Annotated in this window: 50 protein-coding genes and 1 riboswitch (2 of these 51 running past the window's edge); of the genes, 25 read left to right on the forward strand and 25 right to left on the reverse strand. The window is 53.9% G+C overall.

All coding sequences use genetic code 11. From position 1 onward, the window contains the following. Positions 1-1,219, forward strand: the 3' portion of a protein-coding gene (gene leuC / locus AC3ITF_RS18670) for a 3-isopropylmalate dehydratase large subunit (protein ID WP_489175912.1). It extends 182 nt beyond the left edge of the window; the window shows 1,219 of its 1,401 coding nt (coding positions 183-1,401); its start codon lies beyond the left edge, outside the window; its stop codon occupies positions 1,217-1,219. A 10-nt stretch (positions 1,220-1,229) separates the two neighbouring features. Then, positions 1,230-1,835 (forward strand): 3-isopropylmalate dehydratase small subunit, encoded by a 606-nt coding sequence (gene leuD, locus AC3ITF_RS18675; protein ID WP_489175914.1) that lies wholly within the window; start codon positions 1,230-1,232, stop codon positions 1,833-1,835. A 107-nt stretch (positions 1,836-1,942) separates the two neighbouring features. Here the strand turns inward: leuD and AC3ITF_RS18680 are convergent, their stop codons facing one another. Together AC3ITF_RS18680 and sgrT are read right to left on the reverse strand one after the other, a co-directional pair. After that, entirely contained in the window at positions 1,943-3,121 is a 1,179-nt protein-coding gene (locus tag AC3ITF_RS18680) for a sugar efflux transporter (RefSeq protein WP_181218866.1), read from the reverse strand. A 115-nt stretch (positions 3,122-3,236) separates the two neighbouring features. After that, positions 3,237-3,359 carry a glucose uptake inhibitor SgrT gene (gene sgrT / locus AC3ITF_RS18685; protein ID WP_096758320.1) on the reverse strand — a complete coding sequence of 41 codons (123 nt, stop codon included), beginning with the start codon at positions 3,357-3,359 and terminating at the stop codon, positions 3,237-3,239. Between the two features lie 99 nt (positions 3,360-3,458). On the opposite strand from sgrT, the gene sgrR reads away from it, so the two are divergent. The 4 genes from sgrR to thiQ all read left to right on the forward strand — a co-directional run bounded on the left by sgrR (position 3,459) and on the right by thiQ (position 8,881). Next, entirely contained in the window at positions 3,459-5,114 is a 1,656-nt protein-coding gene (sgrR, locus tag AC3ITF_RS18690; RefSeq protein WP_153880705.1) for an HTH-type transcriptional regulator SgrR, read from the forward strand. Positions 5,115-5,294: 180 nt separating this feature from the next. Then, positions 5,295-5,472, forward strand: a riboswitch (TPP riboswitch). Positions 5,473-5,629: 157 nt separating this feature from the next. Continuing rightward, on the forward strand, positions 5,630-6,613 hold the full coding sequence (thiB, locus tag AC3ITF_RS18695) for a thiamine ABC transporter substrate binding subunit (RefSeq protein ID WP_489175915.1): 984 nt from the start codon (positions 5,630-5,632) through the stop codon (positions 6,611-6,613). Further along, positions 6,589-8,199 (forward strand): thiamine/thiamine pyrophosphate ABC transporter permease ThiP, encoded by a 1,611-nt coding sequence (gene thiP / locus AC3ITF_RS18700; RefSeq protein WP_489175916.1) that lies wholly within the window; start codon positions 6,589-6,591, stop codon positions 8,197-8,199. Before thiB ends, thiP begins: the two co-directional genes overlap by 25 nt. Beyond that, on the forward strand, positions 8,183-8,881 hold the full coding sequence (thiQ, locus tag AC3ITF_RS18705; protein ID WP_489175917.1) for a thiamine ABC transporter ATP-binding protein ThiQ: 699 nt from the start codon (positions 8,183-8,185) through the stop codon (positions 8,879-8,881). Before thiP ends, thiQ begins: the two co-directional genes overlap by 17 nt. Before the next feature lie 59 nt (positions 8,882-8,940). Here the strand turns inward: thiQ and AC3ITF_RS18710 are convergent, their stop codons facing one another. Further along, the gene (locus AC3ITF_RS18710) at positions 8,941-9,708 is read right to left on the reverse strand and encodes a DedA family protein (protein WP_096758325.1); all 768 of its coding nucleotides are present in this window, start codon (positions 9,706-9,708) and stop codon (positions 8,941-8,943) included. 119 nt (positions 9,709-9,827) lie between these two features. Continuing rightward, positions 9,828-10,673, reverse strand: coding sequence for an arabinose operon transcriptional regulator AraC (araC, locus tag AC3ITF_RS18715; RefSeq protein ID WP_117342325.1), 846 nt, complete (start codon positions 10,671-10,673; stop codon positions 9,828-9,830). A gap of 339 nt (positions 10,674-11,012) precedes the next feature. On the opposite strand from araC, the gene araB reads away from it, so the two are divergent. From araB to araD, 3 genes are all read left to right on the forward strand, one after another. After that, complete coding sequence (araB, locus tag AC3ITF_RS18720; protein ID WP_115259475.1) at positions 11,013-12,722, forward strand: ribulokinase; 1,710 nt, start codon at positions 11,013-11,015, stop codon at positions 12,720-12,722. A gap of 10 nt (positions 12,723-12,732) precedes the next feature. Beyond that, positions 12,733-14,235, forward strand: coding sequence for an L-arabinose isomerase (gene araA, locus AC3ITF_RS18725; RefSeq protein WP_115259476.1), 1,503 nt, complete (start codon positions 12,733-12,735; stop codon positions 14,233-14,235). A 96-nt stretch (positions 14,236-14,331) separates the two neighbouring features. After that, complete coding sequence (gene araD / locus AC3ITF_RS18730; RefSeq protein ID WP_489175918.1) at positions 14,332-15,027, forward strand: L-ribulose-5-phosphate 4-epimerase; 696 nt, start codon at positions 14,332-14,334, stop codon at positions 15,025-15,027. 44 nt (positions 15,028-15,071) lie between these two features. Here araD and AC3ITF_RS18735 read toward each other — a convergent pair whose 3' ends face one another. Next, positions 15,072-15,458 carry a DUF4751 family protein gene (locus tag AC3ITF_RS18735; protein ID WP_489175919.1) on the reverse strand — a complete coding sequence of 129 codons (387 nt, stop codon included), beginning with the start codon at positions 15,456-15,458 and terminating at the stop codon, positions 15,072-15,074. A 526-nt stretch (positions 15,459-15,984) separates the two neighbouring features. Here AC3ITF_RS18735 and polB point away from each other — a divergent pair. The 3 genes from polB (at position 15,985) to rluA (ending at position 22,089) form a co-directional block, all read left to right on the forward strand. Continuing rightward, positions 15,985-18,336, forward strand: coding sequence for a DNA polymerase II (gene polB, locus AC3ITF_RS18740; RefSeq protein WP_489175920.1), 2,352 nt, complete (start codon positions 15,985-15,987; stop codon positions 18,334-18,336). A gap of 175 nt (positions 18,337-18,511) precedes the next feature. After that, positions 18,512-21,418, forward strand: a complete 2,907-nt coding sequence (gene rapA, locus AC3ITF_RS18745; protein ID WP_115259479.1) for an RNA polymerase-associated protein RapA — start codon at positions 18,512-18,514, stop codon at positions 21,416-21,418. Between the two features lie 11 nt (positions 21,419-21,429). Continuing rightward, complete coding sequence (gene rluA / locus AC3ITF_RS18750) at positions 21,430-22,089, forward strand: bifunctional tRNA pseudouridine(32) synthase/23S rRNA pseudouridine(746) synthase RluA (protein WP_115259480.1); 660 nt, start codon at positions 21,430-21,432, stop codon at positions 22,087-22,089. Positions 22,090-22,193: 104 nt separating this feature from the next. Here rluA and djlA read toward each other — a convergent pair whose 3' ends face one another. Next, positions 22,194-23,006 carry a co-chaperone DjlA gene (gene djlA, locus AC3ITF_RS18755; protein WP_096758333.1) on the reverse strand — a complete coding sequence of 271 codons (813 nt, stop codon included), beginning with the start codon at positions 23,004-23,006 and terminating at the stop codon, positions 22,194-22,196. 255 nt (positions 23,007-23,261) lie between these two features. Between djlA and lptD the strand changes: the two genes are divergently transcribed. Genes lptD through apaH form a run of 6 tightly spaced genes read left to right on the forward strand, consistent with a single transcriptional unit; the run spans position 23,262 to position 30,002 of the window. Beyond that, the gene (lptD, locus tag AC3ITF_RS18760; RefSeq protein ID WP_489175921.1) at positions 23,262-25,616 is read left to right on the forward strand and encodes an LPS assembly protein LptD; all 2,355 of its coding nucleotides are present in this window, start codon (positions 23,262-23,264) and stop codon (positions 25,614-25,616) included. A 54-nt stretch (positions 25,617-25,670) separates the two neighbouring features. Beyond that, positions 25,671-26,957 (forward strand): peptidylprolyl isomerase SurA, encoded by a 1,287-nt coding sequence (gene surA / locus AC3ITF_RS18765; RefSeq protein ID WP_096758335.1) that lies wholly within the window; start codon positions 25,671-25,673, stop codon positions 26,955-26,957. Continuing rightward, a complete protein-coding gene (pdxA, locus tag AC3ITF_RS18770) occupies positions 26,957-27,949 on the forward strand; it encodes a 4-hydroxythreonine-4-phosphate dehydrogenase PdxA (protein WP_489175922.1) in 993 nt (330 codons plus the stop codon). The genes surA and pdxA overlap by 1 nt, the downstream gene beginning before the upstream one ends. Beyond that, complete coding sequence (rsmA, locus tag AC3ITF_RS18775) at positions 27,942-28,763, forward strand: 16S rRNA (adenine(1518)-N(6)/adenine(1519)-N(6))-dimethyltransferase RsmA (RefSeq protein ID WP_096758337.1); 822 nt, start codon at positions 27,942-27,944, stop codon at positions 28,761-28,763. The genes pdxA and rsmA overlap by 8 nt, the downstream gene beginning before the upstream one ends. A gap of 2 nt (positions 28,764-28,765) precedes the next feature. Beyond that, positions 28,766-29,143, forward strand: coding sequence for a Co2+/Mg2+ efflux protein ApaG (gene apaG / locus AC3ITF_RS18780; RefSeq protein ID WP_096758338.1), 378 nt, complete (start codon positions 28,766-28,768; stop codon positions 29,141-29,143). 10 nt (positions 29,144-29,153) lie between these two features. Continuing rightward, complete coding sequence (apaH, locus tag AC3ITF_RS18785; protein ID WP_115259484.1) at positions 29,154-30,002, forward strand: bis(5'-nucleosyl)-tetraphosphatase (symmetrical) ApaH; 849 nt, start codon at positions 29,154-29,156, stop codon at positions 30,000-30,002. A 92-nt stretch (positions 30,003-30,094) separates the two neighbouring features. Here apaH and folA read toward each other — a convergent pair whose 3' ends face one another. From folA to AC3ITF_RS18830, 9 genes are all read right to left on the reverse strand, one after another. Continuing rightward, a complete protein-coding gene (gene folA / locus AC3ITF_RS18790; protein ID WP_096758340.1) occupies positions 30,095-30,574 on the reverse strand; it encodes a type 3 dihydrofolate reductase in 480 nt (159 codons plus the stop codon). Between the two features lie 198 nt (positions 30,575-30,772). Then, positions 30,773-32,635: a glutathione-regulated potassium-efflux system protein KefC gene (kefC, locus tag AC3ITF_RS18795; protein ID WP_181819952.1), complete on the reverse strand. Its 1,863-nt coding sequence runs from the start codon at positions 32,633-32,635 to the stop codon at positions 30,773-30,775. Further along, on the reverse strand, positions 32,628-33,158 hold the full coding sequence (kefF, locus tag AC3ITF_RS18800) for a glutathione-regulated potassium-efflux system oxidoreductase KefF (RefSeq protein WP_115259486.1): 531 nt from the start codon (positions 33,156-33,158) through the stop codon (positions 32,628-32,630). Before kefF ends, kefC begins: the two co-directional genes overlap by 8 nt. A gap of 104 nt (positions 33,159-33,262) precedes the next feature. Further along, entirely contained in the window at positions 33,263-33,496 is a 234-nt protein-coding gene (locus tag AC3ITF_RS18805; RefSeq protein ID WP_096758343.1) for a YgdI/YgdR family lipoprotein, read from the reverse strand. 90 nt (positions 33,497-33,586) lie between these two features. Then, on the reverse strand, positions 33,587-34,930 hold the full coding sequence (locus AC3ITF_RS18810) for an MFS transporter (RefSeq protein WP_489175923.1): 1,344 nt from the start codon (positions 34,928-34,930) through the stop codon (positions 33,587-33,589). A gap of 108 nt (positions 34,931-35,038) precedes the next feature. Further along, the gene (fixX, locus tag AC3ITF_RS18815) at positions 35,039-35,326 is read right to left on the reverse strand and encodes a ferredoxin-like protein FixX (protein WP_489175924.1); all 288 of its coding nucleotides are present in this window, start codon (positions 35,324-35,326) and stop codon (positions 35,039-35,041) included. Next, positions 35,323-36,609, reverse strand: coding sequence for an FAD-dependent oxidoreductase (locus AC3ITF_RS18820; RefSeq protein ID WP_489175925.1), 1,287 nt, complete (start codon positions 36,607-36,609; stop codon positions 35,323-35,325). The genes fixX and AC3ITF_RS18820 overlap by 4 nt, the downstream gene beginning before the upstream one ends. A gap of 50 nt (positions 36,610-36,659) precedes the next feature. Then, positions 36,660-37,601, reverse strand: a complete 942-nt coding sequence (locus AC3ITF_RS18825; RefSeq protein ID WP_137399177.1) for an electron transfer flavoprotein subunit alpha/FixB family protein — start codon at positions 37,599-37,601, stop codon at positions 36,660-36,662. Positions 37,602-37,616: 15 nt separating this feature from the next. After that, the gene (locus AC3ITF_RS18830; protein ID WP_489175926.1) at positions 37,617-38,387 is read right to left on the reverse strand and encodes an electron transfer flavoprotein FixA; all 771 of its coding nucleotides are present in this window, start codon (positions 38,385-38,387) and stop codon (positions 37,617-37,619) included. 481 nt (positions 38,388-38,868) lie between these two features. Between AC3ITF_RS18830 and caiT the strand changes: the two genes are divergently transcribed. From caiT to caiE, 6 genes are all read left to right on the forward strand, one after another. Beyond that, a complete protein-coding gene (gene caiT / locus AC3ITF_RS18835; protein WP_096758349.1) occupies positions 38,869-40,386 on the forward strand; it encodes an L-carnitine/gamma-butyrobetaine antiporter in 1,518 nt (505 codons plus the stop codon). Positions 40,387-40,419: 33 nt separating this feature from the next. Next, positions 40,420-41,562: a crotonobetainyl-CoA dehydrogenase gene (gene caiA / locus AC3ITF_RS18840; RefSeq protein ID WP_182296696.1), complete on the forward strand. Its 1,143-nt coding sequence runs from the start codon at positions 40,420-40,422 to the stop codon at positions 41,560-41,562. 60 nt (positions 41,563-41,622) lie between these two features. Continuing rightward, positions 41,623-42,840 (forward strand): L-carnitine CoA-transferase, encoded by a 1,218-nt coding sequence (gene caiB, locus AC3ITF_RS18845; protein WP_115259491.1) that lies wholly within the window; start codon positions 41,623-41,625, stop codon positions 42,838-42,840. 63 nt (positions 42,841-42,903) lie between these two features. Then, positions 42,904-44,457, forward strand: a complete 1,554-nt coding sequence (caiC, locus tag AC3ITF_RS18850) for a crotonobetaine/carnitine-CoA ligase (protein ID WP_115259492.1) — start codon at positions 42,904-42,906, stop codon at positions 44,455-44,457. A 53-nt stretch (positions 44,458-44,510) separates the two neighbouring features. Beyond that, positions 44,511-45,296, forward strand: a complete 786-nt coding sequence (gene caiD / locus AC3ITF_RS18855; RefSeq protein WP_115259493.1) for a crotonobetainyl-CoA hydratase — start codon at positions 44,511-44,513, stop codon at positions 45,294-45,296. 93 nt (positions 45,297-45,389) lie between these two features. After that, positions 45,390-45,986: a carnitine operon protein CaiE gene (caiE, locus tag AC3ITF_RS18860; RefSeq protein WP_117342338.1), complete on the forward strand. Its 597-nt coding sequence runs from the start codon at positions 45,390-45,392 to the stop codon at positions 45,984-45,986. Positions 45,987-46,062: 76 nt separating this feature from the next. Here the strand turns inward: caiE and caiF are convergent, their stop codons facing one another. The 5 genes from caiF to AC3ITF_RS18885 all read right to left on the reverse strand — a co-directional run bounded on the left by caiF (position 46,063) and on the right by AC3ITF_RS18885 (position 53,303). After that, the gene (caiF, locus tag AC3ITF_RS18865) at positions 46,063-46,458 is read right to left on the reverse strand and encodes a carnitine metabolism transcriptional regulator CaiF (RefSeq protein WP_096758355.1); all 396 of its coding nucleotides are present in this window, start codon (positions 46,456-46,458) and stop codon (positions 46,063-46,065) included. A gap of 273 nt (positions 46,459-46,731) precedes the next feature. After that, the gene (gene carB, locus AC3ITF_RS18870; protein ID WP_117342339.1) at positions 46,732-49,956 is read right to left on the reverse strand and encodes a carbamoyl-phosphate synthase large subunit; all 3,225 of its coding nucleotides are present in this window, start codon (positions 49,954-49,956) and stop codon (positions 46,732-46,734) included. Positions 49,957-49,974: 18 nt separating this feature from the next. Continuing rightward, complete coding sequence (gene carA / locus AC3ITF_RS18875; protein WP_096758357.1) at positions 49,975-51,123, reverse strand: glutamine-hydrolyzing carbamoyl-phosphate synthase small subunit; 1,149 nt, start codon at positions 51,121-51,123, stop codon at positions 49,975-49,977. Positions 51,124-51,579: 456 nt separating this feature from the next. After that, complete coding sequence (dapB, locus tag AC3ITF_RS18880) at positions 51,580-52,401, reverse strand: 4-hydroxy-tetrahydrodipicolinate reductase (protein ID WP_489175927.1); 822 nt, start codon at positions 52,399-52,401, stop codon at positions 51,580-51,582. A gap of 269 nt (positions 52,402-52,670) precedes the next feature. Next, on the reverse strand, positions 52,671-53,303 hold the full coding sequence (locus AC3ITF_RS18885) for an alanyl-tRNA editing protein (protein ID WP_181629541.1): 633 nt from the start codon (positions 53,301-53,303) through the stop codon (positions 52,671-52,673). A gap of 92 nt (positions 53,304-53,395) precedes the next feature. On the opposite strand from AC3ITF_RS18885, the gene AC3ITF_RS18890 reads away from it, so the two are divergent. Continuing rightward, positions 53,396-54,304 carry a LysR family transcriptional regulator gene (locus AC3ITF_RS18890; RefSeq protein WP_137362031.1) on the forward strand — a complete coding sequence of 303 codons (909 nt, stop codon included), beginning with the start codon at positions 53,396-53,398 and terminating at the stop codon, positions 54,302-54,304. Here AC3ITF_RS18890 and rihC read toward each other — a convergent pair whose 3' ends face one another. The 5 genes from rihC to ileS all read right to left on the reverse strand — a co-directional run. Continuing rightward, a complete protein-coding gene (rihC, locus tag AC3ITF_RS18895; protein ID WP_489175928.1) occupies positions 54,305-55,219 on the reverse strand; it encodes a ribonucleoside hydrolase RihC in 915 nt (304 codons plus the stop codon). A gap of 64 nt (positions 55,220-55,283) precedes the next feature. Further along, on the reverse strand, positions 55,284-56,234 hold the full coding sequence (gene ispH / locus AC3ITF_RS18900; RefSeq protein ID WP_182296702.1) for a 4-hydroxy-3-methylbut-2-enyl diphosphate reductase: 951 nt from the start codon (positions 56,232-56,234) through the stop codon (positions 55,284-55,286). 1 nt (position 56,235) lies between these two features. After that, positions 56,236-56,685 (reverse strand): FKBP-type peptidyl-prolyl cis-trans isomerase, encoded by a 450-nt coding sequence (fkpB, locus tag AC3ITF_RS18905; RefSeq protein WP_115259500.1) that lies wholly within the window; start codon positions 56,683-56,685, stop codon positions 56,236-56,238. Between the two features lie 117 nt (positions 56,686-56,802). Continuing rightward, entirely contained in the window at positions 56,803-57,300 is a 498-nt protein-coding gene (lspA, locus tag AC3ITF_RS18910) for a signal peptidase II (protein WP_096758363.1), read from the reverse strand. Then, positions 57,300-57,671 carry the end of an isoleucine--tRNA ligase gene (gene ileS, locus AC3ITF_RS18915; RefSeq protein WP_489175929.1) on the reverse strand. Its footprint extends 2,445 nt past the window's final position, so the window shows 372 of its 2,817 coding nt (coding positions 2,446-2,817); its start codon lies beyond the right edge, outside the window; its stop codon occupies positions 57,300-57,302. The genes lspA and ileS overlap by 1 nt, the downstream gene beginning before the upstream one ends.

Consider the following 57,671-nt stretch of genomic DNA (forward strand, 5'->3'; position numbering starts at 1 on the left):
GGATCATAACGTCTCGACGCAAACCAAAGACATTAACGCCTCCGGTGAAATGGCGCGCATCCAGATGCAGGAGCTGATCAAAAACTGCAATGAGTTCGGCGTCGAACTGTACGATCTGAACCACCCTTTTCAGGGTATCGTCCACGTGATGGGACCCGAGCAAGGTGTGACCTTACCGGGTATGACCATCGTCTGCGGTGACTCCCACACCGCCACACACGGTGCGTTCGGCGCGCTGGCGTTTGGTATCGGGACCTCCGAAGTCGAACACGTGCTGGCCACGCAAACCCTGAAGCAAGGGCGCGCCAAAACCATGAAGATCGAAGTTAATGGCACGGCAGCAACAGGAATTACTGCCAAAGATATCGTGCTGGCGATTATCGGTAAAACCGGTAGCGCAGGCGGTACCGGGCACGTGGTTGAGTTTTGCGGCGATGCCATCCGCGCCCTGAGCATGGAAGGTCGTATGACCCTGTGTAACATGGCAATCGAAATGGGGGCCAAAGCGGGTCTGGTCGCTCCGGATGAAACCACCTTCAACTATGTACAGGGACGTTTGCATGCCCCTAAAGGTCAGGATTTTACCGATGCCGTCGCCTGGTGGAAAACGCTGAAAACCGACGACGGAGCGACGTTTGATACCACCGTCACCCTGCAGGCAGAAGAGATTGCTCCGCAGGTCACCTGGGGTACTAACCCAGGCCAGGTAATCTCCGTAAACGATAACATTCCCGACCCCGCGTCGTTTAGCGATCCGGTTGAACGCGCATCAGCGGAAAAAGCGCTGGCCTATATGGGGCTGAAGCCGGGCATTCCGTTGACGGAAGTGGCTATTGATAAAGTGTTTATCGGCTCTTGCACCAACTCGCGTATTGAAGATTTACGTGCCGCAGCTGAAATCGCCAAAGGCCGCAAGGTCGCGCCGGGCGTGCAGGCACTGGTGGTACCGGGTTCAGGTCCGGTTAAAGCCCAGGCTGAAGCAGAAGGTCTGGATAAGATTTTCATTGAAGCCGGTTTTGAATGGCGCTTACCGGGTTGCTCAATGTGCCTGGCGATGAACAACGATCGTCTGAATCCGGGCGAACGCTGTGCTTCCACCAGCAACCGTAACTTTGAAGGTCGTCAGGGCCGCGGAGGGCGTACGCACTTAGTCAGCCCGGCCATGGCCGCCGCGGCCGCCGTTACCGGTCATTTTGCCGACATTCGCCGCATCAAATAAGGAAACTACCATGGCAGAGAAATTTACCCAGCATACCGGCCTGGTTGTCCCCCTGGATGCCGCCAACGTCGATACGGATGCAATCATTCCCAAACAGTTTTTGCAGAAGGTGACGCGTACCGGTTTTGGTGCGCACCTGTTTAACGACTGGCGCTTTCTCGATGAGAATGGTCAGCAGCCTAATCCGGAATTCGTACTGAACTTCCCGGAATATCAAGGCGCGTCGATTCTGCTCGCGCGAGAAAACTTTGGCTGCGGATCCTCGCGCGAACATGCGCCGTGGGCGCTGACCGATTACGGTTTCAAAGTGGTGATCGCCCCAAGCTTCGCTGACATTTTCTACGGCAACAGTTTTAATAACCAACTGCTGCCGGTGAAATTAAGCGACGACGAAGTGGATGACCTGTTCACGTTGGTACAGGCCAATCCGGGGATTCGTTTTGAGGTGGATCTGCAGGCACAGGTGGTGAAGGCTGGCGATACAGCGTATCCGTTTGAAATCGACACCTTCCGCCGCCACTGCATGCTGAACGGTCTCGACAGTATTGGTCTGACGTTGCAACACGAAGACGCGATCTCGTCTTACGAGAACAAACAGCCCGCGTTTATGCGCTAGTGCTTGTTGTTGCCGGATAAGCATGCCGGATGACGACGCAAAAGCGTCTTATCCGGCCTACGGAAAGATTTGTAGGCCGGATAAGCGCAGCGTATCCGGCACACCCACTACACATCCTTCACTCGCCCGGTCATCACCAGGGTAACCACCGAAATTCCCGCAATCACCCAGTAGACGGCATAATGCCCATAACTTTGCGCCACCGCCCCCTGAATTACCCCCGCCAGAATCACCCCCGTGGAGATACTGTTGGTAAACAAGGTGGTAGCTGAACCCGCCCTGCCCGGCATCAGATCCTGAAACCACAGCATGCCTATTCCGGCAACAATCCCGATGAATACCGCATTAAACAGCTGCAGGACCAGTAGCGCCGTATGGCTATGGAAGAAGATAAGCCCAAGGTAAAACAGCACGCCTGCCGCCACAGCGGTTATCATCATCCGCCGCTTACCAAAACGCTTCACGTAGTAACCCGCCAGAATCATTGCCGGAATTTCCAACCCGGCGGCGGTGCCCATCAGGATCCCGGCCAGTTTGTCCGGTAGTCCCAGTTCAAGGCTAATCCACAGCGGCATATCGATAATGTACATGGTGTTGCAGGTCCACATCAGCGTGGAGGCAATAAACAACATGCGCACATTTTTGTCCTGCCAGCCGCCGGTCTGCTCAAGCGGGACATCGACAGGCTGCTCGACCCGCGCCACCGACGGCAGTATCAGCGCGATCAGCACCAGGCTAACGGCAAATATCCCGGCAGCAATCGAAAACATCATCGTGAAGCCGTAATTTAACGCCAGCATAAACGCCAGCGGCGGCCCAATCACCCACGCCAGCGAAAGCTGCGCACGCATCACCGAGCTGAACATCACCACTTCTCGCGCCGAGTTATCGGCATACTCCCGCGCCAGCGCAAACAGCTGCGGCATGGCGGTATTTGCCAGCGAAGCCAGCAGCACCCCGCAGGTGATCAGCGTTAAATAGTGGCGGTTAAAGGCAAACAGCAACGCATTGCCAATCGCCATCAGACAGCAGAACATGATCAGCTTACGCCGATCGCCCCGACTGTCGGATCGTTTCGCCAAACCAAGGCTGACCGCGATCCCTGCGATCGCATTGACGGTGTAAAACAGCCCAACCCAAAATGGCTGTGCCCCCACCTCGCGACTCAGAAACAGGCTCAGCGTGGGTGCCTGTAACGCGCCCGCTACGCCCATCATAAAGGCAACCAGCATAAACGCCGCATACACGCCGTTAAGGCGCCGTCCCATGGTCATAATCCAGAGCATATCTTTCCTTTTAAGCGCAGCGGAAACGAAAAAAGCCAGCAGATAATACCTGCTGGCGCGGCGATTAACACCAATACTCAGTCACACATGATGTCTGCAATTCCCAATTCAGAGGTCAGTCTTGCAACTCCCACTGCATCAGTTCATCGAGCATCTTTAAGCGCTGCGGCGCACTCAGGCAAGCCAACCAGGACAAACGCGCTGTCGAGGTAAAGTACTTTAAATAGAACTGACGCATAGATGACCCCTTCGTTGTCTCATCGCTTCATCGGAATTCATTATTGGCTTAATATGGGGATAATAAAATTGCTGAGTTTTCCGTGGGAGTTCCCCTTTTATGTCTTCTGGTCGTTTGCAACAACAGTTTATCCGCCTGTGGCAATGCTGCGACGGCAAAACGCAAGACACCACGCTGAACGAGTTGGCAGAGTTACTCAGTTGCTCGCGCCGCCATATGCGCACCCTGCTCAACACCATGCAGGAACGCGGCTGGCTAACGTGGGAAGCCGAGGTCGGTCGCGGCAAACGTTCACGCCTGACCTTTCTCTACACCGGGCTGGCGCTCCAGCAGCAGCGGGCGGAAGACCTGCTGGAACAGGATCGCATTGATCAACTGGTGCAACTGGTCGGCGATAAAACAGCCGTGCGACAAATGCTGGTTTCTCATCTGGGCCGCAGCTTTCGCCAGGGGCGGCACATCATGCGCGTCCTTTACTATCGCCCGATGCGCAATCTGCTCCCCGGTACGGCGCTGCGCCGTTCCGAAACCCATATCGCCAGGCAAATCTTCAGCGCCTTAACCCGCGTAAATGAGGAAAATGGGGAACTGGAAGCCGACATTGCCCACCACTGGCAACAAATTTCGCCGCTGCACTGGCGGTTTTTCCTGCGTCCTGGGATCCATTTTCATCATGGTCGCGAGCTGGAAATGGAGGATGTGATCGCCTCACTGAGGCGGATCAACAGCCTGCCGCTGTACTCGCACATTACGCAAATTGCCTCTCCCACGGCCTGGACGCTGGATATCCATCTGGCGCAACCTGATCGCTGGTTGCCGTGGCTACTGGGACAGGTCCCCGCCATGATCCTGCCGCGCGAATGGGAAACGCTGAATAACTTTTCCAGCCACCCAATTGGCACCGGTCCCTATGCGGTCGTCCGCAATACGAGTAACCAGCTAAAAATTCACGCTTTTGATGATTACTTTGGTTACCGGGCGCTGATTGACGAAGTGAACGTGTGGGTGTTACCGGACATCGCCGAAGAGCCCGGCGGCGGACTCACGCTCAAAGGCCCGACGGAAGATGAAAAGGCTATCGAAAGCCGGCTGGAGGAAGGGTGTTATTACATGCTGTTTGATTCCCGCGCCCATCGCGGAGCCAATCAGGAGGTGCGCGAATGGGTAAGCCGCATACTCTCGCCGACGAATTTAATTTTTCAGGCTGACGAGCAGTATCAACGACACTGGTTTCCCGCGTACGGATTACTGCCTCGCTGGCATCATGCCAGGCCAGGACTCGGTGAAAAACCGGCGGGACTGGAAACACTGACGCTCACCTACTATCGCGATCATATCGAGCATCGGGTGATTGCGCAGATCATGAAAACATTGCTGGCGGAGCATCAGGTACAGCTGAATATTCAGGAGATCGACTACGATCAATGGCACGCAGGCGAGACCGTCAGCGATATCTGGCTCAACAGCGCCAACTTTACCTTACCGCTGGACTTCTCGCTGTTCGCCCATTTGTGCGAAGTCCCGCTGCTGCAAAACTGTCTTTCTCTGGACTGGGAAAGCGACGCCGCCCGCTGGCGCACCGGCGAGATGAGCCTCGCAGCATGGTGTCAGCAACTGCTTGCCAGTAAAGCCATTGTACCGCTGATCCATCACTGGCTGATCATTCAGGGGCAGCGCAGTATGCGCGGATTACGCATGAATACGCTTGGCTGGTTTGATTTTAAATCAGCATGGTTTGCACCACCGGATCCTTAACGCCTTGTTCAGTAGGAGTAATCGGTGAAGACAGTTTGAACACGGACAGCGCGGAAAAACCGGAGCGTACACGTAGTACGTGAGGATTTTGAGCACTGCCCAGGTTCAAACTGGCAAACAAGATAGCCTAATGGACAAGGCTCTTGATTGCCGCATAGCAACAAAATCATTACACTAACGCCGTTCTCAACGGGGTGCCAATAAAAAACATACACAACATCATTCATGATGCATCAAGGCGGCAAGCAAACGCAGCCAACGCAGAGGCAGCGTGAAGGATGAAGTGTATGAGGCTGAGAGATACCCGTCGAACCTGATCCGGATAATGCCGGCGAAGGGATTTGAGGCTGTAGCTCAAGTCCTTTGCCACCTAACTCGTCATACTTCAAGCTGTAGATGCGTTGGCTTTCCTCGCTCACCCCAGTCACGTACTACCTGTACGCTCCCGGGGATGCGCTACGTCGCCGCCTTCCTGCAACTCGAATTATTTAGAGTTTTACTTTATGAGGTGCAAAGTGTTTAAAAAATGTCTTCCGCTTTTACTGCTGTGCGCAGCGCCTGCCTTCGCCAAACCCGTTCTGACCGTCTATACCTACGACTCGTTCGCCGCCGACTGGGGCCCCAGCCCAACCATCAAAAAAGCCTTTGAAGCCGACTGCAACTGCGAACTAAAGCTGGTGGCGCTGGAAGATGGCGTCTCGCTGCTTAATCGCCTGCGCATGGAAGGAAAAAACAGTAAAGCCGACGTCGTGCTCGGACTGGATAACAACCTGCTCGACGCGGCAATGCAGACCAAACTGTTTGCCAAAAGCGGCGTGGCGAGCGATGCCATCAACGTCCCTGGCGGCTGGAAAAACGACACCTTTGTACCGTTTGATTACGGTTATTTCGCCTTTGTGTATGACAAAAACAAGCTGAAAAACCCACCGAAGAGCCTGAAAGAACTGGTCGAAAGCGACCAGAAATGGCGCGTAATTTATCAGGACCCACGCACCAGCACGCCGGGTCTGGGACTGCTGCTGTGGATGCAGAAAGTGTACGGCGATAAAGCGCCGGAAGCCTGGCAGAAACTGGCGGCTAAAACCGTCACCGTCACCAAGGGCTGGAGTGAAGCCTACGGTCTGTTCCTGAAAGGTGAAAGCGATCTGGTGCTGAGCTATACCACCTCTCCGGCGTATCACATCATCGAAGAGAAGAAAGATAACTACGCCGCCGCCAATTTTAGCGAGGGACACTATTTGCAGGTGGAGGTCGCCGCACGTACCGCCGCCAGCAAACAACCCGAACTGGCGGAAAAATTCCTGACATTTATGGTTTCTCCGGCGTTCCAGAACGCAATCCCCACCGGCAACTGGATGTATCCGGTAACCCAGGTCACGCTTCCTCCTGGCATTGCACAACTGGAAAAACCGTCCACCGCGCTGGAATTCACCCCACAACAGGTAGCAACTCAACGTCAGACATGGATTAACGCATGGCAACGCGCCGTCAGCCGTTAATTCCCGGCTGGCTGCTCCCAGGGCTTTCGGCCGCTACGTTGATAGTGGCCGTCGCCCTGGCGGCGTTTCTGGCGCTGTGGCTGAACGCCCCTCAGGGAGACTGGCTCACGCTGTGGCAGGACAGCTACCTGTGGCACGTGGTGCGTTTTTCCTTCTGGCAGGCATTTTTATCCGCTGCGTTGTCGGTGATCCCGGCAATCTTCCTCGCCCGGGCGCTTTATCGTCGCCGTTTCCCTGGGCGTATAGCGCTGCTGCGCCTGTGCGCAATGACGCTGATCCTGCCGGTGCTGGTCGCCGTCTTTGGCATCCTTAGCGTCTACGGTCGTCAGGGCTGGCTGGCCTCACTTTGGCAGGCTCTCGGCCTGGAGTGGACGTTTTCACCGTACGGTCTGCAGGGCATTCTGCTGGCACACGTCTTTTTCAACCTGCCGATGGCCAGCCGTTTACTGCTGCAGTCGCTGGAGAATATTCCCGGCGAACAGCGGCAGCTCGCCGCGCAGCTAGGTATGCGCGGCTGGCATTTCTTCCGCTTCGTTGAATGGCCGTGGCTACGCCGCCAGATCCCTCCGGTAGCGGCGCTCATCTTTATGCTGTGCTTCGCCAGTTTTGCTACCGTGCTGTCGCTCGGCGGCGGGCCGCAGGCGACCACCATCGAGCTGGCTATCTATCAGGCGCTGAGCTTCGACTACGATCCCGCCCGCGCCGCCATGCTGGCACTGATCCAGATGATTTGCTGCTTAGGACTGGTGCTGCTCAGCCAGCGCATGAGTCGAGCGATAGCCCCCGGCACCACGCTGGTACAAGGCTGGCGCGATCCCGACGACCGCCTGCACAGCCGAGTGACCGACACCCTGCTGATTATTCTGGCGCTGCTGCTGTTACTCCCGCCGCTGCTGGCGGTGATTGTCGATGGTGTTAACCGTCATATTCTGGACGTTCTCGCGCAGCCTGTATTGTGGCAAGCCCTGTGGACTTCGCTGCGTATTGCGCTGGCGGCAGGCCTGCTGTGCGTCATTCTCACCATGATGCTGTTGTGGAGCAGCCGCGAGCTGCGGGCACGGCAGCAAGTTTTAGCCGGTCAGGCGCTGGAACTGAGCGGCATGCTGATCCTCGCAATGCCGGGCATCGTGCTGGCAACCGGGTTCTTCCTGCTGCTCAATAACAGTATTGGCCTGCCTGACTCTGCCGACGGCATTGTGATTTTTACCAATGCACTAATGGCCATCCCTTATGCGCTGAAAGTGCTGGAAAACCCGATGCGTGACGTAACGGCGCGCTACGGCATGTTGTGCCAGTCTTTAGGCATTGAAGGATGGTCGCGGTTGAAAGTGGTTGAGCTGCGTGCGTTGAAACGCCCGCTGGCGCAAGCCATGGCCTTCGCCTGCGTCCTGTCGATTGGCGATTTTGGCGTGGTAGCCCTGTTTGGCAACGAGGACTTCCGCACGTTACCGTTTTACCTCTATCAGCAGATTGGCTCCTATCGCAGTCAGGATGGTGCAGTCACCGCATTATTGCTGCTGATCCTGTGCTTTACGCTGTTTACTGTTATTGAGAAATTACCGGGTCGACATGTTAAAACTGATTGATATCACATGGCTGTATCACCATTTACCCATGCGCTTTACGCTGTCGGTCGCGCGCGGTGAACAGATCGCCGTGCTGGGACCCAGCGGCGCCGGGAAAAGTACGCTATTAAACCTGATTGCCGGTTTTCTGGCTCCGGCCAGCGGTACAATGATGATAGGCGGTGAGGATCATACCCGCACGCCGCCTTCTCGCCGCCCTGTCTCCATGCTGTTTCAGGAAAACAATCTGTTCAGCCACCTGAGTGTGCAACAGAATATCGCCCTCGGCCTTAACCCTGGGTTGAAACTGAACGCGCAGCAGCAGGAGAAAATGCGCCACATTGCTCAACAAATGGGACTCGACATGTTGCTGGAAAGGCTTCCTGGCGAGCTTTCTGGCGGGCAACGCCAGCGTGTAGCCCTGGCGCGCTGCCTGGTGCGGGAACAGCCCGTGTTGCTGCTTGATGAACCGTTCTCCGCACTCGACCCCGCCCTGCGTCAGGAGATGCTCACACTGGTGGCCGACGTGTGTCGTGAGAAGCAGCTGACGCTGCTGATGGTGTCCCACAGCGTAGAAGACGCCGCGCGCATTGCGCCACGTTCAATCGTAGTCGCCGACGGGCGCATTGCGTGGCAAGGTAAAACAGATGAGCTGTTGAGCGGTCACGCCAGCGCCTCGTCGCTGTTGGGTATTAAAGCATAGTGGCGCAATTTGCGGCCCGTAGGCCGGATTAGCGCCAGCGCCATCCGGCAAAATAAGCCCTAATAGCCCACCACTTTGCGCAGGATATCGATATACACCGGCATCAGCGGATGGCGGATCAGTGCGACCAGCGCCACCACGCCGATCCCGAGAACAAGCGGCGCCAGATACAGCAGTCGACCTCGCGGCAAATAAACGGTTAAGCGATCAACAGCCGCTTTGCCGCTACGCCATAGCCGCCAGCACAGCCATCCCCCGACCCACAGCAATAGTGCGGTCGCCAGCAATAGCCATTTGAAATCGCCGCTCTGTACATCTGAGGGAATATCAATTGCCGCGCCCGCCAGGATACCCGGCAGAAAATAAAACGGCGGCCACAGTACGCAGCCAATGATATTAGGCACAATAAATTTGGCGACAGGCAGATCAAGCATCCCCGCCACCATTGGCACCAGCGGACGCGTCGGACCAACAAAACGACCTACCAGAATAGTAAACATGCTGTGCTGATGAAGCGCATGTTCAGTTTTATCCAGTAACGCCTTGTTCTTTTTCATAAAAGACCAGCGATGCAGCGGCTTTTTAAAACGCCAGCCCAGCCAGAAGGAGATCCAGTCACCCATCAGGCAGCCGACAATGCCCGCAAGCCAGGCATGCCAGAAGTTCAGTTCACCGCTACCAATCAGCGCACCCAGTCCGGCCATCAGCACGGTACCGGGTAAAATTAAGCCCACCAGCGCCAGCGACTCCAGAAAAGCCACCAGCAGTACGGCTATCAAAGAGTATACGGCGGACTGGAGAATAAAATGTTCCAGCAATGCTTGCATAATGTGTCCGTCAGATTTACGAAGCAAGGATTCTGATAACCCTTCTCAACTTCGTCAAGCCATCATTCGTATGAATAGTTTGCGAGATATGACAACTTTTCGGACACATCATTCACTTTTTATTCACAGCCAGCGCGAAACTCGCTCGGGCTGGCGCCGGTACATTTTTTGAAAACGCGGGAGAAATAGAGCTGATCGTCAAACCCGACGTTGCGCCCGACGGTGGCGATCGGCATGCGCGTGGTGCTCAACAGGAGCTTCGCCTGGCTGATTCGCTGATCCTCACGCCAGCTGAGTACGCTGATGCCGAGCTGCTGGCGGAACAGGTGCGACAAACGAGACGGCGACAGGCAGACATGCTGCGCGACGCTGGCAATATCAAAATTGCTGTCCGCCAGGTGATCGCTGATGTACTGACAGGCATCACGCACGCGGTTATCCATGGGGGGATGCAGCGATTCATTAATTGCTTCCATACGTCTGAGCAGCAGTTGTTCCAGCAAATTGATCGCCAACAGCTCAGAGTAACGACCCTCCCGCTGCCCGGCGCTGATTATCTGGCCAAACAGTTCGTTGAAGTGTGGCTGATGCGCTTCATCCGGGCGGAAAAAACCCGTCTGTGCAAAAATCGCCGGCCAGGTAAGCCACTCCTGCCAGTAGGCGCGAGGTCGAAAGTAGACCCACTGGTGGTACCATTCACTGGCATCGGGATGGCGGCCGTAATGGTGAACTTCACCCGGCGGAAACAGCAAAATATCACCCGGTCGGCAAACAAACTGCTTACCTTGATTGTTGATGACCCCTTCCCCGCGAATGGTCAGGTTCAAGATATAGCCCTTCATTCCCAGCGGTCTGTCGATAAAAAAATCCAGGTACCCGTTCGCCTCAATAGGGGTTAATCCCGCCACTAAATGCGCGTTAAACGAGTAGCCCGGCAACAGGGGATCGTTTTGCGGTTCAGCCATAAATTCAATACTCCCGGTGTTCTGATAAGAAACAAATCGTCCATATTATGCAAGATATCGTCACCGTCGCCCCTGTAGACCGTTATGGTTTCAGTGATGGACCATCAACCCCGCATGCGAAAAGCATTTTGTAAAAAACATGTCCTGCGCCAACGATAAAAACGGCTAACAAAAGTGTCTATAACTACGGCAGAAATGTCCACATTGAATATTTGCACAGCGTCACACTTTGTGATGCCACAGCATTTTAGTCCATAAGATTAGCGGATCCTGCCTGACGGTTTTCACCCCCATTATCTACTGTTTATCCATACCCGTATTTTTGGATGGAGTAAGACGATGGCGATTGCAATTGGCCTCGATTTTGGAAGTGATTCAGTACGCGCTTTGGCGGTGGAATGTGCCACCGGCGAGGAGATTGCCACCAGCGTAGAGTGGTACCCACGTTGGCAGGAAGGGCAATATTGCGATGGCCCAAACAACCAGTTTCGCCATCACCCGCGTGACTACATTGAATCCATGGAAGCCGCACTGAAAACGGTCCTCGGCGAACTGAGCGCAGAACAGCGTGCGGCAGTGGTCGGGATTGGCGTTGACAGCACCGGTTCAACCCCTGCGCCTATTGATGCCAACGGCAACGTCCTCGCACTCAGAGAAGAGTTCGCCGAGAACCCGAACGCGATGTTCGTCCTGTGGAAAGACCACACGTCAGTCGAAGAAGCCGAAGAAATCACCCGCCTGTGTCATACGCCGGGCAAGGTCGATTATTCCCGCTATATCGGCGGCATTTATTCCAGTGAATGGTTCTGGGCAAAAATCCTGCACGTTACCCGCCAGGACAACGCAGTCGCGCAGGCTGCCGTGTCCTGGATTGAGCTGTGCGACTGGATCCCCGCCCTGCTCTCTGACACCACGCGCCCACAGGATATTCGTCGCGGACGCTGCAGCGCCGGTCACAAATCCCTGTGGCATGAAAGCTGGGGTGGCCTGCCGCCAGCCAGTTTCTTTGATGAACTCGACCCCCTCATCAACCAACATCTGCAATACCCGATGTTTACCGATACTTTCACCGCAGACCTGCCAGTGGGCACGCTCTGTGCGGAATGGGCACAGCGCCTGGGTCTGCCGGAAAGCGTGGTCATTTCCGGCGGTGCATTCGACTGCCATATGGGCGCTGTCGGCGCGGGCGCACAGCCAAATACGCTGGTGAAAGTCATTGGCACCTCGACCTGCGATATTCTGATTGCCGACAAAGCCAGCGTCGGCGAGCGCGCAGTGAAAGGCATATGCGGCCAGGTTGATGGCAGCGTGGTGCCGCACTTTATTGGCCTGGAAGCCGGTCAATCCGCCTTCGGCGATATCTATGCCTGGTTTAGCCGCGTGCTGAGCTGGCCGCTGGAGCAGCTTGCTGCGCAGCACCCGGAACTCAAAACGCAGATTAAAGCCAGCCAAAAACAGCTGCTGCCTGCGCTAACCGAAGCATGGGCAAAAAATCCGTCTCTGGACCATCTGCCAGTAGTACTCGACTGGTTCAACGGGCGTCGTACACCCAATGCCAACCAACGTCTGAAAGGGGTCATTACCGACCTTAACCTCGCGACCGACGCACCAGCGCTGTTTGGTGGATTGATTGCCGCAACGGCGTTTGGTGCACGCGCCATTATGGAATGCTTTACCGAACAAGGCATCGCAGTGAATAACGTGATGGCGCTCGGCGGCATCGCACGTAAAAACCCGGTCATCATGCAGGCCTGTTGTGACGTCCTTAATCGTCCGCTGCAGATTGTCGCCTCAGACCAGTGCTGCGCGCTTGGTGCGGCAATTTTTGCCGCCGTTGCCGCAAACGTGCATGCCGATATCCCCGCCGCCCAGCAAAAAATGGCGAGTGCCGTGGAAAACACACTGCACCCTCGCCCGGAGCAGGCTCAACGTTTTGAACAACTGTATCGCCGCTACCAGCAGTGGGCGGTAAGCGCCGAACAACAATACCTTCCGACTGCCGCACCGGCGCACAAAGCCCCGGTAGATCTGGCAACCCTGACACATTAAGGACACGACAATGACGATTTTTGATAACTATGAAGTGTGGTTTGTGATTGGTAGCCAGCACCTGTATGGCCCAGAAACCCTGCGTCAGGTAACCCAGCACGCCGAGCACGTTGTTAACGCACTGAATACTGAAGCTAAACTGCCCTGCAAACTGGTGTTAAAACCGCTGGGAACATCGCCTGACGAAATCACGTCTATTTGCCGCGATGCCAACTATGACGATCGTTGTGCGGGCCTGGTGGTCTGGCTGCATACCTTCTCACCGGCCAAAATGTGGATCAACGGCCTGACCATTCTCAACAAACCGCTGATGCAGTTCCATACCCAGTTCAACGCCGCCCTGCCGTGGGATAGCATTGATATGGACTTTATGAACCTGAACCAAACTGCACACGGCGGCCGTGAGTTTGGCTTCATCGGCGCGCGTATGCGCCAGCAGCATGCCGTGGTCACCGGTCACTGGCAGGATAAGCAAGCGCACGAGCGTATCGGTTCCTGGATGCGCCAAGCCGTGTCCAAACAGGATACCCGCCATCTGAAAGTATGCCGTTTTGGCGACAACATGCGTGAAGTTGCAGTCACTGACGGCGATAAAGTAGCTGCTCAGATCAAATTTGGTTTCTCGGTGAACACCTGGGCCGTGGGCGATCTGGTACAGGTAGTGAACGCGATTAGCGATGGTGAGATCAACGCGCTGATCGACGAATATGAAAGCACCTACACCATGACGGCAGCAACGCAAATCCACGGTGACAAGCGTCAGAACGTGCTGGAAGCCGCCCGTATTGAACTGGGCATGAAGCGTTTCCTCGAACAGGGTGGATTCAATGCCTTTACCACCACGTTTGAAGATTTGCACGGCCTGAAACAACTTCCGGGTCTGGCCGTACAGCGTCTGATGCAGCAGGGCTACGGCTTTGCAGGCGAAGGTGACTGGAAAACTGCCGCGCTGCTTCGCATCATGAAGGTGATGTCAACCGGTCTGCAAGGCGGCACTTCATTTATGGAGGATTACACCTACCACTTCGAGAAGGGCAACGATCTGGTGCTCGGCTCGCACATGCTGGAAGTGTGCCCGTCGATTGCCGTAGAAGAAAAACCGATCCTCGACGTGCAGCACCTGGGCATTGGCGGTAAAGACGACCCTGCTCGTCTGATCTTCAACACCAAAACCGGCCCGGCCGTGGTTGCCAGCCTGATCGATCTCGGCGATCGCTATCGTCTGCTGGTCAACTGCATTGATACAGTACAAACCCCGCACGACCTGCCGAAACTGCCGGTGGCGAACGCGCTGTGGAAAGCCCAGCCGGATCTGCCTACCGCGTCTGAAGCCTGGATCCTGGCCGGTGGCGCACACCACACCGTCTTCAGCCATGCGCTGGATCTGAATGACATGCGCCAGTTCGCTGAAATGCACGATATCGAGATCGCGGTGATCGACAACGATACCCGCCTGCCGGCCTTTAAGGACGCGCTGCGCTGGAACGAAGTGTACTACGGGTTCAAACGTTAATTATCGAAACGGATTGCCCGGTGGCATTTCATTTACCGGCCTACAAATCACCGTAGGCCGGATAAGCGTAACGCCATCCAGCATTCAGGAGTTAACATGCTAGAAGCTCTTAAACGTCAGGTCCTGGAAGCGAATCTGGCGCTGCCAAAGCACAACCTGGTGACCCTCACCTGGGGGAATGTCAGCGCCGTCGACCGTGAACATGGCGTATTCGTGATCAAACCTTCCGGTGTTGATTACAGCGTAATGACCGCGGACGATATGGTAGTGGTCAGTATTGCCACCGGTGAAGTGGTGGAGGGGCAGAAAAAACCGTCTTCCGATACGCCCACTCACCGTCTGCTGTATCAGGCTTTCCCGAGCATTGGTGGTATTGTCCACACCCATTCACGTCACGCGACGATCTGGGCACAGGCGGGTCAGTCGATTCCAGCCACAGGAACGACCCACGCAGACTATTTCTACGGCGCTATTCCCTGCACGCGAAAAATGACCGATGCAGAAATTAACGGTGAATACGAGTGGGAAACCGGGAATGTGATCGTTGAATCCTTTGAAAAACAAGGTATTGATGCGGCACAAATGCCAGGCGTACTGGTACATTCTCACGGCCCGTTTGCATGGGGTAAAAACGCCGAAGATGCCGTTCATAACGCGATTGTGCTGGAAGAGGTTGCCTATATGGGGATCTTCTGCCGCCAGCTCGCACCGCAGCTACCGGATATGCAGCAAACGCTGCTGGACAAGCATTATCTGCGTAAGCACGGTGCTAAAGCCTACTACGGACAATAATCTTCTTTTATAAGCGCGTAGATAAACTACGCGCTCCAGTATCATTATTCGCTGAAGTATTCAGCAAAGGAAGCTTGATATACGCAATCATTTGAGCAGAGATAGTCAATTACAGTATCACAATGCCCATTATCTTGATCGCCCTCCACACAATGGAAAAAGACATAATCTGAAATTGTAGTCTGCCACTTCTGACCATTCACCACGTAATTAATAACCGTATCACGATGACCGTTGCTTTTATCACTACCCTGCCAATGGAAAAAAGCATTGCCATCATCAATAACTTCAGCATTCCACAGTTGACCGCTCCATGTTTTATATAAAATAAATTTACTCACGGTCTTTACAGCAGGGTTAGCCAGCAATGTATTAACAAACATATAGTTACTGTACTTGACGCTAAGTTGCTGTTTAGAGAAAATATTCATAAAGACTCCATTCTCATATTAATTACATGAAATATAATAAACATTTGAAGTATCCCAGTTAGCGCTAGAAATAAAATTATATTAAAATAAAAATCAAATAACACAGAGAGATAACCCGACGAAATCGAACTGAAATCCGTTTTTATTCAACAATAGAATCCCAGTTAAATATATTATATTTAACCTACTAGCCCGAACACTTCGAATAAAATTCTTACACCAACCTGTAATAAACACAAATAGAAAAAACATAATTTTCCATTTCCGAGAAATTAGTTGCATAATTAAATAAGCACAATTCCTAAAAATCGACAAAAATCCGGAAATGGACTTGAATTCAACTCGCAATATATAAATCAGATAAGTAATAAAAAATTAAAAAGTAAGCCTACGAATAAAATAATTCATCCACCCAAATCTTCATCCTCGTATTCATGAATCAAATTCGTCATAAGCTGTATAAAAAAACAGTACAACCAGATAAAACAGGCTATAATCATGCCGGGTTTTTTGATGGGTACGCAGCGTGGCGCAGGCAGGTTTTATTTTAACCCGGCACTGGCGGGATACCCCACAGGGGACAGAGGTTTCATTCTGGCTGGCAACGGACGACGGGCCATTGCTGGTCACGCTTGCGCCGCAGGAGTCAGTTGCCTTCATCCCAACCAGCCAGGTTTCCCGCGTTACTTCACTATTACGCGCAGAAAACGGCTTTCGGCTGGCTCCGCTTAACCTGCAGGATTTTCATCGCCAGCCCGTTTCGGGGCTGTACTGCCGATCCCATCGCCAGTTGATGCGTCTTGAGAAGCTGCTACGCGAAAATAGCGTCACAGTCTATGAGGCCGACGTGCGTCCGCCGGAACGTTATCTGATGGAGCGCTTTATCACCTCCCCCGTTTGGGTGGATGGCGATCGGTATAATGACACGCTGATCAACGCGCGGCTGAAGCCAAACCCGGACTATCGCCCCCCCTTAAAATGGCTATCGCTGGATATCGAAACCACGCGGCACGGCGAGCTTTACTGCATTGGTCTCGAAGGCTGCGGACAGCGTATTGTCTATATGCTCGGCCCGGCCAACGGTGATGCCTCACAGCTTGATTTTGAACTTGAATATGTGGCGAGCCGTCCGCAGTTGCTGGAAAAGCTCAACGCGTGGATAGCCCACCACGATCCTGATGTCATCATCGGCTGGAACGTCGTGCAGTTCGATTTACGTGTCCTGCAAAATCATGCCGAGCGTTACCGAATTCCCCTGCGTTTTGGCCGTGACAACAGCGAACTGGAATGGCGCGAGCACGGTTTCAAAAACGGCGTTTTTTTCGCCCAGGCCAAAGGCCGCCTGATCATTGACGGCATTGAGGCCCTCAAATCCGCGTTCTGGAACTTTTCCTCGTTTTCGCTGGAAACGGTGTCGCAGGAGCTACTGGGCGAAGGGAAATCAATTGATAATCCCTGGGACCGCATGGACGAAATTGACCGCCGATTCGCTCAGGATAAGCCCGCGCTTGCCACTTATAATCTCAAAGACTGTGAACTGGTCACGCGCATCTTTCATAAAACCGAGATCATGCCGTTTCTGTTGGAGCGCTCAACGGTCAACGGCCTGCCGGTCGACAGGCACGGTGGCTCGGTTGCGGCATTTGGTCATCTCTATCTTCCGCGCATGCACCGTGCCGGTTACGTTGCGCCAAATCTCGGGGAAGTCCCCCCCCATGCCAGCCCCGGCGGCTATGTGATGGACTCGCGTCCTGGTTTGTACGACTCGGTGCTGGTTCTGGATTACAAAAGCCTGTACCCGTCTATCATCCGCACCTTTCTGATCGATCCGGTGGGACTTATCGAAGGTATGGCGCAGCCGGATCCTGAACACAGCACTGAAGGATTCCTTGGTGCCTGGTTTTCGCGCGAAAAACACTGCCTACCGGAAATAGTGACCCAGATCTGGCACGGGCGTGACGAAGCAAAACGCCAGGGAAATAAGCCGCTCTCGCAGGCGCTCAAAATCATTATGAACGCCTTTTACGGCGTGCTAGGCACCACGGCATGTCGATTTTTCGATCCCAGACTGGCCTCGTCGATCACCATGCGCGGGCATGCGATCATGCGCCAGACCAAAGCGCTGATTGAAGCGCAGGGTTATGACGTTATCTATGGCGATACCGACTCAACGTTTGTCTGGCTCAAAGGCGCACACGCGGAAGAGGATGCGGCAAGGATTGGTCGGGAGTTGGTCCATCATGTCAACACCTGGTGGGCGCAGTCGCTGCAACAACAAAACCTGACCAGCGCGCTTGAACTGGAGTTTGAAACCCATTTTCGCCGCTTTTTGATGCCGACCATTCGCGGAGCGGATACGGGCAGCAAGAAGCGCTACGCCGGACTCATTCAGGACGGGGACCAGCAGCACATGGTCTTCAAAGGACTGGAAACCGTACGCACTGACTGGACACCGCTGGCACAACGGTTCCAGCAGGAACTCTATTTGCGGGTCTTTCGCCAGGAGCCGTATCAGGATTTTGTCAGGGAAACCATCGACCGCCTGATGGCCGGTGAACTGGACGATCAGCTGGTTTACCGTAAGCGCCTGCGCCGCCCGTTAAGCGAATATCAGCGTAATGTCCCGCCCCACGTTCGCGCCGCGCGGCTTGCCGATGAACAGAACGTCAAGCGAGGCCGTCCGCCGCAGTATCAAAACCGTGGCACCATAAAATATGTCTGGACGATAAACGGCCCGGAACCTGTGGATTATCAGCTCTCTGCGCTGGATTATGAGCATTATCTTACGCGCCAGATACAGCCGGTTGCCGAGGGAATTCTTCCCTTTGTTGATGATAACTTTGCTACACTACTCACAGGGCAACTGGGGTTATTTTGACGCGTGACGAAACCGTCGCCATCCAGTACCATAGCGCCCTTTCCATTCCTGGACCCATTTAACACCACTACCACTGATTCACTAGCCTGGTAGCGGGGTCGTATGCTCTGAAAACTCGGGTTACCCGATACATGACGAGTATTGCCTGCAATTAAAGATATAGAGCCGAACACATATGCCTTTTACACTTGGTCAACGCTGGATCAGCGATACAGAAAGCGAATTGGGACTTGGTACCGTTGTCGCCATGGATGCGCGAACCGTCACCTTACTTTTCTCATCGACGGGTGAAAACCGTCTGTATGCGCGCAGTGACTGCCCTGTGACCCGCGTGATGTTCAATCCTGGTGATACGATCACTAGCCATGAAGGCTGGCAATTGCATGTCGATGAAGTAAAAGAAGAAAACGGACTGCTTGCCTATATCGGAACCCGCCTTGATACCGAAGAAACCGGCGTCGTGCTGCGCGAAGTCCTGCTCGACAGCAAGCTGGTGTTCAGCAAACCTCAGGATCGTCTGTTTGCTGGCCAAATCGACCGTATGGACCGCTTTGCGCTGCGCTATCGTGCGCGTAAATTTCAGAGCGAACAGTATCGTATGCCGTGGAGTGGTCTGCGCGGTCAACGTACCAGCCTGATCCCCCACCAGCTTAATATTGCCCATGATGTCGGTCGTCGCCATGCCCCTCGCGTTTTGCTGGCAGATGAAGTGGGCCTGGGAAAAACCATTGAAGCCGGGATGATCCTGCATCAGCAACTGCTGTCCGGTGCCGCCGAACGCGTGCTGATCATCGTCCCTGAGACGTTACAGCACCAATGGCTGGTCGAAATGCTGCGCCGTTTCAACCTGCGCTTTGCGCTGTTTGATGATGAGCGCTATGCCGAAGCGCAGCACGATGCCTACAACCCGTTTGAAACCGAGCAGCTTGTCATCTGCTCTCTGGATTTTGCGCGTCGTAGCAAGCAGCGTCTGGAGCATTTGTGTGAAGCAGAATGGGACCTGTTGGTGGTCGATGAAGCTCATCACCTGGTGTGGAGCGAAGATGCGCCAAGCCGCGAGTATATGGCGATCGAACAACTGGCCGAGCGCGTACCGGGCATCTTGCTGCTGACCGCAACGCCGGAACAGCTGGGTATGGAAAGTCACTTTGCGCGTTTACGCCTGCTGGACCCAAGCCGTTTCCACGATTTCGAGCAGTTTGTTGAAGAGCAAAAAAATTACCGTCCGGTAGCCGATGCCGTCGCCATGCTGCTGGCAGGCAACAAACTGAGCAACAATGAGCTGAACATGCTCGGCGATCTGATTGGCGAGCAGGACATCGAGCCGCTGCTGCAAGCTGCTAACAGCGATCGTGAAGATGCCCAGAGCGCGCGCCAGGAGCTGGTTTCCATGCTAATGGACCGCCATGGCACCAGCCGCGTACTGTTCCGTAACACCCGTAATGGGGTGAAAGGTTTCCCGAAACGCGAACTGCATACTATTAAGCTGCCGCTGCCGACCCAATACCAGACAGCAATCAAAGTCTCCGGCATTATGGGCGCACGTAAAAGCGCAGAAGAGCGCGCCCGCGACATGCTCTATCCGGAGCAGATTTATCAGGAGTTCGAAGGCGATACCGGCACCTGGTGGAACTTCGACCCACGCGTTGAATGGTTGATGGGCTACCTGACCAGTCATCGTTCGCAGAAAGTACTGGTTATCTGTGCGAAAGCGACCACCGCGTTGCAGCTGGAGCAGGTGCTGCGCGAGCGTGAAGGCATTCGCGCTGCCGTATTCCATGAGGGTATGTCGATCATCGAACGTGACCGTGCTGCCGCCTGGTTTAGCGAAGAGGACAGCGGTGCGCAGGTGATGCTGTGCTCGGAGATCGGTTCTGAAGGCCGTAACTTCCAGTTCGCCAGCAACCTGGTGATGTTTGACCTGCCGTTTAACCCGGATCTGCTGGAACAACGTATTGGACGTCTGGACCGTATTGGTCAGGCGCACGATATTCAGATCCACGTCCCGTACCTGGAAAAAACCGCCCAGTCCGTGCTGGTGCGCTGGTACCACGAAGGTCTGGATGCGTTTGAGCATACCTGTCCGACCGGGCGTACGATTTATGATACGGTCTATAACAACCTGATTGGTTATCTGGCGGAGCCGGAAAACAACGAAGGATTTGATGATCTGATCAAAGCCTGCCGTGAACAGCATGACGCACTGAAAGCGCAGCTGGAACAAGGGCGCGACCGTCTACTCGAGATTCACTCCAACGGCGGCGAAAAAGCGCTGGCGCTGGCTGAGAGCATTGAGGAGCAGGATGACGACACCAGTCTGATCGCCTTCGCCATGAACCTGTTTGATATCGTCGGTATTAATCAGGACGATCGCGGGGACAACTTAATTGTGCTGACGCCGTCCGATCATATGCTGGTCCCGGATTTTCCGGGGTTGCCTGAAGACGGCTGCACCATTACCTTTGAGCGAGATATTGCACTGTCGCGTGAAGACGCCCAGTTTATCACCTGGGAGCATCCGCTGATCCGTAACGGTCTGGATCTTATCCTGTCTGGTGATACCGGCAGCAGCACCATATCTCTGTTGAAAAACAAAGCATTGCCGGTTGGTACCCTGCTGGTTGAACTGGTGTACGTGGTCGAAGCGCAGGCACCGAAGCAACTGCAGCTCAACCGCTTCCTGCCACCGACGCCGGTGCGCATGTTGCTGGATAAAAACGGTAACAACCTCGCCGCTCAGGTGGAGTTTGAAACCTTTAACCGCCAGCTCAGTGCCGTTAATCGCCATACCGGTAGCAAGCTGGTCAACGCCGTGCAGCAAGATGTCCATGCGATTCTGCAGTTGGGTGAAGCGCAGGTTGAGCAATCTGCCCGCGCGCTGATCGACGCCGCACGTAAAGAAGCGGATGAGAAGCTGTCTGCAGAACTGTCGCGTCTGGAAGCGCTGCGCGCCGTTAACCCGAACATCCGTGATGACGAACTTGCCGCGATTGAAAGCAACCGTCAACAGGTGATGGAAAGCCTGGATCAGGCCGGCTGGCGTCTGGATGCCTTACGCCTGATCGTCGTGACGCATCAGTAACGGAGCCATACATGGGGATGGAAAACTACAATCCGCCGCAGGAACCCTGGCTGGTTATCCTGTATCAGGATGAACACATTATGGTGGTCAACAAGCCGAGCGGCTTGTTGTCCGTGCCGGGTCGCCTTGAAGAGCACAAAGACAGCGTGATGACGCGTATTCAACGCGACTATCCACTGGCAGAATCAGTGCATCGCCTGGACATGGCCACCAGCGGCGTGATTGTAGTGGCGCTGACCAAAGCGGCAGAGCGCGAGCTAAAGCGTCAATTTCGCGAGCGCGAACCGAAGAAGCAATATGTCGCACGCGTGTGGGGGCATCCCTCACCCGCCGAGGGACTGGTGGATTTACCGCTGATTTGCGACTGGCCGAACCGACCAAAACAGAAAGTCTGTTATGAGACGGGCAAAGCCGCGCAGACTGAGTATGAAGTCGTGGAATTCGCGGCGGATAATACCGCGCGGGTGGTGCTGAAACCCATTACCGGGCGTTCTCATCAGCTACGCGTGCATATGCTGGCGTTAGGGCATCCGATTCTGGGTGACCGCTTCTATGCCCCGCCGGAAGCCCTGGCGTTAGCGCCACGCCTGCTGCTGCATGCCGAGATGCTCACCATTACTCATCCCGAGTACGGCAATAGTATGACCTTTAAAGTCCCGGCAGATTTTTAAATTTTGTGCTGATCTGTGCCGGGGGCGCTACGCTTGCCCGGCCTACATTCTTCAACGTAGGCCGGATAAGGCGCTAGCCGCCATCCGGCAACTTATTCTGCCGCTTACTTGAAGCCTTTCTGTTCTTTAATTAACTCATAGGCCTTTTGAATTTCCTGCGCTTTCTGCTTGGCCATTTCCATCATCTCCGGCGGTAGTCCTTTCGCGACCAGCTTGTCGGGATGGTGCTCGCTCATCAGTTTACGATAAGCGCGCTTAATAGTAGTGGCATCGTCGGTCGCTTTAACACCCAGCACATTACACGCATCTTCCAGCGTCGGACCACGCTGTGCCTGCTGCCAGCCACCGCCAGACTGTTGCTGATATCCACCACCAAACTGCGCACCACCCTGCATCATGCGCAGATACTGATCAAATTGCGCGCGCGAGATCCCCAGCTCTTCAGCAATCACATACAGCACTTCACGTTCGTTAGGATGCAGCGACCCGTCCGCAAACGCCGCCTGGATCTGGATCTCCAGAAACATACGGATCAGGTCGAAGCGGCCAAAACAGACGCTGCGAAACTGGCGCATTTTTTCACGTAATGGGTAATTGTCTGATTTTCCCACCCGGAAGGCATGCTGCGCAGCGGTTCGTGAGTCACCGTGTAAATTCATCCGGTCCATCAGCTGGCTGGCGATATGAATATCGGCTTCCGTGACACGTCCTTTTGATTTGGTCAGGTGTCCCATCACCTCAAAGGTGGTGGCAAAAAACAGTGCCTGACGTTCACGTTGATTGGCAAACCACGCCATTTTGCGCATGCGGGCTTTGTCGAACATATGACCCACAAGCAGACCTAAAACCACGCCCCAGAAGCCGCCGCCCATCATTAAGGCCACGGCGACACCAATAATCTTTCCCCAATACTGCATAGACTCCCCAAATCTTTACGCTGCCAGCCGGGCTATGTACCACAATATAAGGTGCTTTTACCGTTTTACGGCAGCGGTCAATTGTGGGACATCGCCTATAATTTGCATTATCATACCTGTCATTCAATGCCGTGCCTAACACCACGGATGCCTAAATGGGCAGGATTAACACTAGCGCAGTGAAGATGAGATAAGTTAGGCTGTGACCGTTTGTCACGCGCGACGCTACTGATGATGGAACAATAAATACAACGTATGAAAAAACGTATTCCCACTCTTCTGGCCACCATGATTGCCAGTGCCCTTTATAGTCAACAGGGTCTGGCAGCCGATCTCGCCTCACAGTGCATGTTGGGCGTGCCAAGCTATAACCGTCCTCTGGTGCAGGGCGAGACCAATGAATTACCTGTTACCATCAATGCCGATCACGCGAAAGGGAATTACCCGGATGACGCCGTGTTTACTGGCAACGTGGATATCGCACAGGGTAACAGCCGCCTGCAGGCTGACGAAGTGCAGTTGCACCAGAAGCAGGCCGAGGGTCTGCCGGAGCCGGTCCGTACCGTCGATGCGCTGGGTAACGTCCACTATGATGACAATCAGGTCATTCTGAAGGGGCCGAAGGGTTGGTCAAATCTGAATACCAAAGATACCAACATCTGGGAAGGTGACTATCAGATGGTCGGTCGTCAGGGACGCGGTAAAGCCGACCTGATGAAACAGCGGGGTGAAAACCGCTACACCATTCTGGAAAACGGGAGCTTCACTTCCTGTCTACCGGGTTCCAATACCTGGAGCGTTGTCGGTAGCGAAGTGATCCACGATCGCGAAGAACAGGTCGCGGAAATCTGGAACGCCCGCTTTAAACTGGGTCCGGTTCCGGTCTTTTACAGCCCGTATATGCAGCTGCCCGTCGGCGACAAACGCCGCTCCGGTTTCTTGATCCCGAACGCAAAATACACTAGCAATAACTATTTTGAGTTCTACCTACCGTATTACTGGAACATCGCGCCCAATATGGACGCCACCATCACCCCGCATTACATGCACCGTCGTGGCGGCGTGATGTGGGAGAACGAATTCCGCTACCTCAGCCAGGCGGGTGCCGGTTTGATGGAATTCGACTATTTGAACTCCGATAAAGTCTACGAGGATGAAAACTCGAAGGATGACAACTCACGCCGCTGGTTGTTCTACTGGCGACACGCTGGCGTGATGGACCAGGTGTGGCGCTTCAATGTCGACTACACCAAGGTCAGCGACTCTAGTTATTTCAATGACTTTGATAACAAGTACGGTTCCAGTACCGACGGCTACGCCACGCAGAAATTCAGCGTCGGCTACGCGGTACAGAACTTTGATGCGACAGTTTCCACCAAACAGTTCCAGGTCTTTGGCGATCAGAACAAGAGTAGCTATTCCGCCGAGCCACAGCTAGACGTTAACTTCTATCAGAACGATGTTGGTCCGTTTGATACCCGCGTTTATGCGCAGGCAGTGCATTTCGTCAACACGACCGACAACATGCCGGAAGCAACGCGTTTACACCTCGAACCGACCATCAATCTGCCGTTGTCCAATCAGTGGGGGAGTATCAACACTGAAGCCAAAATGCTGGCTACGCACTATCAGCAGAGTAATCTTGACGATTACCCTCAGTATGACGAGACCGTAAACCGTGTGATGCCGCAGTTTAAAGTCGACGGTAAGATGATCTTTGAACGCGATATGGCAATGCTGGCACCGGGTTATACCCAGACGCTGGAGCCGCGCGCGCAGTATTTATATGTGCCATACCGCGATCAAAGCAACATTAATAACTACGACTCTTCCCTGCTGCAAGCTGACTACAGCGGCCTGTTCCGTGACCGCACCTATGGCGGTTTGGACCGTATTGCCTCGGCCAACCAGGTAACGACCGGGGTCACATCTCGCGTATATGATGACGCCGCCGTTGAACGTTTTAACATTTCTGTGGGTCAAATCTACTATTTCACCGAGTCTCGCACCGGTGATGACAACATAGAATGGGAGAATGATGACAAAACCGGTTCACTGGTGTGGGCAGGCGATACCTACTGGCGTATCTCCGAACGCTGGGGTTTACGCAGCGGGATCCAGTACGATACCCGTCTGGACAGCATCGCGACCAGCAACAGCAGTATCGAATACCGTCGTGACGAAAACAGTTTGCTGCAGTTGAACTACCGTTACGCCAGCCCGGAATACATCCAGGCCACACTGCCGAATAACAGTGCTGATAAAAATAAATGGAATCAGGCACAGTATGAAAACGGGATTTCTCAAGTGGGCGCCGTGGCCAGCTTGCCGATTGCTGACCGCTGGTCAATTGTCGGGGCTTATTACTTCGATACGAACGTCAATAAACCTGCTGACCAGATGCTGGGCGTGCAGTACAACTCCTGCTGTTATGCCATTCGCTTTGGCTACGAGCGTAAGCTGAACGGTTGGGATGATACGCAAAAACACGCGATTTATGACAACACGATCGGCTTTAACATCGAACTCCGCGGTCTGAGCTCTAACTATGGTCTCGGCACCAACCAAATGTTGCGTTCGAACATTTTGCCGTATCAAAGCGCTTTATGATCTGATTGATTTAAAACGTAATCCGCATTGCGGTTAATTAATAATGGAAAAAGTATGAAGAACTGGAAAACGCTGCTTCTCGGTATCGCCATGGTCGCGAATACCAGTTTCGCTGCCCCACAGGTAGTCGATAAAGTCGCAGCCGTCGTCAATAACGGTGTCGTTCTGGAAAGCGACGTTGATGGCTTAATGCAGTCAGTAAAACTTAATGCGGGTCAGGCGGGTCAGCAATTACCCGACGACGCAACGCTGCGCCATCAGATCCTCGAACGTTTGATCATGGATCAAATCGTTCTGCAGATGGGTCAGAAGATGGGGGTGAAAATCACTGATGAGCAGTTGGATCAGGCCATCGCCAACATCGCTAAGCAGAACAATATGACGCTGGACCAGATGCGCAGTCGTCTGGCCCACGATGGTCTGAGTTATTCGACTTATCGTAACCAGATCCGTAAAGAGATGACCATCTCTGAAGTGCGTAACAATGAAGTTCGCCGTCGCGTCACCATTCTGCCGCAGGAAGTGGATGCTCTGGCTCAGCAGGTTGGCAACCAAAATGATGCCAGCACTGAGCTGAACCTGAGCCACATTCTGATTCCGTTACCGGAAAACCCATCCTCCGACCAGGTTAATGAAGCAGAAAGCCAGGCGCGTGCTGTCGTCGAAGAAGCACGTAACGGTAGCGATTTCGGTAAACTGGCGATTACCTATTCCGCAGACCAGCAGGCGCTGAAAGGCGGCCAGATGGGATGGGGACGTATTCAGGAACTGCCGGGCATCTTTGCGCAGGCACTAAGCACTGCGAAAAAAGGCGATATCATCGGCCCGATTCGTTCAGGTGTCGGCTTCCACATTCTGAAAGTCAACGATATGCGTGGCCAGAGCCAGAGCATCTCCGTAACGGAAGTTCATGCCCGCCATATCCTGCTGAAACCGTCTCCGATCATGACCGATCAGCAGGCGCGTCTGAAACTGGAGCAAATCGCGGCTGATATTAAGAGCGGTAAAACGACCTTTGCCGCCGCGGCTAAAGAGTTCTCTCAGGATCCTGGTTCTGCAAACCAGGGCGGCGATCTGGGTTGGGCGGCAGCGGATATTTTCGATCCAGCCTTCCGCGATGCGCTGACCCGACTGAACAAAGGTCAGATGAGCGCTCCGGTGCACTCTTCTTTTGGCTGGCACCTGATCGAACTGCTGGACACGCGTAACGTTGATAAAACTGACGCCGCGCAGAAAGACAGAGCCTACCGCATGCTGATGAACCGTAAGTTCTCAGAAGAAGCGGCGACCTGGATGCAAGAACAGCGTGCCAGCGCGTACGTTAAAATTCTGAGCAACTAATGGTCCGTACTCGACGCGTTGTCATCACTCCCGGCGAACCCGCCGGGATTGGTCCGGACCTGGTGGTCCAGCTTGCGCAGCGTGAGTGGCCGGTTGAACTCGTCGTCTGCGCCGATGCCGCATTACTTTCGAACCGAGCAGCTATGCTCGGTTTACCGCTTTCGCTCCTCCCCTACTCTCCTGATATCCCAGCCAAACCACAAGCAGCGGGCACATTGATGCTGTTACCGATTGCGCTGCGGGCACCTGTCATTGCGGGGCAACTGGCGGTAGAGAATGGACCGTATGTGGTTGATACGCTGGCTCGCGCATGCGACGGTTGCTTACACGGTGAATTCGCCGCGCTGATTACTGGCCCGGTTCACAAGGGCGTGATCAACGATGCCGGCGTGCCGTTTACCGGACACACTGAGTACTTTGAAGAACGCTCGCAGGCGAAAAAAGTCGTGATGATGCTGGCGACCGAGGAGTTGCGCGTTGCCCTGGCAACCACGCACCTGCCGCTCAGAGACGTTGCCGATGCCATTACGCCCGCGCTACTGCGGGAAGTGATCGGCATTCTGCACCATGATTTACGTACCAAGTTTGGCCTGAACGATCCGCAGATTCTGGTCTGCGGCCTGAACCCACATGCGGGGGAAGGCGGTCATATGGGGACGGAAGAGATCGATACGCTCATTCCAGTACTGGATGAAATGCGTGCTCAGGGAATGAAATTACGCGGTCCACTGCCCGCAGATACCCTGTTTCAACCTAAATATCTCGATAGCGCGGATGCCGTGCTGGCAATGTACCACGATCAGGGTCTCCCCGTGCTAAAATACCAGGGATTTGGTCGCGGTGTGAATATCACACTGGGCCTGCCCTTTATTCGCACATCCGTTGATCACGGCACCGCACTCGAACTTGCGGGTCGTGGGCAAGCAGATGTCGGCAGTTTTATTACGGCGCTTAACCTCGCCATCAAAATGATTGTTAATACTAATGAATAATCGAGTCCATCAGGGCCATTTAGCCCGTAAACGTTTCGGGCAAAACTTCCTCAACGATCAGTTTGTGATCGAAAGTATTGTCTCTGCGATCAACCCGCAAAAGGGTCAGGCCATGGTCGAAATCGGCCCGGGCCTTGCGGCATTAACCGAGCCGGTAGGTGAACGTCTGGACAAGCTCACGGTCATTGAACTGGACCGCGATCTGGCCGCACGCCTGCAAACGCACCCGTTTTTAGGGCCGAAGCTGACTATCTATCAGCAAGATGCCATGACCATGGACTTTGGCGAGTTGTCGCAAACCCTGGGTCAGCCGCTGCGCGTATTTGGTAACCTGCCATACAACATCTCCACACCGCTGATGTTCCATCTTTTTACCTATACTGATGCCATTGCCGACATGCATTTCATGTTGCAAAAAGAAGTGGTCAACCGTCTGGTTGCAGGGCCAAACAGTAAAGCGTATGGTCGACTAACCGTTATGGCACAATATTACTGCCAGGTGATCCCGGTACTTGAAGTACCGCCATCCGCGTTCACGCCTGCGCCTAAAGTTGATTCCGCCGTTGTACGCCTGGTCCCTCACGCGACGATGCCGTACCCGGTCAAAGACGTTCGCGTCCTGAGCCGCATTACGACCGAAGCGTTTAACCAGCGCCGTAAAACGGTACGTAACAGCCTCGGTAATCTGTTCAGCGTTGAAGTGCTGACGGAACTGGGTGTTGATCCGGCGCTGCGAGCGGAAAATATCTCTGTCGCCCAATACTGCCGGATGGCTAACTATCTGTCAGAAAAAGCGTCATCGAAGGAGAGTTAAGCATGATCAATTCGCCCCGAGTGTGTATTCAGGTACAAAGCGTCTATATTGAGGCGCAATCCTCACCTGATGATGAACGTTACGTTTTTGCCTATACCGTAACCATCCGCAATTTGGGGCGAGCGCCGGTGCAACTGTTGGGACGTTACTGGTTGATTACCAATGGTCATGGCCGTGAAACCGAAGTTCAGGGTGAAGGTGTGGTTGGCGTTCAGCCCCACATTGATCCCGGTGAAGAGTACCAATATACCAGCGGCGCGGTGATTGAAACCCCGCTGGGCACCATGCAGGGTCATTACGAAATGATCGATGAGAAAGGCGTTGCCTTTACCATCGACATTCCCGTATTCAGGCTCGCCGTTCCAACGCTCATCCACTAAAACAATAGCTATGGCAACATACCTCATTGGCGACGTTCACGGTTGTTACGACGAACTGATCGCATTGCTGCATCAAGTCAATTTTGCCCCTGGGAAAGATACCTTATGGCTCACAGGCGACCTGGTCGCGCGTGGCCCCGGCTCGCTTGACGTACTGCGTTATGTCAAATCGCTCGGCGACAGCGTAAGGTTAGTCTTAGGTAATCACGATTTGCACCTGCTGGCCGTATTTGCAGGCATCAGCCGGAATAAACCCAAAGACCGGCTCACGCCGCTACTCGATGCCCCGGATGCGGATTCGCTGCTGAACTGGCTACGTCGCCAACCTCTGTTACAGGTTGATGAAGAGAAGAAGCTGGTGATGGCGCATGCCGGGATTACACCACAGTGGGATCTCCAAACCGCGAAAGACTGCGCCCGCGATGTCGAAGCCGTGCTGTCGAGCGACTCGTACCCGTTCTTTCTTGATGCCATGTATGGCGACATGCCAAATAACTGGACGCCGGAACTGACCGGATTGGCACGCCTACGTTTTATTACTAACGCCTTTACCCGCATGCGTTACTGTTTCCCGAATGGCCAGCTGGATATGTACAGCAAAGAGTCGCCGGAAGACGCGCCCGCTCCACTGAAACCGTGGTTTGCCATCCCAGGACCGGTCAGTGACGCCTATAGCATTGCCTTTGGGCACTGGGCCTCGCTGGAGGGTAAAGGGACGCCGGAAGGGGTTTACGCGCTGGATACAGGCTGCTGTTGGGGCGGGGATCTCACCTGTCTGCGCTGGGAAGACAAACAGTACTTTACTCAGCCGTCAAATCGCCATCTGAAGCTGGATCCCGGCGAGGCGGTAAACGCCTGAAATGTTTATGCCTGATGGCGCTACGCTTATCAGGCCTACTCCAGTGCCGGATGTAGGCCTGATAAGCGTAGCGCCATCCGGCAATTACATGCTTAACGACGTTCCAGAACTTCGAAGCAATAGCTGTGTGAGTTTTGCGCGTCGGCATCGTGGAATTCGCTAAAGACGGATTCCCAGTCATCCGGCTCGTAGTCCGGAAAATGCGTATCCCCTTCGACTTCTGCATCGATATGCGTCAGATACAGCTTCTGTGCTTTAGGCAGGAACTGCTCATACACGCGCCCACCGCCAATCACCATAATCTCGGGTTCATCGCCACAGGCAGCAATCGCCTCATCAATAGACTTCACCCACTGCACGCGATCGTCGGTGCCCGGCTTGCTGCTGATGACGATATTTTTACGCCCTGGCAACGGTCGGCCGATGGATTCCCAAGTATGGCGCCCCATAATAACCGGCTTATTTAAGGTGTTACGTTTAAACCAGGCGAGATCGGCAGGGAGGTTCCACGGCATGGCGTTTTCCATACCGATGACGCGATCTACCGCTAACGCCGCAATCAGACTGATCATTGAATAATTCCCGGATACAAAAAAATTGTCGCCACTATACGGAAAGCGCATTCTTTCGTCGACTAGCCAAAGGAAGATGTGCAGGAAAATTTTCTGTTCTGCTGGCGAGTCCATGACTTCTTAGTGGGCTGCCAGCATTACAGTAGTTCAAAAACAGTCAATTAGCAGTAAAGTTTGCAGAACATCACATTTTTTACCCTATGTTGACGGTTTCACTTCCGGCTCATCTGCGACGTCTCCCGTATGTTTACCTTCATCCGTGCCTTGCCAGCCATGGCGTTGAATCAGAGACAAATGCTGACGATCCTCGGTAATAATTTCACTCAACATGGCGCTGGTGCGCTTATATACCGCCGCGCGTGAAATCGCGTCGTTTTCACCTTTCACCATTTCCTCAACCATCAGCGTATTGAAACGACGGAATAAATCGGCCCGCTCACGTGCTTCATAGCGCCCAAGCCCCAGACCTTCCAGCGCCAGGCGCCCGGTTTTCAACGCGCCTTCAAAGGTTTCACGCTCAGGCATCTCAACCCCCGCCTGACGCAAGCGAATGTAATGATCAACATCGCGCGCCCGGGCAATAATTTGCAAGTGCGGGAAATGTGCTTTCACCATTTCGGTCAGTTGCAGACTGGTTTGCGGATCGTCAATGGCATTAATGATCACCTCCGCTTTCGCGGCCCCCGCAGACTCCAGTAGATCCATCCGTGTGGCATCGCCATAAAAAACCTTCATCCCAAATTTGCGCAGCGTTTCGATATGGTCCGGGTCATGATCAAGTACCACCATCTTCACCCCGCTCGACAGCAGCAAGCGACCGGTTATCTGGCCGAATCGACCAAACCCGGCGATAATCACCCGGGGTTGCTCCTCATCGATTTCATCCGCCTCACGCGCTTCACCGGTGGACGATTTTTCCAGCCGCGTCAGGACAACCAGCAAAATGGGCGTGGCCGCCATCGACAGTGCCACCGCCAGCGTCAGCGCTTTTGCCCATTCAGGATCAAGCACATTGGCCATTTGCGCCGCACCAAACACCACGAAAGCAAACTCACTCCCTTGTCCTAATAATACGGCAAACCAGCGACGTTGCTTGTTCGGCACCTGCAACGGCTTAGCAATCACCCACAGCATGATGATTTTGATTGCCAGGAACCCCGCCAGCAGAATAATAATACGTAGCGGATTATCAATTAGCGTGCCGAAGTCGATAGACATCCCGACGCCGATGAAAAACAGCCCCAGCAACAACCCTTTAAACGGTTCGATATCACTTTCCAGCGCATGACGATACTCCGAGCTTGCCAGCAAAACGCCCGCCAGGAATGCGCCCATCGCCATCGACAGGCCCACCTCTTCCAGCAATAAACCGAATCCAAAAACCAGGAACAGGGCGACGGCGCTGAACACCTCCCGCAGTCCGGAGCGCGCGACAAAACGCAGGGCCGGTCGTGTGACATAACGGCCCAGAACCACCACCAACGCCAGTGCACCGGCCACTTTCAGCGCCGACAGCGCAAACGCTCCGAGCGTGGTTGACGCCCCGCTCGCCGCCAGCAGCGGGATCATGGCAACCAGCGGAATGGCGGCAATATCCTGGAACAACAGTACGGCAAACGCACTGCGGCCCATTTGCGACACCATCAGGTTGCGTTCATTCATCGCCTGCATGGCGATAGCCGTCGAGGAGAGAGCCAGCGTCATGCCAATAAGTACAGCCACCTGCCAGCGCAGGCCGAGGAACATACAGAACAAACCAATTAATCCGCCGCAGACCACCATTTGCAGCGCGCCACCACCAAACACCGAGGCCCGCAGCTTCCACAAACGTTGTGGATCGAGTTCCAGACCGATGACAAACAGCATCAGCACCACACCGATTTCCGCAAAGTGCAGGATTGATTCGGCGTCCGTCACCAGCCTTAAGCCCCACGGGCCGATGATGCACCCTGCAATGAGATACCCCAGTACCGACCCTAACCCCAGCCGGACCGCAATCGGCACAATCAACGCCGCTGAACCAAGATATATCAGCGCCTGTATCAGCGTGTGGCTATCCATGATGTGCCTCCTGCCACTCCATTAAGCGCTGCTTGTAATGCCGCGCCTGAGCCTGTAGCGTTTCGTCGTCACAGATGAACGTACAGTGCATCGCAAACGGCGGTAACCACTTCAGGCCGCAATATAACGCCGTGGCCTGCAACGGTTGAGAAAGCACGTCAAAACCTGGGTGTGAGCCGATATCAAAATGATTTTCACCGCCACCGGTGGTGACCGCCCACAACAAATGTTTACCGCGCAGCGCAGTGCCACCATGACCATACGCCCAGCCGTGGGCGAGGACTTTGTCCATCCACAGTTTGAGGAGAGGCGGTGTGCTGTACCACTGCATGGGATGCTGCCAGACGATGAGGCTCGCGCGTGAAAGCGCGTCCTGCTCCGCGGCGATGTCGATATTGAAGTCGGGATAAAGCTGGTAGAGCGAACGAACCTCTACGCCCTCCAGCGTCCTTGCCTGCTCAAGCATCCGCTTATTCGCATGCGAGTGCTGCGGATAGGGATGTGCATAAATGATGAGAATCATGATTAGCCTGCTATCACTGCATTATTGTAATACCAGTGAGTTTAGTCAGTTAATCAGCAGGCTAAAAGTCAATATTATTGAGTAGCTGAATGGAGAAAACTGAATTAGTTGTCGAGTTCGCTCATATCTTTCACTTGATCGCGGTTAATTTGTTCCGTTTTACCGGTTTCCGCATTTTCATACGACACCAGGCCTGTATCATCATCCACCTGCGGCTTGCCGTTGGTGACAATGGTTTTACCGTCGGTTGTTTTAACCGCCTGGTTGGAGGAACAACCGACGACGGTGAACAGCGCTGCTGCGGTAAAAATGGAGGTGATCAGAATATGTTTTTGCATGGTGTTCTCCCTGCTTTTCAGTCATTTTCAGTGATATACCGTTTAAGTTTAGGCTAACTGACTGAGTAAAATGGAAAATACAGAACACTCCTAATGGCTGGCTCTCGACGCTGGCTTACTGCGGATCGTCATTTGGCTGGTCTGAGCCAACGTCAGCCCCCGCGTTTCTGGCGCAAAAGCAATGGAAACCAGCAGGCCAATCAGCGAAATCCCGGCCCCCATCAGCATCACATGGCTGATCCCGTATTTGGTGATGAATACTGGCAGCGCCCAAGTAGACACAATGGTTCCTACCCGGCTTAGCGACATGATCACCCCGACGGCGGATGCGCGAATATCGGTGGGGAACAGCTCGTTGGGGTACAACCACTGAAGGTTCCCCGGTCCTCCCGAGAAAAACGCATATACGGCAAACGCCAGCACCACCAGCCAGACACCCATATCAGGAATCAGCCCTAACACGGCCAGCGCCAGCGTCATCATAATAAAGCTGCCGATTAACAGCGGCCTACGACCAGCACTGTTGAGCCAGAACATCGGTGGAATACAGCCCAGCATAAAGCACAGGCTAATCACCACGTTGCCCAGTGCGGCGCTTTTCCCAACGCCGAGGCCGAGCAATCCGACAATCTGTGGACCAAAGGTATAAATAGCGAACATCGGGATCACCTGGCAGGTCCAGATGGCGGCGACAAATAAGACAAACGGGAAATGGCGGCGATTAAACAACTGAAGAAAGCGTGTTTCCTGCGGTGCTTCTTCGTCGAACACCACCGGCTCGCCGAACAGCTTGATCATCATCGCGTCACACTCTTTTACCCGCCCTTTACGCAGTAGCCATCGCGGTGACTCGGGAAGATCGAAACGACCAATGAGGATCAATATACAGGGGATCACCGCACTCCCCAACATCCAGCGCCATCCACCCTCGACATCATACAGCCAGTAGCCGACCAGATCGGCGCAGGTCGCACCGACATACCACATGGCAGCGATAAAACCGATGGAAAAGGCGCGCTGTCGGGTATTGGAGAACTCGGTGATCATGGAAGTGGCTATCGGATAATCTGCGCCGATGACCACCCCGATCAACACCCGCATCACCAGCAGCTCTACGGGAGAAGAAACAAACATCGTCGCCGCCGATATCACGCCAATGGCGATGATATCGATGATGAACATTTTGCGCCGCCCGACTTTATCGGAGATGTAGCCAAACAGCGACGTGCCGACAAACAGCCCGGCCAGCGTCCCGGCACCTAACAGACCAATCCACTCCGCATCCAGCTTCAATGCCGGTGTGAGCTGCTCCAGTGCAACGCCAATCATCACCAGCACATAGCCATCCAGAAACGGTCCACCGCTTCCCCACAGCATTATTCGCCGGTGAATGGAGGTGAATTTGATGTCATCAAAGTTCTTGGGCTGCTGCATGGTGATGTCCTGTTTTATTTAACTTAATGCCTGATGGCGCTGCGCTTATCAGGCCTACGTACTGTGCCTGTAGGCCGGATAAGGCGAAGCCGCCATCCGGCACCAGGTTTAGCCGTAGCGGAACTCCACACCAAAGGTGCCGCGTGGGTATTCCCATTTCTCCAGCGCCGTATCGAGTCCGAGAATTCGACAAGTGCCGCATTCCAGGCAACCGGCGTAATCAAAGCGCACGCTGCCGTCATCCTGTTTTTTGTACAAGCCGGCCGGGCAGGTTTTGATCAGCACCTCCAGCACCTGTTTATCGGGCTGAGTTTTCAGAATGATGTGCGGGCTTTCTTCATCGACATTGAATTTATTGACGCCCAGTTTGACGTCTACATTGACGGGAGAAGTCATAATACGGTCACTCCTTTAAGGCCATCCTTCATCAGGTTGATGAAGCCCACTTTCTTCGCATGACGCAGCAATGTTTTACGCATCGGGACCGGCGCTGAACCATCCACGGTAAACAGGTCGCGGGCGATATTCACTACCATTTCTGGATAGGCGGTAAGCATGCGGGGGTTATCGAGGAACGCAGGCAGCTTCTGATACATGCGCATATCGCGCATCGGGCCGTCGTCCAAATGCTGGTGATATTCGGCAAGCGCTTGCTTGCTAAAGTCGTCACGCTTCATGGCTGAAAGTACCGTTTTAGCGGCCGCTTCGCCTGCCGAGATAGCCAAATCCATACCGCGAATGGTGAAGCCAAGGTTCATACACATTCCGGCAGCATCACCAGCAATCAGTACACCGTCGCCCACCAGTTCCGGCTGCATATTCATCCCGGCTTCCGGCACTACGTGAGCGGCATATTCCACCAGCTTGCCACCAGCAATCAGTGGGGCAACGGCCGGGTGCTGTTTGAAATCTTCCAGCATTTGCGGAACCGATTTTTTCGCGTCCTTCAGGTGATGAAGGCCGCATACCAGCCCTAAAGAAACAGTGGTTTCATTAGTATAGAGGAAGCCACCGCCCATCAGACCGTCGGTTGGCGACCCAGCAAACAGACAGGCTGCGCCTTCGTTACCCTGCAGATGAAAGCGGTCTTCAATCACCGATTTCGGCAATTCAATAAGCTCCTTCACACCAACGGCCACATGTGCCGCATCAACGCGCTTGGCCATACCCAACTTTTCTGCCAGAAGAGAATTCACGCCGTCAGCGAGGATCACCACTTTTGCTTCAAGAATATCGCCATCGGCCTCCACACCCACGACCTTGCCATCACGCTGGACGACATTATCCACGCGGATACCGGTAATCAGCTGGGCGCCCGCCTCTTCAGCCTGCTCCATCAGCCAGGCGTCAAATTTACTGCGCAATACGGAATAAGAAACCTGCGACGCCGCCGCCTCTTCTCCGTTGCAATAATCCATCGTCATCGCCCCTTTTTCAGTCATAAAGGCGAGTTTTTCGTGGGTGATCATGCGTTCAATGGGAGCATGCTCAGCAAAGCCGGGGATGATACGCTCCAGGCTGTGCGCATACATGCGCCCACCGGTGACATTCTTCGCGCCAGCAGAATTGCCGCGCTCGATAACCAGCACCTGTGCACCTTCACGAGCGAGCACCAGCGCCGCAACCGAGCCGGCCAGCCCTGCACCCACGATGATGGCATCAAAGATATCTTCGGACATATACAACTCCTCTCAGCGGCAGAGTACTTTCGTACTCTGCCCGGAATGGTTTAGCGCGCTAATGCGGCCGTCAGCGCAGGCAGGATCTTCAGCGCATCGCCAACGATGCCAAAGTCGGCGTACTGGAAAATCGGGGCATTCTTATCTTTGTTGATGGCAAAAATCGTCTGTGCGCCGTTCGCGCCAACCATGTGCTGGATCTGCCCGGAGATCCCCACCGCCAGGTACAGGTCGGGCTTGAGCATCAAGTTGGAGATCCCAACGTAGCGTTCGTGCTCCATCCACTTCTCGTTTTCAGCCACCGGACGGGAGCAAGCCAGCTCAGCGCCCATGGCCTGGCACAGCGCTTCCGCCAGCGAGATATTCTCTTTGCTGCCAATACCGCGCCCCACGCTGACCACCAGTCGCGCTTTGTCGAGATCGACGCTGTTGCTCTTGCGCGCTTGCGTGGCGGTACGGGTGACCGCGACGGCCGGAGCCTGCCACTGCACCTCATGCTTCTCACCGATACGGGATGCCTCTGGCTGCATCGCGTCAAACGTTCCGCTGCTGAGCGTGATCACCGCAAATGGCGAGGCGATAGTTTCCGCCCCCATTGCCAGACCGCCATACACCATATGTTTGACCGCCACATTGCCGTCCTGCAACGTCACCGAGCTGGCATCGTTAGACACCGCAGCCGACAAACGAAAGCCCAGCTTTGCTGCCAGCAGTTTGCCGCGACGAGTATTCGGCAGCAGTACCGCGCCACCTTCACTGTGCTGACGAATGGTCTGGGCCATCACATCCGCATAATCTTCGATCATACGGTCATCTGGTTTACCGCTGAGCAGCCAGACATGGTTGGCGCCCAGCTGGATTGCTGCCGCACTGTCAGCCTCGCTCAGTACGAACGTGTTGATTGACTCACCTAAAGCCTGCGCACCATTCATCAGCTCCGGCAGACGAGAAGGGGTATCGCTGAATACCCAGACACTGGAAAACTTGTTCATAACATCCCCTGATAATTAAATGATTTTGCGCAGGTTCTCGACAAACGCGGCAATCTGTTCTTCACCGTCACCTTCAATCACAACGCGCTGACGCTCGCGTTGCTTCGGTGCAGCAACCTGTTGGGCGGAATACACATCCACGCTATTTAGCGCAATATCCGCTGGCGACCAGACCTGAACCGGTTTTTTCGCCGCGCCAAGAATGGCTTTCATGGAAGGGATTTGTGGGGTGTTGATGTCGGTAGAGACCGCAATCACCGCTGGCAGCGGGATGCTCAGAGTTTCAATTTCATCTTCCAGCTCGCGTTCTACCGTGAGGGTGTTATCCGCCAGTGAGAGGATCTTGCTCACACCGTTAATCGCCGGGATATTCAATGCTTCGCCCACCAGCAGACCGACCTGCTGGGCATAAAGATCGGAAGATCCATCACCGCAGATAATCAGATCAAAACCGGATTTTTGTGCCGCGGCAGCCAGTGCTGTCGCCGTCTGCTGAGGCAGCGCCTGTTCGAATTGATCGTCAATCACCACGATCAGCTCATCCGGACCGCGAGAAAGCACATCTTTGCGCCCTTTAGCATTGGTCAACGCTTTGCCACCCACGCTCAGTGCAACAACCAGAGCCTCTCCCAGCTGCTGTTTTAACTGGCAAGCAGCCTCAATCGCATTCAGGTCGTACTGACTGATTTTGGCATCAGCCTTGCTGAGATCCAGCGAACCATCAGCATTATTAATCGCAATATCCTGTTCGTCAGGCACGCATTTGTAGCAAGTAATTATCTTCATTGCATCTCCAGAAATCATGAAGGAAACGTTATTCATATCGGCTGTGTTAAATACAGATATCACGCTCTTTAATTCGGAAATAAAACATTAATCACCAATATTGAAAATGTCACACATTCATATTTGTAACTTTCAATAGTGTTATGCATCTCAACAATATTGAAAATCACCTGTCAAATATGAAAGTTTTCAATATTGTTTGCTGGTTCAACAATATTGAAAGACAACGACTTATAAAACTTAAAAAACCAACATCAAGATACTGATTTAAAACAATAAATAACAAAAAATCCAACAAAATAGCCAGCATAAAAAAGTGTGACACACATAACAGAACCACCGCTAACGAATACCCATTATGAGTTACTCACAGAGGCGCCCCAGAGGTTAAATAGTTATCAACAAATTATTAATAATAAATATACAAAACAGCACAATCGGGAACGCTAAATAAATTTCGTTTTCACACTGGAGTTCACTTATGAAAAATGAAAAGAAGAAATCGGGAATAGAACCAAAGGTTTTTTTCCCGCCATTAATAATTGTCGGAATACTTTGTTGGCTAACAGTAAGAGATCTTGATGCCGCGAATGTGGTTATTAATGCGGTATTCAGTTACGTCACCAATGTCTGGGGCTGGGCATTTGAATGGTACATGGTGATCATGCTGTTCGGCTGGTTCTGGTTGGTCTTTGGCCCGTATGCCAAAAAGAAATTAGGTGATGAAAAACCGGAGTTTAGCACCACCAGCTGGATATTTATGATGTTCGCCTCCTGTACATCGGCTGCCGTGCTGTTCTGGGGGTCAATAGAGATTTACTACTATATCTCCACCCCGCCCTTTGCTCTCGCTCCTAATTCTACCGGCGCGAAAGAACTCGGTCTGGCGTACAGCCTGTTCCACTGGGGGCCGCTGCCGTGGGCAACCTATAGCTTCCTTTCTGTGGCCTTCGCCTACTTCTTCTTTGTGCGCAAGATGGACGTCATCCGTCCCAGCTCCACACTGGTACCGTTAGTTGGCGAGAAACACGCTAAAGGGTTATTCGGCACCATCGTCGATAACTTCTATCTGGTCGCGCTGATCTTCGCGATGGGGACCAGCCTCGGTCTGGCTACACCGCTGGTGACCGAGTGTATCCAGTATCTGTTCGGCATTCCGCATACCCTGCAATTAGACGCCATCATCATTACCTGCTGGATCATTCTGAACGCCATTTGCGTGGCCTGTGGTCTGCAAAAAGGGGTGAAGATCGCCAGCGACATTCGTAGCTACCTGAGTTTCCTGATGCTGGGCTGGGTGTTTATCGTCAGCGGTGCCAGCTTCATCATGAACTACTTCACCGACTCCGTCGGCATGCTGATGATGTATTTACCGCGCATGCTGTTCTATACCGACGCTATCGGTAAAGGCGGCTTCCCGCAGGGCTGGACTGTCTTCTACTGGGCATGGTGGGTGATTTACGCCATCCAGATGAGCATCTTCCTCGCCCGTATTTCTCGCGGCCGTACCGTACGTGAACTGTGCTTCGGCATGGTACTGGGTCTGACTGCTTCCACCTGGATCCTGTGGACGGTCCTTGGCAGCAACACGCTGCTGTTGATGGATAAAAATATTGTCAACATCCCACAACTGATTGAGCAACACGGCGTGGCGCGCGCCATCATCGAAACCTGGGCCGCATTGCCGTTCAGCACCGCCACCATGTGGGGATTCTTTATCCTCTGCTTTATTGCCACCGTCACGCTGATTAACGCCTGCTCTTACACCCTGGCGATGTCCACCTGCCGCGAAGTTCGCGACGGTGAAGAACCGCCGCTGTTAATCCGTATCGGCTGGTCGGTACTGGTCGGCGTCATCGGTATTGTTCTGCTGGCGCTGGGCGGACTGAAGCCCATCCAGACGGCGATTATTGCCGGAGGATGCCCGCTGTTCTTCGTCAACATTATGGTCACGCTGTCCTTTATTAAAGACGCCAAAGTGCACTGGAAAGACAAGTAAGTTTAATTAACCCATTACTGAAGAGGCTTGAAGATGGATTTCAATTTGAATGACGAGCAGGAACTGTTTGTCGCAGGTATTCGTGAACTGATGGCCAGTGAGAACTGGGAAGCTTACTTTGCCGAGTGCGATCGTGACAGCGTCTACCCAGAACGTTTTGTAAAAGCGCTGGCGGATATGGGCATCGACAGCCTGCTGATCCCGGAAGAACACGGCGGTCTGGAAGCCGGTTTCGTCACCGTTGCCGCGGTGTGGATGGAATTAGGTCGCCTTGGCGCACCGACTTACGTGCTGTATCAATTGCCGGGAGGTTTTAACACTTTCCTGCGTGAAGGCACCCAGGAACAAATTGATAAAATCATGGCGTTCCAGGGCACCGGTAAGCAGATGTGGAACTCCGCTATCACAGAACCGGGAGCTGGATCGGATGTTGGCAGTCTGAAAACCACTTATACACGCAAAGATGGTAAGGTTTATCTTAATGGCAGTAAGTGCTTTATCACCAGTAGCGCCTATACCCCGTATATCGTGGTGATGGCTCGTGATGGTGCATCGCCGGATAAACCGATTTACACCGAGTGGTTTGTTGACATGACGAAAGCCGGTATCAAAGTCAATAAGCTGGAGAAACTCGGCCTGCGCATGGACAGTTGCTGTGAAATTACCTTTGATGACGTCGAACTGGATGAAAAAGACATGTTCGGTCGGGAAGGTAATGGCTTTAACCGCGTGAAAGAAGAGTTTGACCACGAACGTTTCCTCGTCGCCCTGACCAACTACGGTACAGCAATGTGCGCCTTTGAAGATGCGGCGCGCTACGCCAATCAACGCGTCCAGTTTGGCGAAGCAATTGGTCGTTTCCAGCTCATTCAGGAGAAGTTTGCGCATATGGCGATCAAACTGAACTCCATGAAAAACATGCTGCTGGAAACCGCGTGGAAAGCAGATAACGGCACCATTACCTCGGGTGATGCAGCAATGTGCAAATACTTCTGCGCTAACGCCGCGTTTGAGGTCGTGGACACCTCCATGCAGGTACTCGGCGGTGTGGGTATTGCGGGCAATCATCGCATCACGCGCTTCTGGCGTGACCTGCGTGTTGACCGTGTTTCCGGTGGCTCTGATGAAATGCAGATCCTGACGTTGGGTCGTGCGGTACTCAAGCAATACCGCTAAGTGGGATGCCGGATGGCGCTTCGCCTATCCGGCCTACAACTAACTGCCAAGAGTTACATTATGGACCATTTACCAATGCCTGCATTTGGGCCGCTTGCCGGCGTACGCGTTGTCTTTTCAGGAATCGAAATCGCCGGGCCGTTCGCCGGACAGATGTTTGCCGAATGGGGCGCTGAGGTTATCTGGATTGAAAACGTCGCCTGGGCCGATACCATCCGCGTGCAACCCAACTACCCGCAGCTGTCACGCCGCAACCTGCACGCCCTGTCACTCAATATTTTCAAAGATGAAGGCCGGGAAGCGTTTCTGAAGCTCATGGAAACCACCGACATTTTCATTGAAGCCAGTAAAGGTCCGGCCTTTGCCCGCCGCGGTATTACCGATGAGGTTTTATGGGAGCATAACCCGAAGCTGGTTATCGCTCACCTCTCCGGCTTCGGCCAGTATGGCACCGATGAGTACACCAACCTCCCGGCGTACAATACCATCGCCCAGGCGTTCAGCGGTTATCTGATTCAAAACGGCGACGTTGACCAGCCGATGCCAGCCTTCCCGTACACCGCCGATTACTTCTCCGGCATGACAGCCACCACGGCAGCCCTGGCTGCTCTGTATAAAGTGCGCGAAACGGGTAAAGGCGAAAGTATCGATATTGCCATGTACGAAGTCATGCTGCGTATGGGCCAGTACTTCATGATGGATTACTTCAACGGCGGTGAAGTTTGCCCGCGCATGACTAAAGGTAAAGACCCCTACTACGCCGGTTGCGGCCTGTATAAATGCGCCGACGGCTACATCGTGATGGAGCTGGTTGGCATTACGCAAATCAACGAATGCTTTAAGGATATTGGTCTGGCGCACATTCTCGGAACGCCAGAAGTTCCGGAAGGCACACAGCTCATCCATCGTGTTGAGTGCCCGTACGGCCCGTTAGTCGAAGAGAAACTGGATGCCTGGCTGGCAGAACACACTATTGCAGACGTTCAGGCGCGCTTTGCCGAACTGAATATCGCCTGCGCGAAAGTACTGACGATCCCGGAACTGGAAGACAACCCGCAGTACGTAGCCCGTGAATCCATTACCCAGTGGCAAACGATGGACGGTCGCACCTGTAAAGGCCCCAACATCATGCCGAAATTCAAAAATAACCCAGGGAAAATCTGGCGTGGCATGCCGTCACACGGCATGGATACCGCCGCCATTCTGAAAAATATCGGTTACAGCGAAGCAGACATTAATGAGCTGGTCGGCAAAGGTCTGGCCAGGGTTGAGGATTAAACGCGATGCGCTGACCGGCTTTGCGGGTTAGCGCTCACGCCTGATTTCAGTGGATAAGGTAAAATGGATATCGTTGGCAGACAAAACTTACGTCAGATGTGGGACGACCTGGCCGGGGTGTACGGAGATAAAGCAGCACTTATTTTCGAATCCTGCGAAGGAAACGTTCGGCAGTTTAGCTATGCCTCGCTTAATGAAGAGATTAACCGTACGGCGAACCTTTTTCATTCATTGGGCATACGCAAAGGCGATAAGGTCGCATTACATCTGGACAACTGCCCGGAGTTCATTTTTTGCTGGTTTGGGCTGGCAAAAATTGGCGCCGTGATGGTACCGATTAACGCCCGCTTGCTGGGGGAAGAAAGCGCCTGGATCCTGCAAAACAGCCAGGTCAGCCTGCTGGTCACCAGCGCTCAGTTTTATCCAATGTACCGCCAGATAAAACGGGAAAATACCACCCCGCTTAATCACATTTGTCTCATCGGAGAGCAGGTTCCGGCTGACGATGGCGTGAGCCATTTTTCTCAGCTCAAGGACCAGCAGCCGACAACGCTGTGCTATACACCACCGTTATCCACTGATGACACGGCAGAAATTCTGTTTACCTCAGGCACCACCTCGCGTCCCAAAGGGGTGGTGATTACCCACTATAACCTGCGTTTTGCCGGTTACTACTCCGCCTGGCAGTGCGCCCTGCGCGATGACGACGTCTACCTGACGGTCATGCCCGCTTTCCATATTGACTGCCAGTGTACGGCAGCCATGGCGGCTTTTTCCGCAGGCAGTACCTTTGTGCTGATAGAGAAATACAGCGCCCGGGCCTTCTGGGACCAGGTACGTAAATATCAGGCGACGGTGACGGAATGCATTCCGATGATGATCCGCACCCTGATGGTACAGCCCGCAAGCCCGACTGACAGGCAGCACAAGCTGCGCGAAGTGATGTTCTACCTCAATTTATCGGTGCAGGAAAAAGATGATTTTATCACGCGCTTTGGCGTTAGGCTGCTGACCTCCTACGGCATGACGGAAACCATCGTCGGTATTATTGGTGACCGCCCCGGTGACCAACGGCGCTGGCCTTCCATTGGCCGCGTGGGCTTTAGCTATGAAGCCGAAATCCGCGACGATCATAATCAGCCGTTACCTGCCGGAGAGATTGGCGAAATCTGCATTAAAGGCGTGCCGGGTAAAACGATATTTAAAGAGTACTACGCACAGCCACAGGCCACGGCCAACGCGCTGGAGCCGGACGGCTGGTTGCATACCGGTGATTCCGGCTACCGGGATGAAGACGGCTTTTTCTATTTCGTTGACCGGCGCTGCAACATGATTAAACGCGGTGGGGAAAATGTTTCCTGCGTCGAGCTGGAAAATATAATCGCTGCTCACCCTAAAATTCAGGACATTGTCATTGTCGGTATTAAAGACGCTATCCGCGATGAGGCGATTAAAGCCTTTATCGTATTGAATGAGGGCGAAACATTAAGCGAAGCGGAATTTTTCAGTTTCTGCGAAGGCAATATGGCGAAGTTTAAGGTTCCCTCGTTTTTGGAGATAAGAACCGACCTGCCGCGTAATTGTTCCGGAAAAATAATCAAAAAAAATCTGAAATAAATCCTCCGCCAGGAATGCCTCCTGTCGGCAAATCTATTTTTTGGAGATGAGCTATGAGTGAATCATTACATCTGACCCGTAACGGCCCGATTCTGGAAATTACATTAGACAGGCCCAAAGCGAATGCCATTGACGCCAAAACCAGTTTTGCCATGGGTGAGGCTTTTCTTCATTTCCGCGATGACCCGGAATTGCGCGTGGCGATTATCACCGGCGGCGGCGAGAAATTCTTTTCTGCGGGCTGGGACCTAAAAGCGGCAGCAGAAGGTGAAGCGCCGGATGCCGATTTTGGTCCCGGCGGTTTTGCCGGTTTAACGGAAATATTTGATCTCGACAAGCCGGTCATCGCCGCAGTAAACGGCTATGCCTTCGGCGGCGGATTCGAGCTAGCGCTGGCGGCAGATTTTATCATCTGTGCGGAAAACGCCAGCTTTGCGCTACCGGAAGCCAAGCTTGGTATCGTGCCAGACAGCGGCGGCGTGCTGCGTCTGCCGAAGCTGCTGCCGCCTGCTATCGTCAACGAAATGGTGATGACCGGCAGACGAATGAGCGCCGAAGAAGCACTGCGCTGGGGGATTGTGAACCGCGTCGTCAGCCAGGTTGAACTGATGGACAGCGCCCGCGAACTGGCGCAGCAGCTGGTGAATAGCGCCCCGTTGGCCATCGCCGCGCTGAAAGAGATTTACCGCGCGACCAGCGAAATGCCGGTAGAAGAAGGCTACCGCTACATCCGCAGCGGCGTGCTGAAGCATTACCCATCCGTACTGCACTCTGAGGATGCGCTCGAAGGACCGCAGGCATTTGCTGAAAAACGCGATCCGGTGTGGAAAGGTCGTTAATGTGCTGAGGCCGGATGGCGCTTTGCTTATCCGGCCTACAAAAAATGCACACTCGTAGGCCGCGTTATCCGGCAAAAACAACTGAGGAATATCGTGAGTTATTATGCGTTTGAAGGCCTGATCCCGGTGGTACACCCACAGGCGTATGTCCATCCTAGCGCAGTGCTGATTGGCGATGTGATCGTCGGTGCTGGCGTATATATCGGTCCTCTTGCCTCGCTGCGCGGCGACTATGGCCGCCTGATCCTTGAAGCAGGCTCGAATCTTCAGGATGGTTGCATCATGCACGGCTACTGTGACACCGACACCATCGTGCATGAGAATGGACACATCGGACATGGTGCAATCCTGCACGGCTGCGTCATTGGCCGGGACGCGCTGGTTGGCATGAACAGCGTCATAATGGACGGCGCAACAATTGGCGAAGAGAGCATTGTCGCCGCCATGAGCTTTGTTAAAGCCGGATTTACCGGCGAGGCAAGGCAAATGCTGGTCGGTTCACCTGCCCGCGTGCTGCGAGAGGTGACAGACCAGGAGCTGCACTGGAAGCGGCTGAACACCAAAGAGTATCAGGATCTCGCGGTTCGCTGTCGGGTAGGGTTACGCGAAACACAGCCGTTAACGCAGATTGATAAAAACCGCCCGCGTCTGAAAGGCACAACGGATGTGAAGCCCAAATCAGCACAGTAATTGATGCCGGATGCGCTCACGCTTATCCGGCCTACGAGTCAATTACCGTTTATGCCGCCATCAGGCAAACTTACAATTAGCGACGCATACTTTTTGACAGCATCATCTGCCATTTCTGCTCGCGATTAAGCTCTGTTGGCGGTACAGCCGACATACGCGGCATTTTCCCTACGCTCACTTTTTTATCCTGCAAATTGTGATTCAATCTGCTGTAGAGATGAGAATCAATACTCACGACTTTCACCAGACGCTGGCACTGACAGCCCCGGCCTGCAATCTGGTTAGGGATCATCTTAACTTCACAAACAATTTCTCCCACTTCAGACAGAATATAGGAGAGCGTATTAATTGCTTTGCAGTGTTCAATATTAAAATGGAGGGAGATTTCTTTTGCCGTGACCCAACGATCTTCAGCCCTGATCCAATCAGCAATTAACAAATAAAGCGGTCTTTCAACATATTCTTCACACATAAGCACACCATTTCACAAATTAAAAATCTGGCTACGGCCTGTCTGGATAAATAAAAACAAAGCCCTATTAAAATTGTGTATATGAGAGATAGTATGCGACTTGAATGTTGATTAGTGTGAGCAACATCTTGCTTATTACATTGAAAATGTGGTTATCACAGCGCTATTTGCCTGTAATGACCTTAATAGATAAAAAAAACGGTTTCTTTACAGAAACCGTTTCTTATTAAATTGCAGACCCGACCCGCTCAGAAGCGGGTGGGTCATTGTCGATTACTTCGCGATCTGTGCGTGCATTTCCTGAACGGAGGTCACCTTCTCGGTAGCATCCGCATTCAGCGCCATCGCCGTGGCGAAACCGCCGTTCAGCGTGGTGTCATAATGAACTTTGTACTGCAGCGCGCTGCGGCGAATCAGCTTGGAGTCTTCAATCGCCTGACGACCTTCAGTGGTGTTGATGATATAGGTATATTCGCCATTCTTGATACGGTCCTGAATATGCGGACGACCTTCATGCACCTTGTTTACCAGACGCGGGTTGATACCGGCTTCCCCCAGTACAATTGCCGTACCGTGGGTGGCGTCCAGCTCGAAACCAAACTTCAGCAGCTTCGCCGCCAGGTCAACGACGCGCTCTTTATCGCCTTCACGCACGGAGAGCAGTGCGCGGCCCTGTTTCTTCATGGTGGAGCTGCTGCCCAGCTGCGCCTTGGCGAATGCTTCCGCAAAGGTGCGGCCTACGCCCATCACTTCGCCGGTAGAGCGCATTTCTGGCCCTAACAGGGGGTCAACGCCCGGGAACTTGTTAAACGGCAGCACCACTTCCTTCACCGAGTAGTACGGCGGGATAATTTCTTTGGTGACGCCCTGCTGTGCCAGCGTTTGACCGACCATCACGCGCGCCGCCACTTTTGCAAGCGCAACACCGGTGGCTTTGGAGACAAACGGTACGGTACGCGCCGCACGCGGGTTGACTTCAATCAGGTAAACTTCGTTGTTCTTCACCGCAAACTGGACGTTCATCAAACCACGAACCTGCAGTTCGAAGGCCAGTTTCTGCACCTGCTGGCGCATCACGTCCTGAATTTCCTGGCTCAGCGTGTAGGCTGGCAGGGAACACGCGGAGTCACCGGAGTGAACGCCCGCCTGCTCAATGTGCTCCATGATGCCGCCAATCAGCACCCTTTCGCCGTCGCAGATAGCGTCCACGTCCACTTCTACTGCGTCATCCAGGAAGCGGTCCAGCAGCACCGGCGCGTCGTTGGAGACGCTGACCGCGGTCTGGAAGTAGCGACGCAGGTCGGCTTCGTCGTACACAATTTCCATTGCCCGACCGCCAAGCACGTAGGACGGGCGCACCACCAGCGGGTAGCCAATCTCTTTTGCCTTCTCGACCGCCATTTCAATGGCGGTAACGGTGGCGTTGGCCGGTTGTTTTAGCTTCAGACGGTCAACCGCCTGCTGGAAACGCTCACGGTCTTCAGCGCGGTCAATCGCGTCCGGGCTGGTGCCGATAACCGGCACGCCTGCGGCTTCCAGCGCACGCGCCAGCTTCAGCGGAGTCTGCCCACCGTACTGCACGATAACGCCTTTCGGCTTCTCGATACGCACGATTTCCAGCACGTCTTCGAACGTTACCGGTTCAAAGTACAGACGGTCGGAGGTGTCGTAGTCGGTAGAAACCGTTTCCGGGTTACAGTTGACCATAATGGTCTCGTAACCGTCTTCGCGCAGCGCCAGCGACGCATGTACGCAGCAGTAATCGAATTCGATACCCTGACCGATACGGTTCGGGCCACCGCCCAGCACCATAATTTTGTCGCGATCCTGAGTCGGGTTCGCTTCGCACTCTTCTTCATAGGTGGAGTACATGTAGGCAGTGTCGGTGGAGAATTCTGCGGCGCAGGTATCCACACGTTTATAAACCGGGTGCAGCTTATACTGTTCGCGCAGTTTGCGGATTTCCGCTTCGCGCACGCCAGCCAGTTTTGCCAGACGCGCATCGGCAAAGCCTTTACGCTTGAGCTGGCGCAGGAAATCAGCGTCGAGGCCGTTAATCCCCAGCTCTGCAACTTTTTCTTCCAGACGCACCAGTTCTTCAATCTGTACCAGGAACCAGCGGTCAATGTTGGTCAGGTTGAAGACGCCATCAACGGACAGACCAGCACGGAACGCATCGGCGATGTACCAGATACGCTCAGCGCCTGCATCTTTCAGCTCGCGACGAATTTTGGTCAGCGCTTCCGGGTCATCCAGGCTCACTTTCGGGTCGAAACCGGTGGCGCCCACTTCCAGACCGCGCAGCGCTTTTTGCAGCGATTCCTGCTGTGTGCGGCCAATCGCCATCACTTCGCCGACGGACTTCATCTGCGTCGTCAGACGGTCGTTAGCACCGGCAAACTTCTCGAAGTTAAAGCGCGGGATCTTAGTCACAACGTAGTCGATAGACGGTTCGAACGACGCCGGAGTACGGCCGCCGGTGATGTCGTTCATCAGCTCATCGAGGGTATAACCGACCGCCAGTTTCGCCGCCACTTTGGCAATCGGGAAACCGGTCGCTTTCGAGGCCAGCGCCGAGGAGCGGGAAACGCGTGGGTTCATTTCAATGACAATCAGGCGGCCGTTTTTCGGGTTCACCGCAAACTGCACGTTAGACCCGCCGGTTTCTACGCCGATTTCACGCAGTACCGCCATCGAGGCGTTACGCATGATTTGATATTCTTTGTCGGTCAGCGTCTGGGCAGGTGCCACGGTAATGGAGTCACCGGTATGAATGCCCATGGCGTCGAAGTTTTCGATGGAGCAGACAATAATGCAGTTATCATTTTTGTCACGTACCACTTCCATCTCGTACTCTTTCCAGCCAATCAGCGATTCATCAATCAGCAGCTCTTTCGTTGGGGAAAGATCCAGACCGCGTTCGCAAATCTCTTCAAACTCTTCGCGGTTATAGGCAATACCGCCGCCGGTACCGCCCATGGTGAAGGACGGGCGGATGATGCACGGGAAGCCGACGTCAGCGGCAACCGCCAGCGCTTCTTCCATGGTGTGGGCGATACCAGAACGCGCGGTGTCGAGACCGATTTTCTTCATTGCGATGTCGAAGCGACGGCGATCTTCTGCTTTATCAATCGCATCGGCGGTGGCACCAATCATGGTCACACCGAACTCTTCAAGTACGCCCTGACGCTCCAGCTCCAGCGCGCAGTTCAGCGCCGTCTGGCCGCCCATGGTAGGCAGTACCGCATCCGGGCGCTCTTTTTCGATAATTTTGCGTACCACTTCCCAGTGAATTGGCTCGATGTAAGTGGCATCGGCCATTTCCGGGTCGGTCATGATGGTCGCCGGGTTGGAGTTGACCAGAATAACGCGGTAACCCTCTTCACGCAGGGCTTTACACGCCTGCGCGCCGGAATAGTCAAACTCACACGCCTGGCCGATAACAATCGGACCCGCGCCCAGAATCAGGATACTTTTTATGTCTGTACGTTTTGGCATGGCTCTTTTAACTCCTGATTATTTCGCGGACTGACGGTATTGCTCAATTAACTCGATAAAGTGGTCGAACAGCGGCGCAGCATCGTGCGGCCCCGGGCTCGCTTCAGGGTGGCCCTGGAAGCTAAACGCCGGTTTGTCGGTGCGATGGATACCCTGCAGGGTGCCATCGAACAGTGATTTGTGTGTGACGCGCAAGGTAGCAGGCATCGAGGCTTCATCCACCGCAAAACCGTGGTTCTGCGCGGTAATCATCACGGTGTTGTTATCGATATCTTTCACCGGATGGTTGCCGCCGTGGTGGCCAAACTTCATCTTGATGGTCTTCGCACCGCTCGCCAGCGCCAGCAGCTGATGGCCGAGACAGATGCCAAACACCGGAATATCGGTTTCGAGGAATTTCTGAATCGCGGCAATCGCGTAGTCACACGGTGCCGGGTCGCCAGGACCGTTGGACAGGAAGATACCGTCCGGATTCATCTTTAATACGTCTTCTGCGGAGGTCTGCGCAGGCACAACCGTCAGGCGGCAGCCGCGATCCACCAGCATACGCAGAATGTTGCGTTTCGCGCCGAAATCGTAGGCAACCACGTGGAACGGGAGTTCTTCAGCGGATTTTGCTTCCGGCAGGTCGCCTTCCAGCGTCCAGCTTCCCTGTGTCCAGCCATACGGTTCTGCCGTAGTGACTTCTTTCGCCAGATCCATGCCGTTCAGGCCCGGGAAGGCTTTCGCTTTTTCCAGCGCCAGCTGTGCATCCAGGTTATCCCCTGCGATGATGCAGCCGTTCTGAGCGCCTTTCTCGCGCAGCAGACGGGTCAGCTTACGGGTATCAATATCGGCAATCGCCACGATGTTATGGCGCTTCAGGTAAGAAGAGAGGTCTTCGGTATTGCGGTAATTGCTGGCAATCAGCGGCAGGTCGCGGATGACCAGACCTTGCGCATGTACCTGAGAAGATTCTGCATCGGCTTCATTGGTGCCGACATTGCCGATATGAGGATAAGTAAGGGTGACGATTTGGCGGGAATAGGAAGGATCAGTGAGGATTTCTTGATAACCGGTCATTGAAGTATTGAAAACGACTTCCCCAACCGCCGAACCTGTTGCCCCTATGGCCCGACCGTGAAACTGGGTTCCGTCTTCCAGAACCAATAGCGCTGACTTAATCAAAACACCCTCCAGAGAATATTCACTCACTTTATTTGCATATTAATTCATTAACGCAGTATGAATCAATGCAAATTTGCTTACCTATGGATTTCTGGCAAACGGCGGCATTCTAGAGACAGCCCGGGAAAAAGTCTACCCAAAAGGGGATTTTTTATTATTATTTTACGCCACTGGGACAAATCATGTGATTTAACAGGCAAAAAGATCAGCTAAGTAACGGTAGAAAACGCTTGCGGGAGGTCAAGAATGTAAAAATGAATCATGGCAGACAAAAAAGTGGACCATTTGGTCAAAATTTACATTGAGGCAACAAAAACACATTACAAAACATCTTAAAATAAGTGTTTTAATTGAAAACTATAAAAACAATGGAAAAATAAAAGGGCAATAAAATATTGCCCTATGTAATCAATAAATTATGATTACAATAACCACATCACGAAGGGTAATAAAACCTTATAAACCGCCTAAATCAAGCACATCTTTCATATCAAAAAGACCATTTGACTTACCTTTCAACCACATCGCCGATCTTACCGCACCGTTGGCAAACGTCATACGGCTGGACGCTTTGTGCGTAATCTCGATACGTTCGCCAATATCGGCGAACATCGCCGTATGTTCCCCGACGATGTCACCAGCACGCACCGTGGCGAAACCGATAGTGCCAGGCCCACGTTCACCGGTGTAACCTTCACGCGAGTAGACGGCACAGTCCTTTAAATCTTTGTCCAGCGCCCCGGCAATCGCCTCCCCCATCGCCAGCGCCGTCCCTGACGGTGCGTCGACTTTATGACGGTGGTGCGCTTCAATAATTTCGATGTCGGTGTAGTCGCCCATCACCTTCGCCGCTTTCTCCAGCAGTTTAAGCATCACGTTCACGCCGACGCTAAAGTTGGCGGCAAACACAATGCCGATATCCTGCGAGGCATCGCGAATGGTCTGCTTACCGGCATCATCAAACCCGGTCGTGCCAATCACCATGCCTTTTGCATGCTGCCGACAAAATGCCAGATGCGTCAGCGTGCCTTCCGGGCGGGTAAAATCGATAAAGACATCGAAATCGTCTTTTACCGCTTCGAGGCTGCTCTGAACGGTTACGCCAGATTTTCCAACGCCCGCCAGCTCACCAGCATCGCTGCCCAGTAAAGAGGAGCCGTCACGCTCTAGTGCCGCCCCCAGTTGTACTCCTTCCATCGCCATCGCAGCCTGAATTAACTGCCGTCCCATGCGGCCACCGGCGCCTGCAATGGCGACGCGGATTTGTGCATCATGCATAGCTATTCTCTTTTGTTAAAATTGCGTAAATCGTTTTCAGAGTAACCAGCCCGCGACAGGGTCGCCAGCCGAAAACGTCCATAATTAGAAATTAATGATAAACAGAGAGGAATATCAGTAAAAGACATGATTCACCCCGCAGGATGAATCATTGCCGCAGTCGGGGAAAGAAGTCAAACTCGCTCAGAATGGCGACAGACGATAAGAAAAGCACTTTAAAACCCAACGGTAGGTAGCCAATTCGCGTGACCGTTTCTGCCAGCCCATTTTCAGGCCGCTAGAGTATAGCTCACCACCATCTGCCCTTTTTTCAGCTTAACCTGTGTAATGATCACCTCACCCAGCTCGGATAAACGGGCCACGTGCGTACCGCCACAAGGATATCCCGGTAGGTCACCAAAACCGACCTGGCGTAAGCCGCCGTCAAAGGTAATTCGGCGCGCAAGATTGTCGGTCTGCCATTGGCCAATTTTCGCCATCAGTTGTGTTGCTTCCGGCAAAGTGCTGCCCTCACCTATCGCAAAAGTAATGCGCCCTTCATTCGGCCAATGGTGCGCTTTAACCGGTCGCCAACCAAATATTTCACCGGCCTTACCAATCATGTGCCCGGCTGAGTGCAGACGGGCGTGAAGATGGCGGACAGCAGCATCAATATGCAGCGTCGTTTCGCCAGGCGGCAGCGGTTGCGCCACAATATGCACCACCTCTTCACCGCGCGTCATCACGCCTTCAACCGGGACGCCACCGATCGCGCCACTGTCCGAGGGTTGTCCGCCGCCCTGTGGATGAAACAGCGTGCTATCGAGCGTAATCGCATAGCGCCCATCGGGTTCTGCCGTGCAGTGTGTGATCGTCGCATGGCCTCGGGTGTCATCGCTGGTGTAATAAAGACGTTCAGTCATGGTTGTTCTCCTCTTGATGAGCAGAGTATATTCACTTTACCAGCACCGATAATCCCATCAACATTCAATGCATCTTTGCCCGGTACGCACAAATGAATCCCAACCTGCTTCCTGACCTTGCCACCTTTGTGTTGATTGTCGACCAGGGGAGTTTCTCCGCCGCCGCCAAAATATCCGGCGCAACGCCTTCCGCTATCAGCCGCAGCGTCTCGCGGCTTGAGCAGGCATTAGGCAGCAAACTGCTGCACCGCACCACCCGTAAGCTGGCGCTAAGCGAGACCGGGAAGATGGTTTATGAACACGCGCAAGAGATGCTAAACGCCGCGCAAATGGCGGTAGACTCCGGCAGCAGCCGCCAGGCTATTGCCCAAGGGAAGCTAACGGTCAGCGTGCCAAAGGCGGTCGGGCGTTTTGTTATTCACCCTTTAATGGCGGAGTTTTTCACCCGCTTCCCGGACGTGGATGTCTGTCTGAGGCTGGAAGACCGCTATATGGACTTGATTGATGATGGCGTGGATCTGGCACTGCGCATCAGTCAGTCGCCGTCGCCGGGTTTGTACGGCAAGCCGCTGATGCCGGTCAGTCACGTTATCTGCGCCACGCCGGAATATTTGCGCCAGCACGGTACGCCCGATACCCCACAAGCCCTACGCGATCATAGCTGTATTAGCCTTGGCGAAACGCCCGCCGATTCGCGCTGGAAGTTTCGCCGTGGGGATAAAATTGAAACTCTGCAAACTCATGGGCGTTATGCTGCCAACCATACCGGCGTGCGGCTGGACGCGGTAAAGCATCATCTGGGGATTGGCAGCCTGCCGCTGTTTACCGCCCGTGAAACGCTTGCCAGCGGCGAGATTGTCCAGGTATTACCGGAGTGGGAGTTTATCAGCGATTACAGCGGCGATCTGTGGCTCTTATGGACACGCAACCAACATATGCCCGCCAGAATGCGGGCCATGATTGATTACCTTAGCGAGAAATTGCCTCAATCTGGCCGTTGATTATGGCGCGCGTGACAGCACCTCAGCGACCCACTGGCGGAAGCCGTCAACATCCAGCGCCAGCGCGACCTGCGCGTTGGCAGGCTGCCCAAGGCGACCCTCGATATCCACTACCGTCGTTCCCGAGGTGTATTCCCCCTGGGTTTCCACCGCCACAAAGCAGGGCTGGAGCGTGAACAGATCCGGGCGGACCAGCCAGGCAATGGCGCAGAGATCGTGCATACGCAGACCGGTATTCATGCTGCCGCTACGATAATGACTGAACAGCGCATGCAGCATTTTCCCCGTCTGATTACGTGCGGGTAATGTTGCCAGGTACTCTGGTGCCAGCATGGCCTGGTTGGTGACATCCAGCCCGCACATGACTATCTCCAGCCCACTGCAAAAGACCTTCGCCGCCGCTTCGGGATCGACAGCAATATTAAACTCCGCATTGGGCGTAAAGTTACCGCGCCCGGCTGAACCGCCCATCATCACCAGGCGGCGTATATTGAATACGCATTCAGGATAGTGGGTAAGCAACAGAGCAATATTGGTCAACGGGCCAATTGCCACCAGCGTAACGGGCTGCGGGGCATGCATCAGCGCATCTCGAATTGCCTGGAAGGCGGGTTTCGCCAGCGGCTGCCGATTGTGTTCGACAAAATCATACCCTGCCATACCGGACTCACCGTGCACTGAAGCCGCATCACGCAGCGGCCGCACCAGCGGCATAGCGGCCCCCTGCGCCAACGGAATATCCGCATTCCAAAAGTGCAGCAACTGCAACGCATTACGGGTCGTTTTTTCCACCGACACGTTGCCTGCCACCGTCGTCATCAGCTGCAGATCCAGCTCAGGGGAAAACAGTGCAGCGGCAATCGCCGCCGCATCATCAATGCCGGGATCGGTATCAAGAATGATCGGTAAGCGCATGGTTTCTCCAAAAAAATGCCAGACGTTAAGTCTGGCATCTTCTCATAATCATGACGCGAAAGAGTTACTCTACTTCACGAACATCCACACGCAGCTCTTTCGGCACTTCGAAAACGATGTTCTCTTCACGGCCTTCCAGTGGGATAGCATCCCCACCGCCGAGCTCCTGCAGACGGACAATCACGTTCTGTACCAAAATATCCGGCGCAGAAGCACCGGCCGTCACGCCGACGCACGCCGCATCTTTCACCCAGACTTCCTGGATATCGGTCGCATCGTCAATCAGATACGCGGCCTTGCCCATACGCTGGGCCAGTTCTGCCAGGCGGTTGGAGTTCGACGAGTTTTTCGAGCCGACAACCAGTACCACATCCGCTTGCTCCGCCAACGCACGAACCGCTTCCTGACGGTTGGTGGTGGCATAGCAGATATCGTCTTTGCGCGGCCCAACAATTTTCGGGAAGCGTTGACGCAGGGCATCAATCACATCAGAGGTGTCATCAACCGAGAGCGTAGTCTGGGTCATGAAGGAGAGCTTACCTTCATTTTTGACATTCAACGTCAGAACGTCTTCCGGCGATTCCACCAGGTACATCCCCCCCTGCGGGTTGCTGTACTGGCCCATCGTACCCTCAACCTCCGGGTGTCCGGCGTGACCAATCAGAATCGACTCTTCGCCACGGCGGCTGGCGCGCGCGACTTCCATATGCACTTTGGTCACCAGCGGGCAGGTGGCATCAAAGACCGTCAGATCGCGGCCTTTGGCTTCGTTACGCACGGCCTGAGACACGCCGTGGGCGGAGAAAATCAGGATCGCACCGTCCGGTACTTCACTGATTTGCTCAATAAAAATAGCGCCGCGCTCGCGCAGGCTATCCACCACATAGCGGTTATGCACCACTTCATGACGGACATAAATCGGCGCGCCGTAGATAGCCAGCGCGTTTTCCACAATGCTGATAGCGCGGTCTACGCCAGCGCAAAATCCGCGCGGGTTAGCCAACAGGATCTGCATTTTACGCCTCCAGTGCCGGTTCGACTTCCAGCACTTCAATATCAAAATGAACGGTATGCCCAGCCAGCGGATGGTTGAAGTCAACCGTGATGGAATCACCGTTGATTTCGCGGATCACGCCAGGCATCTCACTGCCGTCCATTGCGGTAAAGAGCATGATAGCGCCAATTTCTGGCTCACCCGCGTCCATAAACTCCCGACGCGAGAAATACTGAATGAGGTCCGGGCTTGATACGCCAAAAGCAGCATCAGGCTCCAGAGCAAAAGTGGTTTTATCGCCCTCTTTTAACCCCAGCAGGTGTTGTTCCAGTCCTTCAGACAGAGAACCGTCGCCCAGGCGAAACAGCGCAGGCTTGCCGTTGCTGCGGGTTGACTCTGCGGTGGAGCCATCGTCGAGCTTTAAGGTGAAGTGCACCAGCACCGCACTGTTACTCTGTACTGATTTAGACATGCAGATTGCTCTTTAAAAGTGCTGCCGCCTGTTTGCCCGGTGGCGCTACGCTTACCGGGCCTACAAGATTCGCAGTAGAGTGTAGGCCGGATAAGCATAGCGCCATCCGGCATATTTTTATGCGGCTTTTTTCTCTTTCGCCGGTAAGAAGCCTTCCAGCACAATCAACGCCGCACCGATACAAATCGCCGTATCGGCAAGGTTGAAGGTGGCGAAATGCCAGTCACCGACGTAAAAGTCAATCATATCCACGACGAAGCCGTGCCACAGGCGGTCAAACAGGTTGCCCAGTGCACCGCCAATGATTAACGCATACGCGATGTTATTCAGCTTCTGCGTCGCCTTCGAGCGATACATCATCACCATTAGAATGACGCAAATACCGATCGCGATACCGGCAAAGAACCACCGCTGCCAGCCACCGCTGTCAGCCAGGAAGCTAAACGCCGCGCCATAGTTACGCGCATAGTGCAGATTCAGTGACGGGAACAGCGACACCGTATCCCCCAGAGCAAAATTCTGGAGGATCAGGTACTTGCTGCCCAAATCAATAATCAGCACGACTACCACCAGCCACAGCCAGCGGAGTCCTGTTGAACAAAGAGGCTGACTCATCAGGCAAACTTACGTTGTTCGCCATCACCGGCGATGTTGCTGACACAGCGTCCGCAGATTTCTGCGTGTTCCGCCACCTGACCCACGTCGGTCGTGTAATGCCAGCAGCGCGGGCATTTCTCGCCTTCGGCTTTGCTCAGAGCAATTTTCAAGCCTTTGAGCAGTTCGCTCTGCTGAGCATCGGCCGGTGCTGCAGCATAGTCCGCAACGGTCGCACCCGAGGTCAACAGAACAAAGCGTAACTCTTCGCCCAGCGCTGTCAGCTTGGCAGCCAGTTCAGGTTCAGCGTACAGGGTCACTGCCGCTTCCAGAGAACCGCCCACTTTCTTGTCTGCACGTGCCTGCTCGATGACCTTGTTCACTTCGCCACG

The sequence above is a fragment of the Citrobacter sp. KH_055_1 genome, from assembly GCF_057838705.1.

Bases quoted from the DNA above. Each gene is read 5' to 3' on its own strand.
- leuD (WP_489175914.1), top strand. From the start codon at position 1,230: ATGGCAGAGAAATTTACCCAGCATACCGGCCTGGTTGTCCCCCTGGAT.
- AC3ITF_RS18680 (WP_181218866.1), bottom strand. From the start codon at position 3,121: ATGCTCTGGATTATGACCATGGGACGGCGCCTTAACGGCGTGTATGCG.
- sgrT (WP_096758320.1), bottom strand. From the start codon at position 3,359: ATGCGTCAGTTCTATTTAAAGTACTTTACCTCGACAGCGCGTTTGTCC.
- sgrR (WP_153880705.1), top strand. From the start codon at position 3,459: ATGTCTTCTGGTCGTTTGCAACAACAGTTTATCCGCCTGTGGCAATGC.
- thiP (WP_489175916.1), top strand. From the start codon at position 6,589: ATGGCAACGCGCCGTCAGCCGTTAATTCCCGGCTGGCTGCTCCCAGGG.
- thiQ (WP_489175917.1), top strand. From the start codon at position 8,183: ATGTTAAAACTGATTGATATCACATGGCTGTATCACCATTTACCCATG.
- AC3ITF_RS18710 (WP_096758325.1), bottom strand. From the start codon at position 9,708: ATGCAAGCATTGCTGGAACATTTTATTCTCCAGTCCGCCGTATACTCT.
- araC (WP_117342325.1), bottom strand. From the start codon at position 10,673: ATGGCTGAACCGCAAAACGATCCCCTGTTGCCGGGCTACTCGTTTAAC.
- araB (WP_115259475.1), top strand. From the start codon at position 11,013: ATGGCGATTGCAATTGGCCTCGATTTTGGAAGTGATTCAGTACGCGCT.
- araA (WP_115259476.1), top strand. From the start codon at position 12,733: ATGACGATTTTTGATAACTATGAAGTGTGGTTTGTGATTGGTAGCCAG.
- araD (WP_489175918.1), top strand. From the start codon at position 14,332: ATGCTAGAAGCTCTTAAACGTCAGGTCCTGGAAGCGAATCTGGCGCTG.
- AC3ITF_RS18735 (WP_489175919.1), bottom strand. From the start codon at position 15,458: ATGAATATTTTCTCTAAACAGCAACTTAGCGTCAAGTACAGTAACTAT.
- rapA (WP_115259479.1), top strand. From the start codon at position 18,512: ATGCCTTTTACACTTGGTCAACGCTGGATCAGCGATACAGAAAGCGAA.
- rluA (WP_115259480.1), top strand. From the start codon at position 21,430: ATGGGGATGGAAAACTACAATCCGCCGCAGGAACCCTGGCTGGTTATC.
- djlA (WP_096758333.1), bottom strand. From the start codon at position 23,006: ATGCAGTATTGGGGAAAGATTATTGGTGTCGCCGTGGCCTTAATGATG.
- lptD (WP_489175921.1), top strand. From the start codon at position 23,262: ATGAAAAAACGTATTCCCACTCTTCTGGCCACCATGATTGCCAGTGCC.
- surA (WP_096758335.1), top strand. From the start codon at position 25,671: ATGAAGAACTGGAAAACGCTGCTTCTCGGTATCGCCATGGTCGCGAAT.
- pdxA (WP_489175922.1), top strand. From the start codon at position 26,957: ATGGTCCGTACTCGACGCGTTGTCATCACTCCCGGCGAACCCGCCGGG.
- rsmA (WP_096758337.1), top strand. From the start codon at position 27,942: ATGAATAATCGAGTCCATCAGGGCCATTTAGCCCGTAAACGTTTCGGG.
- apaG (WP_096758338.1), top strand. From the start codon at position 28,766: ATGATCAATTCGCCCCGAGTGTGTATTCAGGTACAAAGCGTCTATATT.
- apaH (WP_115259484.1), top strand. From the start codon at position 29,154: ATGGCAACATACCTCATTGGCGACGTTCACGGTTGTTACGACGAACTG.
- folA (WP_096758340.1), bottom strand. From the start codon at position 30,574: ATGATCAGTCTGATTGCGGCGTTAGCGGTAGATCGCGTCATCGGTATG.
- kefC (WP_181819952.1), bottom strand. From the start codon at position 32,635: ATGGATAGCCACACGCTGATACAGGCGCTGATATATCTTGGTTCAGCG.
- kefF (WP_115259486.1), bottom strand. From the start codon at position 33,158: ATGATTCTCATCATTTATGCACATCCCTATCCGCAGCACTCGCATGCG.
- AC3ITF_RS18805 (WP_096758343.1), bottom strand. From the start codon at position 33,496: ATGCAAAAACATATTCTGATCACCTCCATTTTTACCGCAGCAGCGCTG.
- AC3ITF_RS18810 (WP_489175923.1), bottom strand. From the start codon at position 34,930: ATGCAGCAGCCCAAGAACTTTGATGACATCAAATTCACCTCCATTCAC.
- fixX (WP_489175924.1), bottom strand. From the start codon at position 35,326: ATGACTTCTCCCGTCAATGTAGACGTCAAACTGGGCGTCAATAAATTC.
- AC3ITF_RS18820 (WP_489175925.1), bottom strand. From the start codon at position 36,609: ATGTCCGAAGATATCTTTGATGCCATCATCGTGGGTGCAGGGCTGGCC.
- AC3ITF_RS18825 (WP_137399177.1), bottom strand. From the start codon at position 37,601: ATGAACAAGTTTTCCAGTGTCTGGGTATTCAGCGATACCCCTTCTCGT.
- AC3ITF_RS18830 (WP_489175926.1), bottom strand. From the start codon at position 38,387: ATGAAGATAATTACTTGCTACAAATGCGTGCCTGACGAACAGGATATT.
- caiT (WP_096758349.1), top strand. From the start codon at position 38,869: ATGAAAAATGAAAAGAAGAAATCGGGAATAGAACCAAAGGTTTTTTTC.
- caiA (WP_182296696.1), top strand. From the start codon at position 40,420: ATGGATTTCAATTTGAATGACGAGCAGGAACTGTTTGTCGCAGGTATT.
- caiB (WP_115259491.1), top strand. From the start codon at position 41,623: ATGGACCATTTACCAATGCCTGCATTTGGGCCGCTTGCCGGCGTACGC.
- caiC (WP_115259492.1), top strand. From the start codon at position 42,904: ATGGATATCGTTGGCAGACAAAACTTACGTCAGATGTGGGACGACCTG.
- caiD (WP_115259493.1), top strand. From the start codon at position 44,511: ATGAGTGAATCATTACATCTGACCCGTAACGGCCCGATTCTGGAAATT.
- caiF (WP_096758355.1), bottom strand. From the start codon at position 46,458: ATGTGTGAAGAATATGTTGAAAGACCGCTTTATTTGTTAATTGCTGAT.
- carB (WP_117342339.1), bottom strand. From the start codon at position 49,956: ATGCCAAAACGTACAGACATAAAAAGTATCCTGATTCTGGGCGCGGGT.
- dapB (WP_489175927.1), bottom strand. From the start codon at position 52,401: ATGCATGATGCACAAATCCGCGTCGCCATTGCAGGCGCCGGTGGCCGC.
- AC3ITF_RS18885 (WP_181629541.1), bottom strand. From the start codon at position 53,303: ATGACTGAACGTCTTTATTACACCAGCGATGACACCCGAGGCCATGCG.
- AC3ITF_RS18890 (WP_137362031.1), top strand. From the start codon at position 53,396: ATGAATCCCAACCTGCTTCCTGACCTTGCCACCTTTGTGTTGATTGTC.
- rihC (WP_489175928.1), bottom strand. From the start codon at position 55,219: ATGCGCTTACCGATCATTCTTGATACCGATCCCGGCATTGATGATGCG.
- ispH (WP_182296702.1), bottom strand. From the start codon at position 56,234: ATGCAGATCCTGTTGGCTAACCCGCGCGGATTTTGCGCTGGCGTAGAC.
- fkpB (WP_115259500.1), bottom strand. From the start codon at position 56,685: ATGTCTAAATCAGTACAGAGTAACAGTGCGGTGCTGGTGCACTTCACC.
- lspA (WP_096758363.1), bottom strand. From the start codon at position 57,300: ATGAGTCAGCCTCTTTGTTCAACAGGACTCCGCTGGCTGTGGCTGGTG.